Genomic DNA, 57,671 nt, shown 5'->3' on the forward strand with positions numbered 1-57,671 from the left:
CCGAAAGCCATGTGTTCATCTACCCGTCCTCGGGCACGGGCGCGTGGGAAGCGGCGCTGGTCAACACGCTGAACCAAGGCGACAAGGTGCTGATGTTTGAGACGGGGCATTTTGCGACGCTGTGGAACAAGATGGCGCGCAAGATCGGGATGCAGCCGGAGTTCCTGGAAGGGGACTGGCGCGGCGGGGCAGAGCCCGACCGGATCGAGGCGCGGCTGCGCGAGGATACGGGCCACGAGATCAAGGCGGTGTGTGTTGTGCACAACGAAACCTCGACCGGGTCGGTGTCGAACGTGGCCGAGGTGCGCAAGGCGATTGACGCGGCGGGGCATCCGGCGCTGTTGATGGTGGATACGATTTCTGGCCTCGCGTCGATTGACTTCCGTTTTGACGAATGGGGCGTGGACGTGTGTGTGTCGGGCTCGCAAAAGGGTTTGATGCTGCCGCCGGGGTTGAGTTTCAACGCCGTGAGCGCGCGGGCGTTGGAGCATTCGAAGAGTGTCGAGACGCCGCGCAGCTATTGGGATTGGCAGGACATGGTGGGACCGAATGAAACGGGGTACTTCCCGTACACGCCGGGCACCAACCTGCTCTATGGTCTGAACGAGGCCATCGCGATGCTGCATGAAGAGGGGCTGGACAACGTCTTTGCCCGCCATGCGCGGCATGGGGCGGCGACGCGGGCGGCGGTCCGGGCCTGGGGGCTTGAGGTGCTGTGCGCGCGGCAGGGCGAGGAGTCCGGCGTGTTGACCGCCGTTTTGATGCCAGGCGGGCACTCAGCGGACGGCTTTCGGGCGACGACGCTCAAGCACTATGACATTTCGCTGGGCAATGGCCTGTCCAAGGTGGCCGACAAGGTGTTCCGCATCGGGCACTTGGGCGACTTCAATGACCTGATGCTGATGGCGACGCTTTCGGGCGTCGAGATGGGCTTGGCCAAGGCCGGTGTCCCGCATCAGGCGGGCGGCGCGCAGGCGGCGATGGAGCATCTCAAGGACACGACAGATACGCGGGTGGCCGCGGAATAACGCCCCAAAAACGGGGCACCAAGGGAGGAAAACCATGAAACTCAAAGCAACCATACTGGCCAGTGTGGCGGCCATTGCGATGCCTTTGGCAGCGACGGCGGCTGACTTGACCCTGCGGTTTGGCCATGTCGGCAACCCCGGCTCGCTGTTCGAGGCGTCGGCGGATGCCTTCGCCGAGTGCGCGAATGGCAAACTGGGCGACCGGGCCGAGGTGCAGACCTTTGGCGCGAGCCAGCTGGGTAAGGACCGTGAACTGCTGCAGAAGCTGAAGCTGGGGCAGGTCGATTTCTCGCTGCCCTCATCGGTGATGTCGTCGGTGGCGCCCGAGTTCGGCGTGTTCGAGATGCCCTATATCGTGCAGGACCGCGACCACATGCGTCGCATTCAGGCCGAGTTGGGGGATGTGTTCCAGGAGGCGGCGCAAAGCCAGGGCTACCGGATCATTGGCTACTTCGAAAACGGCTTCCGCCACATCACCAACAACACGCGCCCCATCAACACGCCCGAGGATCTGCAAGGCATCAAGCTGCGCACGCCCAATGGCGAGTGGCGGGTGAAGATGTTCCAGCTCTATGGCGCGAACCCGACGCCGATGGCGTTTTCAGAGGTGTTCACCGCGCTGCAGACCAACGTGATCGACGGGCAGGAAAACCCCTATGCCCAAATCGCGTCGGCCAAGTTCCAGGAAGTGCAGGAATACCTGTCGATCACCGGGCACGTCTATACGCCCGGGTATGTTCTGGTGTCGGAGCGGCGTTGGCAGCAACTGCCCGAGGATGTGCGCGCCGATCTTGAGGCGTGCGGGGCCGAGACGCAGGATTTCGTCTATGACCATGCCGCGAAGCTGGAAGTGGAACTGCTTGATGTGATCAAGGCGGCTGGTGTGCAGGTGAACGAGGCGGACAACCAAGCCTTCATCGAAGCCTCTACCGCGATCTACGATGAGTTTGCGAGCACCGTCGATAGTGGCGCGGACCTGATCGAGCGTATCCAGAACCTCGCCTCGGGGTCCTGACCTGAGACCGGGCGAGGGGCCGCAATCGGTCCCTTGCGCGCTTTGGGGTACACTTAAATGACATCGTCTTCTGACTTCTCCGGGCCCGGCGCCCGGCAAGGACCTCCCATGCTCAAAGCACTGCAGACTTTCTTTGAGGTTGTCCTCGAAAACTTCGTGATCCTGTTGATGGTGATCCTGACGACTGTCGTGGTGGTCGCCGTGACCTACCGCCTCTTGGGGTCGAGCCTGGCCTGGTATGACGAGGTGGCGGCGATCATGCTGGCGTGGATCACCTATTACGGATCGGCGCTGGCTGTTTTGCGGCGGCGCCATATCGGGTTCGACAGCGTGCTGCTCTCCATCGGGATGCCGTGGCGCATGTGGGCTGTGGCGCTGGCCGAGCTGGTCACAGCAGGCTTTTTCGTGCTGCTGGCCTGGGCCGGATACACGGTGATGACCATTCTAGGGGGCATGTCGCTGGTGTCACTGACCTGGGTGCCGGTCAGCTTTGCCCAATCCGTCATTCCCATTGGTGCCGTGCTGTTCCTGATCTGTCAGGCGCTGAGCCTGCCCGATTACTGGCGCAAGACCGCATCGGGCGTGTCGCTGGAACATGCGGAGATAGAAGAAGAGGTGGAAACCGAGATGAAGAAAGCGGGGAACGCCTGATGCTGATGCTGGGGATCTTCATCGCGATGGTGGCGATGATCTGTCTGAACGTGCCTATCGGCGTGGCGCTGGCCGTGTCGGCCATTGGGGGATTGCTGGTGCTGGAAGGCACCGGGTCGCTGGTGAACGTCGCACTCGATATGTATGGCGGTGCGACCAAGTTTTCGCTGATCGCGATCCCGATGTTCGTGCTGGCAGGCGCCATTATGAACGCGGGTGGGATCACCGACCGGCTGATCAACTTTGTGGCGGCACTGATCGGGTTCATTCGCGGCGGCCTGGCACACGTGAATATCGGCGTGTCGCTTTTCTTTGCCGAGATTTCGGGATCTGCGGTCGCGGATGTGGCGGCGATGGGGTCGGTGATGATCCCGCAGATGAAAAAGCGCGGGTATTCCGGGGCGCTGTCGGCGGCGGTCACGTCGTCTTCGGCCTCGCTTGCCATCATCATCCCGCCGTCCATCCCGATGATCCTTTACGCCACCTCGGCCAATGTGTCGGTGGAGCAGTTGTTTGTCGCTGGTGTCATTCCGGGCCTGATGGGGGCCGCGGGCCTGATGGGCGTCGCCTACTGGTTTGCGGTGCGCTACGACCTGCCGCGGGAAGAGGCGTTTTCCGGCCGGGTGCTTTGGCGCGCATTCGTTGATGCGCTGCCGACCTTCGCCCTGCCGGTGATTATCCTGGGCGGTATCTTTGGCGGCTATGTCACGGCGACCGAGGCGGCGGGGCTGGCCGTGTTGGCGGCCATCGCGATCAGCCTGTGGTATCGGCAGGTCGATCTGCGCCACCTGAAACGCTCGATGCTGGATGGGGGGATGCAGACGGCGGTTGTCATGCTGCTGGTCGCTGCGTCCGTGGTCATGGGCGGGTTCCTCACCCGTGCGCAGTATCCGCAAGAGCTGGCGGGCGCGATCCTGAGCCTCACCGACAACAAGTGGGTGGTGCTGCTGATCCTCAACTTCTTCTTTCTGATCATCGGGTTCTTTCTGCACTCGGCGGCGGCGATCATCCTGGTGGTGCCGATTGTCATCCCGCTGATCGACGCGGTGGGGATCAACCCGATCCACTTCGGTCTGGTGGTGACGCTGAACCTGGCGATCGGACAGCAGACGCCGCCCGTGGCGAGCGTGTTGATCACGGCCTGTGCGGTGGCGCGAGCGAACATCTGGGACGTGACCAAGGTGAACATCTACTTCATCGCGGTCCTGCTGACGGTGCTGTTGATGTGCACCTACATCCCGGCGATCCCGCTGTTCCTGGTTGACTACTTCTATAACTGACCTCCCATGGGCTGCCCGGTGTCTGACCGGGCGGCCCGATGATTTCCCGAAGGACTGAATATGAACCTTGATCTTGCCAACGCGCTGATCGCGGCGGCGCTTGACTATCGGCGCGCGCAGAACATGAAACCGCTGACCATTGCGGTCATTGATGCGGGGGGCCATCTGGTTGCCTTGCAGCGCGAGGATGGCACCAGCAACCTGCGGGCGGAGATTGCGCAGGGCAAGGCGAAGGGGGCGGTTGCCATGGGTCTCGGCTCGCGCGCGCTGTTCAATCGGGCGCAGGAGCAGCCCTATTTCATCGATGCGATGAATGCGCTGAATGGCGGGGCGCTGGTGCCGGTGCCGGGCGGTGTGCTGATCCGGCGCGATGGCGTGCTGATCGGTGGGATCGGCATAACGGGCGACAGTTCGGACAATGATGAAGCCTGTGCCGTCGCCGCTATCGAGGGGCGGGGGTTGGTCGCCGATACCGGCGGTTAAGCTGCCATCGCGCGGGCGACGTCGATCATCCGTGCGGAAAAGCCCCATTCGTTGTCGTACCAGCCGAGGAGCCGCAGTTGGGTTGCGCCGATCCATTGGGTTTCGGGCAGGGCAACGATGAGCGACTCGGGCCGTGCGCGCAGGTCGGATGAGACGCAGGGGTCATGGGTGACGCCGATGACCGGGTTTTTCTTGAGGCACGTTTGAAGCGTTGCGGTTGCGTCGCCGGTCGGTGTGTCGCGCAGTTGCAGGACCGCATCCACGGATGACACGCTGATGCAGGGCACGCGGACAGCTGAGACGCTGAGCCGTCCGTCCATCTCCGGCAGGATGCGTGCAATCTGGTTTGCCGCACTTGTTGTCGTGGGCACCATGGACACCGCCGCCGCCCGGCTGCGTTCGAAGCTGGGGCCGGGGGCGTCTACTGTCGGCTGGCTGCCGGTGTAGCAGTGGATCGTGGTGATGTGCCCGTGGGTGATGCCGAATGCGTCGTCCAGCGTCTTGAGCAGGGGCGCGATGGCGTTGGTGGTGCAGGAGGCGTTGGAGACGATGCGCGCGTCGGTCAGTTCGTGGTCATTTGCCCCCAGCACGACCGTCTGGTCGGCGGCGTCCGAGGGACCTGAGATGAGGACGCGGTTGGCGCCGGCTGTGAGACCGCGTGTCGCGATGGCGCGCGTGCCTGCCTTGCCCGTGCATTCCATGACGATGTCGACGTCGCTTAGGTCGAGTGCGGAGAGGTCTGGTGTGTGGGTGAACGGGATGCGCTGCGCGTTTATGACCAGCGCGTCTTGTTCGGATGTCACCTCTCCGGGAAAGGGGCCGTAGACGGAGTCGTAGCGGAAGAGGTACGCGCAGGTGTCGAGCGGCGCGATGTCGTTGATGCCGACGATGTGGACGTCGGCGTGCTCCGACAGCACTTGCCGCAGCACCGTGCGGCCAATGCGGCCGAACCCGTTGATAAAGATCTTCACTGCCTTGGCCTTTGTTATCGCGTCAGAAGTCGACGTGGATCGCGATACCCTTTTTCTCGGCCAGGTCAACAACGCGGGCGGCGACGGCGAGGTCCTGTAGCCCGACGCCGGTGCCGTCGAAGAGCGTGATGTCATTGTCGGTGCTGCGCCCCGGATGCGCGCCGTTGATGACGGCGCCGATCTGGTGGATGTCACCTTCGCTGATCAGCCCGGCGGCGATGGCGTGTTGCGCTTCGCCGATGGAGACGGATTGGGCGACCTCGTCCGTGAAGACGGTGGCGTGGGCGAGGAGGGCGGCTTCGACCTCCTGCTTGCCCTTGGTGTCGGTGCCCATGCAGGCGATATGCGTGCCGGGGCTGACGTGGTCGGCCATGAGTGATGGGGCGAAGGCGGAGGTGATCGAGATGATAACGTCGGCTTGCGCCATGTCCGGCAGGTCAACCGCTTCAAAGGGCAGTCCAGCCTCTTCGGCGACCTTCGCGATGTTGGGGAGCATGTCGGGGTGGTAGTTCCAGCCGATGACCCGCTCGAAGTCGCGTTGTTCGAGGGCGGCCCGCAGTTGGAATGTGGCCTGATGGCCTGCGCCGATCATGCCGAGCACTTTGGCGTCGGGGCGGGCGAGGTGTTTGATGGAGACCGACGACGCGGCCGCTGTACGCAATGCCGTCAGCAGGTTGCCCCCGACCATGGCCGTGGGTTTGCCGGTGTCCGGGTCGAAGAGGAACACGGTGGACTGGTGGTTGATCAGGTTCCGCTTTTCCAGGTTGTGGGGCCAGTAGCCGCCTGCCTTCAGGCCCAGCGTGGCGCCCGCGCGGTCAAAGCCACCCTTGAAACCATAAAGCGCATCCTCGTGCCCGATGGCCTCGCGCACGACGGGGAAGTTGTAGGCGTCCTCCGCCGCCATCGCGGCGAAGACCTGTTCGACGGCGTCGAAGGCGGCTTGCCGCGTCATGAGGTCAGCGATGTCTTTTTCGGGCACAATCAGCATGTCGGTCAGTCCGTTGGTCAGAAAAGGGGGCAGGTCGGGCCTGCCCCCGGTAGGTGTGGCCCGGTGACGGGCCATTGGGAGTATGAGGGGATCGCGCCTAGAACGCCTTGCCGCGCGCTGAGATGGGCCAGAGCGTTTCGACCTTGCCGTCCCGCACGCCCACGTACCAGTCATGGACATTGGCGGTGGGGTCGCAGTGGCCGGGGACGAGGTGCAGCTTGTCGCCCACCTTCAGCACGCCATCGGGGTCGGCAACGACGCCGTGTTCGTCGGAGCATTTGACGTATTCCACATCCGTGCGGCCAAAGATGACGGGCAGGCCGCTGTCCACCGATTGCGCCTTCAGCCCCGCATCCACGATGGCCTTGTCGGCCTTGGCGTGGCTCATCACTTGCGTGAGGATGAAGAAGGCGTTTTCCCACTCGCCGCGGTCGATGCGATTGCCGCCCTTGTCGAGGATGCGGCCATAATCGGCGTCCATGAAGGCGTAGGAGCCGCATTGCAGTTCGTTGTACACGCCTGAATTGCTTTCGAAGTAGTAGGAGCCGGTGCCGCCGCCACCGACGATGTCACACTCAAGCCCTTTGGCCTTCAGCCCGTCCACGGCGTCGCGCACCATGGCGATGGCGATGTCGATTTTCTCTTTCCGGTCGTCGTAGCTGTCCATGTGCTGCATCGCGCCCTGGTAGGCCTGGATGCCAGCGAATTTCAGCCCCGGCGCGGCGTCGATGGCGGAGGCGATCTCGACCACGGCGTCGGTGGTCGTCACGCCGCAGCGGCCCGCGCCGCAGTCAATCTCGACCAGGCATTCGATGGTGGTGCCGTGTTTCTGGGCGGCGGCTGACAGGTCAGCGACATTTTCGATGTCATCTACACAGCAGATCGTGCGCGCGCCCAGTTTTGGCATCCGAGCCAGCCGGTCGATTTTGGCCGGGTCGCGGACCTGGTTCGACACAAGCACATCCTTGATGCCGCCACGGGCGAAGACTTCGGCCTCCGACACCTTTTGGCAGCAGACGCCGCAGGCGCCGCCGAGTTCCACTTGCAGCTTCGCCACGTCGACTGACTTGTGCATCTTGCCGTGGACCCGGTGGCGCATCCCGTGCGCCTTGGCGTAGTCGCCCATCTTCTTGATGTTGCGCTCCAGCGCGCCCAAGTCGAGGACCAGCGCGGGCGTCTGGATGTCGGCGGCGTCCATGCCGGGCTGCGCGGGCACGTCAAAGCCCACTTCGAGGGTGTTGAGGTTGACAGGTGCATTCATTGGTCAGTCTCCCTTGATCCAGGGCAGCGTGTCGAGGTCGACATTGCCGCCGGTGATGATGACGCCCACGCGTTTGCCCGCGAAGCGCTCCTTGTTCTTGAGAATGATGGCGAGGGGCACGGCACAGGACGGCTCCATCACCACGCGCAGGTGTTTCCACGTCAGTTTCATTGCGTCGATGATCTCGTCCTCGGACGCGGTGAAGATGTCAGTGACGTGGTTTGATACGAAATGCCAGGTCAGTTCCTTGAGCGGGACAAGCAGGCCGTCGGCAATGGTCTTAGGCGCGTCGTCCGCGATGATATGGCCCGCCTTGAAACTGCGATAGGCATCGTCGGCCTGTTCGGGTTCGGCGGCGATGATCTCGACCTCGGGCGCGAGGGTGGACAGCGTCAGACAGGTGCCGGAAATCATGCCGCCCCCGCCGATGGGGGCCACCATCATGTCGAGCCCGTCGGTCTGTTCCATGAATTCGCGTGAGCAGGTGCCTTGGCCCGCGATCACGCGCGGATCGTTGTAGGGGTGGACGAAGTCACCGCCTGTTTCGGCCTGCACCTTGGCAAAGGTTTCTTCGCGCGAGGTGGTCGAGGGTTCGCATTCCGTGATCTGCCCGCCGTAGCGGCGCACGGTGTCCTTCTTGGCCTGCGGTGCGGTGCGCGGCATGACCACGTTGCAGGGAATGCCCCGGCGCATCGCGGCATAGCTGAGACACGACGCGTGGTTGCCGGAGGAGTGCGTCGCGACCCCCTTGGCCGCCTGTGCGTCATCGAGGCCGAAGACTGCGTTGGTCGCACCCCGCACCTTGAAGGCGCCCGGTTCCTGGAAGTTCTCGCATTTGAAGAACAGCTGCGCGCCGGTGAGTTCGTTGAGGTAGTCCGAGGTGCGCACCGGGGTGCGGCGGATATGGGGCGCGATGCGGTCGTGCGCGTCGAGCATGTCCTGATAGGTCGGAATGATCATGTCGCTCATATCCTTCATCACGCGGCATCCTTCTGTACGTTGGCAGCACCGTGCGCGCGGTAGACCTGTTGCGCGGCAGCGACGCCGGACCCGAGGGTGATGTCGAGGCCCAGATCGGCCATGCACATCTCTGCCGTGGCGATGCCGGACAGGGCCATGACGTCTGTCAGGCTGCCCAGGTGGCCGATGCGGAACACCTTGCCTGCGACCTCGCCCAGCCCGCCGCCAAAGGCTACGCCGTATGTTGTGGCCGCGTGGCTGACGATGCGGCTGGCGTCAAAGCCCGCTGGTGTGCGGATTGCGCTGACCGTGTCCGAATAGAGATCGGGAGAGGCGGCGCAGAGTTCAAGGCCCCACGCCGACACGGCCGCGCGTACGCCGGAGGCGATGCGGTGGTGGCGGGCGAACACGGTGTCGAGCCCCTCGCTCAGCAACATGGTGCAGGCGTGGCTGAGGCCGTTCATCAGACCGACGGCGGGGGTGTAGGGATAGGCGCCCGCCGCGTAGCCATCGGCCATGTCGCGGATATCGAAAAAGGTGCGCGGCAGTTTGGCCGACGGTTGGGCCGCCATGGCTTTTGCGCTGAAGCCGACGATGGCGAGGCCGGCGGGCAGCATGAAGCCTTTTTGCGACCCGGTCACGGCGACGTCGACACTCCAGCCGTCGAACTGGAAGTCGATGGAGCCGATGGAGGAGACGCCATCGACGAAGAGCAGCGCGGGGTGGTCCGAGGCATCCATGGCCACGCGCACTGCCGCGATATCGGATGTGACGCCGGTCGCGGTTTCGTTGTGGGTGGCCAGCACCGCCTTGATCTCTTGCGATGTGTCTGCGGCCAGGATTTCTGCGAACTGGGCATGGGGGATGCCGTGGCCCCACGGCGTTTCGACCACCCGCACGGTCAGGCCGAGCCGCTGGCACATGTCGATCCAGCGGTGCGAGAACATCCCGTTGCGGGCGGCAAGGACGGTGTCGCCGGGGTTGAGCGTGTTGGTCAAAGCCGTTTCCCAACCACCGGTACCCGTGGCGGGAAAGATGAACACCTCGGCCGTGTCGGACTTCAGCACCTGGCGCACGCCATCACGGGCGGCGTTCAGGATGCCGCCGAAGAGCGGCGAGCGGTGGTCGATGGTTGGCATGTCGCAAGACTTGCGCAGGCTTTCGGGAATGTTCGTCGGTCCCGGAATGAAAACGGGGTTCTGGAAACTCATGGCGCCCTCCTATCTGCACCTCCTTTCTACGACAGGGCGGTGACGCATGAAATTTTTGCATGAAATATGGGCAAGGTCAGAGCGCTGCGGAAATATGCTTGAGAAACAGCCGCTTGCATTTTTCATATTGCGAAATACATTTTCAGAAATTGTGGAGAGTGGCATGTCGGACGCGCAAAACACCCAGGAGAATCCCCGTCGCGCCCGTGGGCGGCCACGAGGATGGGACGACAAGACAGAGCAAAAAACGATCAAGTCGCTCGACCGGGCGATGGAGATTTTCGAGTATCTGAGTGCGGATCAGGGCAAGACGCTCTCGCAACTTGCCTCTGAACTGAGCCAATCGCCCGCGACGGTCTACCGGGTGCTCATCACGCTGGAGGCGCGCGGGCTGGTGGAGTTCGATCCCGAGGAACAGCGATGGTATGTGGGCGCGCGGGCCTTTGTCATCGGGGCGCGGTTCTTGCGGCGGACCAGCCTGGTGGACCGGGCGCGGCCCATCCTGCGTGCCCTGATGGAGCGGACGGGCGAGACGGCGAACCTGGGGATCGAAAAGGGCGGCATGGTGCTTTTCCTGAACCAGGTCGAGACGCATGAGAGCATCCGCGCCTTCTTTCCGCCCGGCACGCTGTCGGACATGCACGCGTCAGGCATTGGCAAGGCGCTTTTGGCGTTCATGGATAAGGACCGGTTTGGCCGGTGGCTAAAGGGGCGCAGTCTTGAAACCTTCACCGCGCATACGCTGGTTGCGCCGGACGCACTGGTGCAAGAGCTGCGCCGCACTCGTGCGCGGGGATATGCAATTGATGCCGAGGAGAAGAACCTGGGCATGCGCTGCATCGCGGCCCCGGTCTTTGACATGTATGGAGAGGCTGTGGCCGGTATCTCGGTGTCCGGACCCGCGACGCGGATGGGACGGGATGTGACCGAGCGCATCAGCCGCTCGGTTGTCGACGCGGCACGGGATCTTACACGTGCCGTTGGGGGATCAAACCGTCACGACGTAGATGGCCAGGAATGAGCGTGCTACCGCCGCGCCCAGAGGCGGCGCCAGAATGACGGCTTTTCTGTATCCAGTGAGGTTGCGCTGTCGAGATCGCCCGACAGGAAAGCGTCAAGGATATCGGTCCGCATCTCGATATTGGTGTGTTTCTGACCGGCGCTGCCCTGCTGCATCTTTGCCATATGCGGATGAATGCCGATCTGCCGCAGCGGCCCGGCCCAACCGCCCCAGTTGTGCGAAAACTGCTGCGTGAAGACGAGGATCCGTGTCTCTGGACGCGCGAATATGAGCATATTGAGCGCAGACCCGATGGGCGCCACGATGGTCTTGGCGCTGCGGATGGTTGCGATTTGCTCGGCAAACCTCTGTTTCTCAAGGAAAACGGGCTGTATGCCACGCTGCTTCATGGCACTCACAAAGCTGTCTTCATTCTTGGGCTTGGCCCAAGTGCTGTTTTGGCGGCTCAGGTATATTTCTGCATCCGGGGTGGTGTCTGCACCGCCCAGACGCGCAAGCACCCGGTCGCGCAGGAATTGCATGGCGGGTCCGGACCACGAGGCCTGGTGTTCATAGGGCACCTTGTGACCGGGTCGCAAATCGAACGGGTAAAAGGTGATGGTCGGCGCGACATATAGCGTTTTGACGCGCACAGCCTCAGTCCGGCCCACTATGATCATCGGATTGTCGCAGATGGCGGACAGGAAATCGACATGTGTTCCGGGCATGTCATCGTTGATCAGGATCGGCAGTAGGTCAAAGTCGGGCAGCTGGCAGAAATGGCGCAGGCGCGGCAGGTATTCACTGAACCAATGGCCGAAATGGTTGGAGGCCAAGCCGCTGAGATTGATGGCGCAGGGAATGTCGCGCTGGATTTCCGGGATTTCAAAGACGGCATCGTCGCCCAATCTGGTGCGCACGAATTCATCTGCGCGCAGGTTGACCTCTGACGCATAGCGTGCATCTGCATAGCTGTCGGAAATGATGGCCCCGTCGTCAGTGAAAACCGCCCCAGACTGGCCGGACACAATCGCGTCGTTCAGAGTTGCGACATATCCGGGATAACTGGCGATTATGTCATATTCATCTGTGTTGGCCCACAATGAGCCGGTCAGGCTGGCGAATTGCACATCGTCGGGCGGCGATTGCAGTTCAAACTGCCCTAAGCGTTTAGCCACCGCATCCTGAACGGACATGATCTTGCCCAATCGGTATGCAGGTTGCTCAATCCTGTCGAGGGCCGCGCGCAATCTCTGCTTGTCTAGTTCGGGCCCTTTCGCAAGCGCAGAAAGCACCCCGTGATCGACCGGAAACACAGCGTTGGTCTGTTCGAGCCGTGTCATGAGTTGTGCGGCCAGGTTGGCCCGCTGTTGGCTGGCGTCCATGCGTGTGAGGCAGTCCATGGCCGCCGCCAAGAGCCTCTCCAACGCACCCGCGGTTTGATCAGAGGGCCACGCGTTCATGCAGGCAACTGCAATCTCCAGTGCCTTGACCGGGCGTCCGGCATTGTGATGTGCGGTGACTGCATAAACCATTGTGTCGATGTCACCGGGCGCAAGGCGCAGGGCGGTGTCAAAGGATTCTGCAGCGGCGTCGTAATTCTGAAGATGATAATGGCAGTATCCGCTAATGTACGTGCCCAGATGCGTTTTCCGGGTGTTGACGCGTTGAATGCGGCAGGCTTCAAGTGCGCCGGAGTAATCGCCCGCAAATGCGCGCTGCGCGATGTCTTCAAGTGTCATTTCTGGCCTGCGTCATTTGGGTTAAGAGTGCGCGGCATGGTGGCCGCCACCCTATTTGCCCGTGCCAGGCGCACATACGAGATAGATGCTGGAACACAGATCAGGATAACGCTGCCCCAGGGTATAGCAACCATCCAGGTATTCCGGCGAGATGATGTCGGTGTTCATCAACCGGTCCCATTGGAAATTCGCCAGCGCTTTGAAGAAGATACCTGAACGATGCAGGACATCGAGGCCCGCAGCACTTGCATCGCGCTCAAGCGTATCGAGGCTGTAGGTGATCCTGTGCCCGTGTTCGGCCTCGGCTGGTGTGACGGCGGCGTTGTGGGTGATCAGGCCCATGGCTACGGCGATCTGACGGGACGGAGCGTTGGCGTTGGGGCAGGCCAGGAACAACCGCCCGCCCGGCGCGAGCCATTCATCGTTGACACGTTTCAGAACACCAACCGGATCGTCGAGATGTTCAAGCACATGGGTCAGGATGATGTTGTCATACTGCTTGGGCAGGTCCACGTCTTCGAACAGGGCTTGGTGATAGCTGATCGTGTCGGGCAGGTTGGTTTTTGCAACTTCAATTGCCTCGGGGGAGGCTTCGACGCAGGTAATGTCTGAAAAGTCAGGGATCAGACGCTTGGTAAAGTCGCCCTTGAAGCTGCCAAGTTCTAGGCAGGCGCCGGGGCGGTAAAAGCTGCTGAACGCCTTGACCATGTATCCGTGCATGACGTCGAAATCGAAATCATAGGCGTATTTGCGGTCTGCATTGTCCTTGAACTCTGCGTCGTAGTCGCGTGTCTGGCTCATTTGTCCCCTCAATCTGAAGTGATGGCCCCCTGAGGCCCGGCAGCGGTTCAAAGCCGGGTATAGCAAAGCGCGGAAGGTTGGAACCGTCTTACAGCTTCAACTCGAACAAGTCTGCTGATCCCTTAACCGGTGCGGGGCAAAATCCGTGCATTGCATAGAGGCGTCGTGCGGCATGGGCATGCGCATCAACCTCCAGCGCGATTCTGTCGAAGCCGCAGGATTTTGCGTGCGTGATAGAAGCCTTGAGCAGCGTGGCGGCGATGCCGCGACTGCGGTATTCGGCGAGGACGCTGACATTCGTGATAAAGGCAGGGCGTCCGGGCGGTGTGACGCAATAGATAGCCACCAATCCGGCCAAGGCACCCAGCGCCCAGTATTCAAATCGTTCGGCGCGGTCGCAGATGCGGGTGGCGTAGTCTGCGATGTCTTGCCGTTCGGATAAAGGTGGCGAAAAATCCTGATCGCATGCGATCAGAAGCGCTGCGACCTCTGCGGCAGTTGCCCTGTTGCGGCTGACATCGTCATGCGCCGTCATGGGGACAGGCGCGCGAGGCCAAAGCCCTCTTTCCCGAACGCGTTACCGTTATAGAGCAGGAACAATGCGCCTCGGTGCACAAAGACATGCGGGTAGCATTGCATGTCAGCGTCCCACGCGCCCAGCGTGCCTGTCAGCCCGAGCGCCGCGTCGTCCCGTTCCCACGTGGCCCCGTCTTTCGAGCGTGCATAGCCGAGCCGATAACCTTTGGACGGGTCTGTGCGGAAGCCGTGGATATGCCGGTAGCAGAAGACCATGTGATACTCGCCGTCGAAATGCGTGACGCTGGGCAGCGCCTGACATTCGTTGCGCCCCAGCACATCCGGTAGGATTGTTTCGCCCGAATTGTGCTGCCAGGTCTGGCCGTTTTCGGACCATGCCTGCCCGATCTTGTACACGCGGTCCGGCGCTGCGTCTTCGCTTTCGCGTTCCCAGCGTTGGCCAAAGATGTACCACATGCGGAACGTGTCGCCGATCTTGCGGACAAAGCCGTCGCCCACAAGAAACGGTTCGTGCAGGCTGGCGCCGAGCACTGGTCCTGTGCCGACGCGTTGGAACGTGCGGCCCCCATCACGGCTTTTGACAAGTCCGATGGCAGTGTCCACGGACACCGACACCCGCCGTGTCCAGCCTGTGGTGTACCCCCACACCTCGTCGCCAACCGGCACAGGGTTCAATGGAAAGACGCCATGTTCGTCAAAGGCGCCCAACGGGCCACGTGCCAGCACCTCATGCCGTGCGACGTCGACAAGTGTCGTCAAATCATCCGCGAAATCGGCATAGGAGACATGGCTGATGAACTTACCACTGTCCCCATCTGCGGACCGGGTCGAAAAATAGATGCGCACGCCTCCGTCAGGCAGTGCAATCGTTTGGGGCGATTGTGCAAACAGCCCAGGGCCGTGCATCAGCTGATGCGCGCCGGGATCAAAGATTTTGCCCAGTTTCTCGATTTTCATGGCCGCGCCTCTAGTCGGGCCAGTCCGAAACCTTCGCGGCCGACGCCATTGCCGAGATAGGCCATGTACGTTGTGTCATCGACGGTGAAGACGTGTGGGTAGGACACCATTTCGCTGTCCCAGCCGTCGTCCGAGGGGTGCATCCCCGCCAGCGCATCGTTCCGGTGCCAGGTGATCAGGTCGTCGCTATGGGCATAGCCGATGCGGTAACCGCGCGCATGGCCGCGGTAGTCGGTGGAGTAGCGATAGCAAAAGAACATGTGATAGCGGCCATCATGATAGTGCACGTCAGGGCTGGCCTGCGCCTCATCCTCTTCGACGACCGTGTCGATCAGGTGCGCGCCATGCTTATGCCACATCCGTCCGTCCTGGGAACGCGCCATCCGGATGCGATAGACGGGTTCGGCGCGGCCCTCATGCATCAGCCACTTTGTTCCGGCAATGTAGAACAGGTAATAGGTGTCGCCGAACCGGCGCAGCTTTGGTCCGCTCATCACAAAGGGTTCGTCAGGTGACAGGCCTATGATCGGACCGGGCCCCAGTTTCTCGAACCGTGCGCCGCCATCCGTGCTGACGGCGGCGCCGATGGCCACGTCGAAGGGCACGCTTTCGCACCGCGTCCAGCCCGCGTAGCAGGCCAGAACGCCTTCATCCGTGTCGATTGCCGAAAACGGATATGTTCCGAACTCGTCAAAGGTGCCTGTGTCGCCCAACTCAAGCACGGGAGCATCTGCGGCGCGGATCACACGGGTCAGGTCGCCACGGTCCAGATCGACCCAGGCGGAGTAGCTTTTGAATTGCCCATTTTCATCCGGTGATGGCCGGGTCGAGAAATAGACCCGCACATGGTCATCGCGGATCAGTGTTGCGGGCGCTTGTGCAAAGGACGCCATCCAGTCGCGGCCCGGATGGTCGGCCGGGTCAAAGACCTTGCCCAGCTTGGTCCAGACAAATCCATCAGTCATCTTTGGGTGCCACCATTTCATAGTGATCGGTGATCAGGCTGCGCGCCTCGTCGACAGAATTGAACATCATGATGTCGAGGATCGACAGATCCGGCACAAAAGGGTGTCCGAACTGTTCGTAGGCAAGCGACGTTCTGCGCATGAAGTGCAAATCCATGCCGCGTGCCTGAAAGGCCGATGCTTGGTAGAGGTCGAGACCGCCAATTGGGTTGACGTAGCTTGTGGCGGAGACAGCCTCGCAAATGGCCAGAACCCGGTCCTGTCCTTTCAGACCCGTCGTGTCGCCGAGGGACGAGGACACGATAATGGGCGTGTCCAGACCCAGACAGGTACAGACCCGTGTGACGCTGTGGTGGATGAACGTGAACAGATTGCGTTCGGAGCATCCCAGAATCTCTTCGATGACCGGCATGGCAGTGGCGAATTGAGGCGCTTTGCGATACGCGTTTTCAATTTGCGCGATCAGCTTTTTGGGGTCATATGCGTCCGCGATATTGCGGTCGCGGACGTCAAGGTAATCAGAATCCTTGCGAAGCGGCAGCGTGAACATGACCGCATCCCCATTGCGCAGAAACCGGTTGCGGTTGATCCACCCTTTCTTGCTGAATTGAATGTCGTCGTAGATGACAAACGTGTCCGCATGCGCAATCAGCTGGAAATAGCCGATGTAGGGCAAAAGATAGGGCTGCATGATCGCGGCGCGCATGACAGTACGTGCTACGCGCCAGAGGCGGCTGCATCATGGAGCAGCGCAATGATCCGGCTCAGTGACGCGTCATCAAGCCCGGGATAGATCGGCAAGCACAGAATTTCATCCGCCGCGCGCGCGGCATTGGGCAGGAGTGTTCTATCTGCTGTGGGCAGGGCGCTGTACATCGGAAATTCCGGGATAAGCGGGTAGAAGTAGCGTCGGGGATGCACCCCGCGTTCCTTCATGTAGGTATAGAGCGCATCACGCGAGATCGGAAAGTCCGGGCCGACCCTTATCGGAAAGTAGGCGTAGTTGGCTCGCATCTGACCGCTGTCTTTCACGCAATGAATACCAGGCAGGTCAGCGAGCCGCTCGCGGTACTGGCGGTCAATCTCTGCCCGTTGTGCAATGGCTCCGTCGATGTGGTTGAGCTGGATCAGGCCCATGGCGGCGTTGATCTCGCTCATCTTGCCGTTGATCCCTGTCTCGATCACGACCGTCTCGCCCTCGTGGCCAAAGTTCTTCAGTTGATCGACATAGCGCTTCATTTCAGGCGTTTTGCAGACAACGGCCCCGCCTTCGAACGTATTAAACACCTTGGTCGCGTGAAAGCTGAGCACCGATAGATCGCCATGGGTCAGGACGGACCCGCAATGGCATTCCACCCCAAACGCGTGTGCGGCGTCGTAAATTACAGGAATGTCGTGTTTCGCGCCGATGGCATCAATGGCGTCAACATCCGCCGGATGCCCGTAGCAATGCACAGGCAGAATTGCGGCCGTGTCCTTGGTGATCGCTGACCTGATCTGTGCGGGATCGAGGTTTAGGCTCTCGGCATCTACATCCACAAAAACCGGCGTGCACTCCGTCCAAAGAATGGCATGCGACGTCGCAACAAATGAAAAGGGCGTTGTGATCACTTCGCCTTTAATCCCCAATGCGCGCAACGCGGTGACCAGTGCGATGGTGCCGTTGTTGAAGAGCGAGATGTACGGCACCTTCAGATAGTCGCAAAGGGCTTGTTCCAGTTCCTGGTGATAGGGGCCGCTGTTCGTCAGGTGCCCGCTTTCCCAGATTTTGCTGAGCAGCCCCTGAAACTCTTCCAGAGGCGGCAGATGTGGGTGGGTGACGTAGATGTCTTTGGACATGAAGGGGTTCGGCCGGCTGCTCTTTTTGTGTGCGTCAGGATACCTACTGCGCAGTGCTCTTTTTCACAATGGCTCTCTCCTGCGGCGGAATGGTCTGTCGCATCAAACGGGGGCGCGAGTGTGCGGAGTTCCTTTTACCTTTCCCGAATTTTTCCTATCAGGAAAACAATCTGGCCCGGCATGGGCAGCAGTCTGGCATTGACATGAATGAAAACGACAAAGGTCCGGCCCCGAAGCTGACCCAGGATCCGCATTCGATGCGGTCGGGTGAGCGCGAGAAGGTGCTCGAAATCGCCATCGGGCGAGAGGTTCGCGCACGGCGCAAGCAGCAGAACACCACGGTGGCGGAGCTTGCGCGCGTGACCGGGCTGTCGATTGGCATGCTGTCGAAGATCGAGAACGGCAACACCTCGCCATCGCTCACCACGCTGCAGCTTTTGGCCGATGCGCTGTCCGTTCCGCTGACCAGCTTCTTTCGTCAATTCGAAGAACGGCGCGAGGCGGTGCATACGCGGGCCGGGCAGGGCGTTGAGCTGGACCGCGAGGGCACGCGCGCCAATCACCAATACAGTTTGCTCGGGCATATCGGGGCCAACGGATCGGGCGTTATTGTCGAGCCGTACCTGATCACCCTGACAGCAGAATCCGACGTATTCCCCACCTTCCAACATGGCGGGATCGAGACGATCTACATGTTGGAAGGTGAAGTCGACTACCGGCATGGTGACCGGGTGTATCCGCTGAAGCCCGGCGATACGCTGTTCTTTGACGCGGATGCCCCACACGGGCCTGAGCATTTGGTCCGCTTGCCCGCGCGCTATCTGTCCGTCATCAGTTATCCGCAGGTCAACTGACCCAGGTCGTCAGACCGGACAGTTTCAAATCGGAACGGCGTACTGTCGGTCATAACCGGTAACCTTTGACGGCAGTTCCGTGCCCTGAATTTCAGCAGGGATTTGCATGAAGGGAAAAAATATTTCCTGATGTTCTTGTTGATGGGACGGTTTCTGCCTAGCGTACAGTGGCAATGACACACGTTGGGGGCGCTGACAGCCATGTGCGGAATCGTCGGACTATTCCTAAAGGATCAATCGCTCGCACCTGAGCTTGGGCACATGTTGACCGAGATGCTGATCACGATGACCGATCGCGGGCCGGACAGCGCGGGCATCGCGATCTATGGCGCCGAGGTGGCAGGCCAGCTGAAGCTGACGCTGCAATCATCGGACCCCGAAACGGATTTTGATGCGTTGGACGCGGATCTGGGCGCTGCGCTGGACACCCATGTCACGCAGCGGGTGATCGACACGCACGCGGTGGCGCATATCCCAAGTGATCAGTTCGACGCGGCACAAAAGGCGCTGGCAGAGATACGACCCGGGGTTCGGCTCATGAGCCGGGGCGAGACGCTTGAGATCTACAAGGAGGTGGGTCTGCCGCGTGATGTAGCGGCGCGCTTCGACCTGAGCCGCATGAGCGGCACGCACGGGATCGGGCACACGCGCATGGCAACTGAATCGGCGGTAACGACCATGGGCGCGCATCCGTTCAACACCGGCAGCGATCAATGCCTCGTCCACAACGGGTCTCTGTCGAACCACAATGCCCTGCGCCGAAAGCTGCGGCGCGAGGGCGTGACGATCCAGACCGAAAACGACACTGAGGTGGGGGCGGCCTACCTCACGTGGAAGATGATGCAGGGCGCGACGTTGGGGGAGGCGTTGCAGTCGGGCCTCGATGATCTGGACGGCTTCTTTACCTTTGTCGTGGGCACGAAAGATGGCTTTGGTGTGCTGCGGGATCCTATCGCCTGCAAACCGGCCGTGATGGCGGAAACGGATCAATATGTCGCCTTCGGAAGCGAATACCGGGCTTTGGTCAACCTGCCCGGCATCGACACCGCCCGCGTGTGGGAGCCGGAACCGGCAACAGTCTATTTCTGGTCTCACGCCGATGGGCAGACCATCCACGACAAGGCGGCCTGAGATGCAGACCTACGACCTGGAGGCGGACGGGTTGCGGGGGCTCAACGCCGCCTTGCACGCCCAAACCGCCGAGACGAACCGGACCCGGTGGGAGATTATCAACCCCAAGGGCAGCCACGCCATTGCCGTGGGCCTCGACGCACCCATCGACGTGACGGTCAAAGGGTCCACGGGCTATTACTGTGCGGGCATGAACCAGCAGGCGACCGTGCGGGTCGAAGGGTCGGTTGGGCCGGGCGTGGCCGAAAACATGATGTCGGGCGAGGTCATCGTGGAAGGTGACGCCAGCCAGTACGCCGGGGCCACCGGCCATGGCGGGCTGCTGGTCATCAAGGGCAACGCCAGTTCGCGCTGCGGGATCTCGATGAAGGGCATCGACATTGTCGTGCACGGCAATATCGGCCACATGTCTGCCTTCATGGCGCAGGCGGGTACTTTGGTGGTCTGCGGCGATGCGGGCGATGCGCTGGGGGATTCGCTTTACGAGGCGCGGTTGTTCGTGCGCGGTTCGGTCAAGAGTCTTGGCGCCGATTGCGTCGAAAAGGAGATGCGGCCAGAGCATCTTGCCTTACTGGAAACTCTGCTGGAGCGCGCTGGTGCCGATGCGAAAGCGGAAGAGTTCACGCGCTATGGCTCGGCGCGCCAGCTTTATAACTTCGATGTCGACACCTCGGCGGCGTATTGAAGGAGAGCGGGATGACACAAACGGATGACACCACGCCACGCACCGTTCCGATCCAGTCGGAAACCTTCAGCAACGCCGTCAACGCCGAAATCCGTCGGGCAGCGGAAACCGGGATCTATGACATTCGGGGCGGCGGTGCGAAGCGGCGCGTGCCGCATTTTGACGACCTGCTGTTTCTGGGTGCATCGGTGTCCCGCTATCCGCTGGAAGGCTACCGCGAGCGGTGCGAGACGTCGGTGACCTTGGGCGGGCGCTTTGCGCAAAAGCCAATAGAGCTGGACATTCCCATCACCATCGCCGGGATGAGCTTTGGCGCTCTGTCTGGGCCCGCCAAAGAGGCCCTGGGGCGCGGTGCCTCGGCTGCGGGCACCTCTACGACGACGGGCGATGGCGGCATGACACCGGAAGAGCGGGAGCATTCGGACAAGCTGGTCTACCAGTACCTACCGTCGCGATACGGTATGAACCCCAACGATCTGCGCAAGGCAGATGCCATCGAGATTGTGGTGGGGCAGGGGGCCAAGCCCGGTGGCGGCGGTATGCTGCTGGGGCAAAAGATCAGCGACCGTGTGGCCGAGATGCGCACCTTGCCCAAGGGGATCGACCAACGCTCCGCCTGTCGGCACCCGGATTGGACGGGGCCGGATGATCTTGAGATCAAAATCCTGGAATTGCGCGAAATCACCGGCTGGCAGGTGCCGATCTATGTGAAGGTCGGCGCGACGCGGCCGTATTATGACACGGCGCTGGCGGTGAAGGCCGGGGCAGATGTGGTCGTGATGGACGGAATGCAGGGCGGCACGGCCGCCACGCAGGACGTGTTCATTGAACATGTCGGTATCCCGACCCTGGCCTGTATCCGTCCAGCCGTGCAGGCGCTGCAGGATCTGGGCGTGCATCGCGAGGTGCAGCTTGTCATTTCGGGCGGCATCCGCAACGGCGCGGATGTGGCCAAGGCGATGGCCCTGGGCGCGGATGCGGTTGCCATCGGGACTGCTGCGTTGATCGCTCTTGGCGACAATGATCCCAAATGGGAGGCGGAGTATCAAAAGTTGGGCACCACCGCCGGGGCCTATGACGACTGGCATGCAGGAAACGACCCCGCTGGCATCACGACGCAGGATCCGGCGCTCGCCGCGCGGCTTGATCCGGTTTATGCGGGGCGTCGGCTGCGCAACTACCTGAAGGTCATGACGCTTGAGGCACAGACCATCGCCCGCGCCTGCGGTCACAACCATCTGCACAACCTCGAACCCGAAGACCTGTGCGCCCTAACGATGGAGGCCGCCGCGATGGCCCGCGTGCCGCTGGCCGGGACCGACTGGTATCCGGGCAAGCCGGGGTTTTGAGCAGCGCGATTTTGTATTTCAGACATTCATTCAGAGGGGAGAGCGCATTATGATAACGGATCTGGCTGCTTTCGCGCAGAACAACGGCGTCAAATACTTCATGATCTCGTTCACCGATCTGTTCGGCGGGCAACGCGCCAAGCTGGTACCAGCGCAGGCCATCGCCGAGATGCAGGACGAGGGTGCAGGCTTTGCCGGGTTCGCCACCTGGCTCGACATGACACCGGCGCATCCCGACATGCTGGCCGTGCCTGACCCGTCGTCGGTCATTCAACTGCCGTGGAAACCGGAAGTAGCCTGGGTCGCCGCCAATTGCGTGATGGAGGGCAAGGATGTGGCTCAAGCCCCCCGCAACGTCCTGCGGTGTCTGATAGGTGAAGCCGCAGCGCAAGGGTTGCACGTCAAGACCGGGGTCGAGGCAGAGTTTTTTCTGCTGACACCGGACGGGAGCCAGATCAGCGACCCCTTCGATACGGCGGAAAAGCCCTGCTACGACCAACAGGCGGTCATGCGCCGTTACGATGTGGTGCGCGAGATCTGCGACTACATGCTCGATCTGGGCTGGGGGCCGTACCAGAACGACCACGAGGACGCGAACGGCCAGTTCGAAATGAACTGGGAATTCGACGACGCGCTGAAAACAGCGGACAAGCACAGCTTTTTCAAGTTCATGACCAAGTCGGTTGCTGAAAAGCACGGGCTCCGCGCAACGTTTATGCCGAAACCGGTCGAGGGGCTGACAGGCAACGGCTGCCACACCCATATCTCGGTCTGGGACGCGCCGGGCGATGCCGCCACCACCAACGTGTTTGCAGGTAACGGTGATGGCCCGACCGGTGAGGTCGGCCTGAGCGCACAGGGCAAACACTTTTTGGGCGGCATTATGGCCCATGCCACTGCCATGGCGGCGATCACGAACCCGACGGTGAATTCCTACAAGCGCCTTAATGCGCCCACGACCCTCTCCGGTGCGACCTGGGCGCCGAACACCGTAACCTGGACGGGCAACAACCGCACCCACATGGTCCGCGTGCCGGGCCCCGGTCGGTTCGAGCTGCGCCTGCCCGATGGCGCGGCCAATCCGTACCTGCTGCAAGCCGTCATCATCGCCGCCGGGCTGACGGGCCTGAAGGACAAGGCAGACCCGGGCCCGCGCCTCGACATTGACATGTATGCCGAAGGCCACAATGTGAAGGATGCTGCCAAGCTGCCCCTGAACATGCTGGACGCCCTGCGCGCGTATGACGGCGATACCAGTTTGAAAGCAATGATGGGCCAGGAATTCTCTGACGCCTTCCTGAAGCTCAAGCACCAGGAATGGACATCCTTCGTGTCCCATTTCTCAAGCTGGGAAAAAGAGCACACGCTGGATATCTAAGGGCCGTGGAAGGCGGTTCCGCTATTTGGCTGCTTTGCTTGCGGCCAAAAACTCGGAATAGTCACGATAGTAATCCGCCTCGTCATAGAAGTGAGACGCCAGAACCATGCAGACAGCGCCCTGGCTGAAATTGTCCATTTCGCGCCAAACCATGTTCTTGATGTAGAGACCGCGCCGTGGGTTGCGCAGCCATACGTCGGCTTTGGTCGTTCCGTCGTCGATTTTCATGCGGAAGCTGCCGGACAGGGCAAAAATGACCTGTTCAAGCTCCCGGTGCGCGTGACCGCCGCGCTCTGAATCGACGGGCACGTTGTAGAGGTAATACACCCGACGGATGTCAAAGGGCACGTGGCGCCCCCCTTCAATGAAAGTGAGATCGCCACGCGGATCAGAGACGATCGGCAGGTCGATCATGCTGGCGTTTCCGTTGAAGTGAGGGATGTCTTCGTTCATGTCGATGTCATCTCAAGCTTGGGTTTTCATGGCCAGGTTGATGTTTGTGCACTGCACGTACAGGAGTGTCTTTCATACCCTGTGCGGCAGGATTTGAAACGTGTTTCTCGCGAAGCGCGCGAACAAGCAATATGTGTGGGCTCACCGGTCTTTACGCCGCGCGATTGAGGCAGATAACCGCGCAAGACCCACAAACCAAGTATGTGACCGGACAGCGCGCTGGTACGCGAGCCGCTTGAACACGCCGGTGCCCGCTGCGGCCAAGGATGTTTGAAAGGGTGCCGAGCGGTGCATAGCCAGCCACACGTCAGTCAGACGTGGCGTTTCACTGGCAAGCTCGGGGGCGTTGAACACCATGGCCTGCGCCCGGATCGTCGCCCGCAAGGTGCGCAGAGCAAATGGCCCGTGCACGTCGGGACCAAAGCCATTGTCACATATCAGGTGCCACAGGCGCAGGCTGGCATCGGCTGCATCAAGACGGGCGGCACTCGGCCCCTTTGTGATCGCGGTGGCATTATCCTGCCGATAAAAGAACACGCCTGCGCAAAAGGCGATGCTGTCGCAGGCGAGAAAGAAACGCCGCACGGTATATTCATCGGCGAACGCGTTGAAATCATCAAAGCCCGTATCTTTCAAAAGCCGCATCGGCCACAAAGCATTGCCGGGAATTGTCCAATCCAGCGACGCCACAAAGGCCTCGCGCCCGGACAGGATTTTTTTTCTATCGCCCTGGTAACCCATGATCCTGCGGTCGTCCGTGCCGTCAGCATGATAAAACACAACATCGGGCAGAACCGCATCTGCCCCGGTCTCAACCGCACGTGCATGAAGCTGGGACAGCCAGTCGCGCGAAAACATATCATCCTGCGAGGAATAAACGAACCGCTGGCCAGTGGCGTGTGAAGCCGCGAAATTCACGGCCCTCGCGGCACTGCCAAGGTTATGGCCGGTGTGCAGGTATTTGATTCGGTCATCCGCATCCGCGTACCGTTGGATCACGGCGCGGCTGTCGTCGGTCGAACAATCGTCGATGCACAGCACCTCGAACCCGGCAAAGTCCTGTTGGCGCAGAGAGGCCAGCGTTTGGTCCAGAAAGGCGGCACCATTGTAAACGGGCAAAAAGACGGTGATTTCAACCATGTTCAGAGGCCCATCTTGCGGGCGCGCCTGCGTTCTTTTTGCCATGTGTAAAGCGCCAGCAGGGGATGACGCGCGGCCAGACCATGGAACAACGCTCTGTCGTCGGCATAGTACGCAGCGCCCAAGTCCGCCTTGACCTGTTCGGTGCGCAGAACATCCAGAACCTTGTGATCTTCAGTCAAACCAAAGTGCAACGCATCAAGCTTGCGCTGGCGCATGATGGCCTGCTGGGCCAAGAACCCTCTCCGCCGCCGGGCTTTGAAGGCCGCAATATCCGCATTGTATCCGTCCGAACTGGTTAGTCCCGCGCCAAGGCGATACTGCACCAGCGGTCTGTCGATAACCGCAACGCGGTCTTCCAATGCGGCACGGAACCCAAGTACCAGATCTTCGTATGCGTCCGGATCAAGGGGGCCGTACTTTTCATAAAGGCTGCGGTGCCACGCACCTGTCGCCCCGATGTATAGGGCCTTGGACCGCGCGGCGCGCGGCGTGTCCCAGTTGTTGTAAAACAGAGCTGTCCGGAAATTGCCCTCAACAGGCTGATCATCGAGGTCGATTACATCGGCGTAAGAACAAACAAGCAGCGCGTCCTTCTTCCCAAACGCCTTCGCAATCTCGGCGCTGCGATGCGGATAGGACATGTCATCGCCTGCCGCCGCGATCAAAACGTCGCCGCTGCTTAGCTCGTGCATGTTGTGAAGGTTACCTGCAAGACCGAGGTTCTGCGAGTTGCGGTTCAGAATAATCCGGTGCGGTCCGCTGTAACCCGCGACGGTCTTTTCGATCACGTCAAAAGTATCGTCCCGTGAACAATCATCCGAAATGACGATTTCTAAGGTGACATCCGTCTGCTCAAGGGCAGACCTGACAGCCGCTGCCACGGTGTCACGCTGATTATAGGTCAGCAGGATATAGGAGAGCGATGGCGATGACATTCCGACGGCCGTGGCCCGACACTATAGCGTCGGCGCCACCCTGTTGACGGTTTCAATGACTCGGTCCACATCCGCATCGGGCATCTGCGGTCCAATCGGCAGGCTGAGCATGTTGTCTGCCAGCACCTCGGCAAGCGGGAACGCGCCTGCGGCATATCCAAGCCCGGCGTAGGCTTTTTGCCGATGCGGCGCGATGGGGTAGTGGATCAAGGTACTGATCCCTTCTTCGGACAGTTTTGCCATCAAGGCATCCCGTTTTGGGTGTTGCACGACATAGAGGTGCCACACCGGATCGGCCCAGTTCGGGACAAAGGGCGTCGTAACGCCCTGCAGCGCGCTGCTGTACTTACCTGCGATCTCACGCCGCCGCGCTGTCCAGGCATCCAGATGCTCAAGTTTTACTGCCAGCGCTGCCGCCTGCACGGGATCGAGCCGGCTATTGGTGCCTTGTTCGTCATTGACGTATTTCTTGCTGGATCCGTAGTTGCCAAGCACACGCACCTGGTCCGCAATATCCGTGCGATCGGTGGTGATCGCTCCGCCATCGCCAAGCGCGCCAAGGTTCTTACCGGGATAAAAGCTCCAACACACCACGTCTCCGTGGGCGCCGATGCGGCGGCCCTTGTACATGGCCCCGTGCGCCTGGGCGGCATCCTCGACCAGCACCAAGTCATGCTTTTGCGCGACCTCCAAAAGCGGATCAAGGTCTGCGGGCTGGCCGTAGAGGTGTACTGCAATGATCGCGCGGGTGCGTGCCGTGATAGCACTTGGAACCAGTGCCGGATCGACATTGTAGGTCTGCGCGTGCGGCTCCACGGGGATTGGTGTTGCCCCAACGGCTGAAACCGCCAGCCATGTGGCCACAAAGGTGTGCGACGGCACGATAACCTCGTCGCCCGGACCAATGTCCAGGGCGCGCAGACCCAGGATCAGGGCGTCCAAGCCATTGGCGACGCCGACGCAGTGTTTTGCACCGCAATACGTCGCATAGGCGGTCTCGAACGCCTCGACTTCCGGCCCCTGAATATACCAGCCGCTGGCCAGAACGCGCTGAACTGCAGCGTCAATGTCCGGTTGCAGCGCCAGATAGGCCGCGCGAAGATCAAGGAAGGGGATTTGCGCCATATGCTCAGCCGTTTTTCAAAGTTCAGGTGTGCCGCCGGTCTACACTTGTTCTTGATCATGTGGAATGCGACAGTCCCTCGCCTTATTCGACCATTTTTTGGACCGTTTGCAACCAGATCGGAACCAGCGCGCCATAGCGCAAGGGAAACAAGGGGGTCACATCATGACACACAAAGGCGTTGAACGGATGGAAGGTGTGCGCCTTGCTTTGCGTCTCGCACGGCCCGGCGATGCCGGATACATCTACAGCCTGCGCATGGATCCCGCCTATAATCAGCATCTTTCTGCCGTGACAGGCACGGTAGAGGATCAGGCAAACTGGCTGCGGCGATATCTCGACCGGGAAGCGGCGGGGCAAGAGTATTACTACATCATTGAGCGGCTCGACACCGCACAGCCTTGCGGTGTTGTGCGGCTCTACGATATCGAAGCCGACGAATTCACATGGGGCAGCTGGATCCTGGACAATACGAAACCGGCAAAGGCGGCGCTCGAGAGCGCCGTGCTCAGTTACATGATCGCGTTCGAGCGTCTGGACCTGACGACATCCAACTTTGACGCGCGCATCGGCAACGCCCGCGCCCTTGCGTTTTACAGGCGGTTGGGTGCCGAAGAGATGGGCCGGGATGCGCAGGATATCTTTTTCCGTTACACACGCGCGCAGTTTGAAAAAGACAGGGATCGCCACATGCGCGTCATACACGACCCGCAAACCGCGCAATGACGCCTCGTCGTCGTTTCGACTTTACAGAATATGGTTTAATGCCTAGCTGTCCATCCTTGTCCAACGGAACCAGAATGTATCTGCATGTTTGAGAGCACGCTCGACAAATTGAACAGCAGACTGATCGTCCGCCTGCTGCGGGAAAACTTCCGCCTTCAGATCCGGAACTACTCGATCGCAATGGTGGCCATGGTTGGTATTGCCGCAACAACGGCGCTAACGGCATGGATCATGAAGGACATCATCGACTCGATGATCGAGTCCGGCAACCGGGCGCAGGTCTTTGGCGTCGCGGCATCGGTTGCGCTGATTTTCACCGTCAAAGGCATCGCAACCTACACGCAAACGGTATTTCTAAGCCGCGCTGGCAACAGCATTGTCGCGGCACAGCAGCGGCGCCTTTACGCCGCGATCCTCAAACACGGCGTGTCCTTCTTCACCGAACGGGACTCCTCCGACCTCTTGATGCGGGTGACCTATTCGGCACAGGCCGCACGAACTGTGGTCGAAACGCTGGTGATGGGGTTTGTGCGCGATTTGCTGACCCTGATCGGGCTCATCGCCGTCATGATCTACCAGCAGCCCACGCTGTCGCTGTTTTCGCTGGTCTTCGGGCCTGTTGCCCTTTACGGCGTGCGCCGCATCCTAGTGCGCGTGCGCGACATCATGCAGGCCGAGATGACCTCGATGGCAGAGATCATCAAGGTCATTCAGGAAACGGCCATCGGCATTCGTGTGGTCAAGGCCTTCGCGCTTGAAGACCGGATGAACAAGCGGATGGACTCCGCCGTCGCCAATGTCGAAGACCGCGCCAACGCCATCGCGCGGCTTGAGGCGGCCACCAGCCCGCTGATGGAAACTCTGTCCGGCTTTGCCATCGCAGCCGTTGTCGCCCTGAGTGTTGTAAACCTCTTCGGCGAAGAGGCCAGCACACCGGGGCAGCTGATGTCCTTTGTGACAGCGCTTTTGATGGCCTATGAGCCGGCCAAGCGCCTTGCCCGGATGCGGGTCACAATTGAGGCCGGGATGATCGGTGTCGGCGTGATGTACGAAGTTGTTGATATGCCCGTCACCATGGTCGAAGCCGAAAACGCGCGCGACCTGCCCGCGGGTGCCAGCGCTGTCCATCTTCGCGATGTGCATTTCGAGTACAAGGATGATCAAACGATCCTGAACGGGCTCGATGTCGTCTTTCCCGCCGGTAAAACAACCGCACTTGTGGGTCCATCAGGTGGTGGCAAGTCCACGATCATGAACCTGATCATGCGCATGTACGACCCCACCTCTGGACAGATCGACATCGGTGACGTGGACTTGCGCGAAGCGACCTTTGCCTCGCTCCGGGAAAAGATCGCCTTTGTCGGGCAGGATACGTTCCTCTTCTCCGGCACGATCCGGCAGAACATCGCCTTGGGTAAACCGGAAACCACCGATGACGAGATCATCGCAGCAGCTAAGGCCGCACATGCTCACGACTTTATCAGCCAGTTCGATGACGGTTACGATACCATTGTCGGTGAAAACGGTGCCAGCCTGTCGGGTGGCCAGAGGCAGCGGCTCGCCATCGCGCGCGCCGTGTTGCGTGACAGTCCGATCCTGCTGATGGACGAGGCAACAAGCGCGCTCGATTCTGAATCCGAACATTTGGTCAAGCAGGCGCTCGATGAACTGACCAAAGGGCGCACAACCATCGTCATCGCGCACCGCCTGTCCACGATCATCAACTCCGACCTCATTCTGGTGATCAAGGACGGCCGGGTCGAAGAGCAGGGAGACCTGAACACCTTGCTGGCCCAAAACGGCCTGTTCCGCAGGTTGTATGACCGGCAATATGAAAAGGCCGAGCCAACGACCTAGTGTTCCGTCTGACGCTAGCCTGTGATCATGCTGCGTGCGTCATCGCCGGGCGTGGTCGACCTCGCGAGCACCGTGTCGATATGGTGCGAAAACACGTCGACCGGCAACTGATAGGACGCACCAAACGCATCGAACGTGCTGATGATCGGCTCATCCGCCTCGACGAAACAATAGGTCATCTCGCACCCTGACACGTGCGCCATGTTCGAGAAAAAGCACCCGCCCGAATACTCGCGCAAGGCCCAGACCAGGCTTTGACTGCCGGGGCGCATGAACAGTGTGTTGGCAAAGGCCGCCCCGGTCGGGCCGATCACCACATCGGCATTGTGCATCAGGCTCACTTGCTCGCGGAAACTCAACTTTTCCATTTGAACCGCTTCAAATTCACGGGCCTCGGCCGCAGTGCGGATTTCATCCTGGTTGTAAGACCGCGCTCGCGGGGGACGAACCAGAATGACGCGTTTCGGGCTATCGCGATCAGGCGCGATCCCCAGAGCATTCAGAATGGTGTCCCGCACTTGCTGCACGACACCCACGTTCTGGGTGTAATCCGCTGGTACGGGCCACATGTGGTCGCGCATATTGAATGGGCCAGATACGGGTGCAGGAATATGGATCAGCCTTTTGATACGGTACGCCGTATCGTCGCGCAGGATGACGACCTCTCGGTTGCCGCGAAACAGATCAAGCGTCTGTCGGAACGATGGGATCTTTTCTGCCGTCTCCGGCAGCAGAAGTGGGTAGTCGTCGAATTCCGCAGGCAGGTTCTGGGTCAGTGAGATGACTGGCAAAATCTCTGCCAACCAATGGTACCAGTTCACGTCACCATGTCCGAACGCACAAATGCCCTGTGGAATGTCGTCCGTCTTCTCGTGTTTGGTGACAAAGTAGTCCTGAAAGAAAAATCCACTGTTGGTGACCAGGCTGATCCGATCGAGCTTGCTGTACATCTCGTCCGGCAACAGCACGTTGTGCTTTTTGTAGATAAACGAGGATCCGGTTTTCGCCGTGACATCCTCCAGCAAGACCGGGCGGATGGGCGGCAGCGGCCGGGTAAGCAACTCGGTGTCTTTGCCAAACGAGCGGGGGGCCGCAACACGGCTTTCTCCGGCCTCGAAGACGGGTGCCAGCACAACGCCCGCATGGTCAGCCAGATTGGCAATCTGGTATCCGCGGTAGCCCATCAGGCCCAGACCGTAGGCAGATGCCTTGGCGATGGGCGGCGACTTCATCTGCCCACGCACCAACCGTTTTACCACACTGCGCCGAATATTCGTCATGCCGCTTGTCCGAAATCTTGCCTTGCAATGCCGAGTAGGGCGCTCGCGCTTTCGGCCTTGAGTGCGCCATTGCGCGGCGTTCCCACCACCCGATCAAAATGTCTTCACTGCGTGCAATCTTAAAATCCGCGCCATTTTGCAAGCGGGATCTGCGCGGCACCGATCCACCGGCCGGGCAAGACTACTGCGACAGCGCAATGGTCTCGTTGCAGGACGGCAATCCGTTGGTAAAGAAATCTTCGGGCACGTGGCGGGCCTCGGTCACGATCAGGTTGCTGTCTTCGTCCCACACCATGTCATGGGTCCACACCACCTCTCCGTCACCCGACACCTCAAGCAAGCGGCCATGTTCGGCCTCGGTCAACAGCAGGTTGCCGTTGGGCAGCGTCTGATGCTTGCCTCGGCGCCAGGTATAGAATGGCTCGTCCTCGGTGCCTGCGAAGTCCACGGTCACGCGCCGGTCGCGCGGGTCGATCCGCAGGATCCGCGACTGCATCGCACCCGTCGCATTGTCAAAGACGGTGATCGTGCCATCGGGTTCGAAATCCGGGTCATGCTGTTTGAACCACGGCCCGTGCTGCCACCACTTCAGGATGCCGGTCTGCGGGTCCACGACGGCAACAAGGTTGGGTTCGCGCAGGCTGAACATCAGGTCACCCGCTTCAAACATCGGGAATGCATCAGCCATGTCCGGGCGCAGCATCTCGACATCATTGGGGTGGAACGGGTCATTCAAATAGGTAACCTGGCCATCGGCGTCATCCGGCATACGCACCCGAATGTCAAAGATAGCCCGCTGATCCCCGTTCTTGGCCGCCACGATGTCGTTTCGCAGGTTCAGGGAAAAGGTCTTTTCGCCCGTCGCCGCGTCAAGGCGTACCATATCCTCGCCATACCAGGTCCAGATGCCGCCAGCCCCGTCACGCGTGATCGAGTGGTGAAACCCGCCGCGCACGCTCCACATGGTCTGGCCGCACTGGTCAACCCGCGCAATGGCGTTGCCCACGTCAAAGGTCACAACGACTGATCCGTCCTCGAACACTTCCATCCCGTGCAGCATGACGTTCTGGGGCGGCGTGTCGGGATCGAAGTTTTCGTAGTTGATGGGCCAACGGTGCACCTCGTCCCCGTTGGCATCCATCAGGCGCACGGCAAAGACCGATGTGTCCTGATCGTCGCTCAGCCCTGCGATCAGCACGTAACCCGGCATCCGCTCCGTGCCGGGGCGCTGTTCAAACCCGCGGTCCGGATCCGGCGTGCCCGTGTCATTGGGCGCGACCAGGTGGCGCGTGGGTTCCAGCCCGATGTCATTGCGCCAGTTCTGCGAGACATCCAGATAGGTCCGGTGCGCCTCGCCGATCTGCGGGGCGGGGAACCAGCCCCACCAGGACGACACGATCCCGTAGACCATGGCGATCAGCGCAAACGAGACGATAAAAAATCCGCGCGCAAAGCTGTCGGATGAGGGCAGTTTCATTCCATGACCTTTCCAAATGAAGACGACGCACGGCCTATGGCTTGATTGCATAGCTCGGCATGCAGAATATCGGCGCGTTGCAACAAGGCCGGTGACGCGCCCGGCACATCGGGAACCGCGCGCGGTGGGCGCAGGATGCCCGCGATGGCCGCCACCTCGCCCGGATCCTGCACGTCGATAGCGGCGGCGAGGTCGGGCAAATGCGCTTCGGGTTGCGTGCATAGCGCATCATGATCGACAAAGACCGTTTGCGGCCCGGCTGTCGCCAACACGTGTTGATAGGCGTCAATCCAGTAGCGTAGCCAGAAATCCACATGCTCCGCACCCAGCGCGCCCGCCCTTTGCGGGCCGAATGCGATAGGCCGCAGGGCCGCGCCGAATTCAAAATGCCCGATCCCTTCCATGTACCGCCGGGCAAAGGGTTCGCGGGCGTGGAGTTCGGCAAAGCGCTGGTGCTGCGAGATCAGCGAGGCCACCTGCGCGCGCGGATTGCGGATCGGCACGACAATGGACGCGTCGGGAAACACCTGCTCGAGCAACCCAAGCCGCGCGATATTGGCGTTGTTTTTCGAGATATAGCGCGCGGCACCCGGCTTCGTCGCCACAACCTTGGCCATGTGCGTGCGAAAGAAGTTCTCAAACTCCGGATTGCGATCTTGCGGGGTCCATAGCGCGATGCGCTCACCCTCGAAATGCCGGGGCCAGAACGCCATCCATAGCATTTCCTCGAACGCTTCAGGGCTGTCCATGCCAACCTCGATCCCGTCGCCATGGGCGCGCTCGCTCTTGTCCCCGGCCTTGCGAAAGGCACGCGAAAAGCCGCCCCACAGCAGCGGAGACAAGGTGAATGGCATATGCTGATAGGTGGCCGAGGCAAATTCGGGCAGGCCCGCCAACCCTTCCAGCATGATGGTGGTGCCCGCACGGGGCAGGGAGGTGACAAAGACCGGCCTGCGGGCCGCGTCCATGTCGATGCGGCGGCGGTACACCTTCGTCTCAAACGACCCAAGCCGGATCTGGCGCTCGGACGAGGCAAAGGCGAAATCGTGCAATGCCCTGTCCATAGGACCGTAGGGCACGTCCGCCCGCGTATCGCCCTCCGCCGAGCGTTTGCGCAACCGGTCCAGGGCAATCCAAAGCGCGATCGCCGCAACTGTGGAGCCCAGCAGGAACGGCCAGCCCAAGGCAACGGCCACAACATGTTCAACCGTGTAAAACCCCAGCGCCGCACCACCCCACACCACCAGCACCGACGCGCCAATGGCCGCAACGCCGATGCCTGTGATCCGGAAAAACCCGCCCAGCAGTTTGAGCGAGGCGCGCTGCACGCGCGCTTCCTTCTCCTCTTCGGCGATGTCGCTGTTCATCATCACCGACAGCGCGTCCTGTGTGGTGGTCACGATCCCGCCGGCGACCTGTTGGGCGTGCAGCGCCCTCAGCACCCAGATAAATGCGACAAGGCCCAGGCACAGGGCCGCGATGCTCAACTCTCGGTCTCGCTCGGGGTGGGCTGGATCTCGGCCTTGGCCTTCTTGGCGCGCATCATCCGCTTGACCGGATACCAGACGAACCCGACAACGGCGAGGATCAGCGCCGCAATAAGGGCGATCATGGTGCCGATCGCGGTCAATCCCGCGCCCGGACCCACATAGGCCTGCGCGGCCATGGGCAGACCGACCAGGGCCGTGGCCAGCAACGTGGCCGCATGGCCCCTGTTCAAAACCCACAAATTGCGTTTCATGGCGACATCCTCACGTCAAACACATACAGGCGACGCAGCCCGCCAATTGCTCAAGCGCAGCGCTCCGTCGTCGTTCATTGCAAAGGTTGTGGGTTGTGCCGCTTGCGGCAAGTCAGGGCGCGGCCAGCGGCAAAAGCCTGCCAGATCGCGCCCATGGGGCGGAGCATTTTCGCCCGTTTGCGTCCGGCGCTCTGCCAAGGGGGCGAAAGAGCGCCGAAAGCCTTCGCATCATGAGCGAAGTCGCGCGAGGTGCGCGGGCAATCTACTCCGCGATCTGCTCGACTGTGCTACCCGGTTCGATGAGGTCAGTGGCGTCCATGACCGCCATTTCCACGGAAGACGCTTCAACTGTGCCCTTCATCAGAAACACGTTGTAGACCGGTTTCCACTTGGACATCGTGAAATACACCGTGTCGTCGATGGTCTGGCCGGGCACGATGTAGGGCGCATAGAGGCCCGGATACTGGTCCGCATGGGCCACGATCTGCGCGTCGGTCCAAGGACCGGTCATGGTCGGCGCGGTGCGCAGAATAACTGCGCGTTCGACGGGCTCAAGATACATCATCAACCACGATTGATGCACCTCGCTCCACGCCACCGACAACTCGCCCGCAGGCGCAGGCACCACCGCCTGAGCCGCATGGACATCGCGCGCCCAGCCGATGCCGGTCCAGTATTCATAAGCCGGCGGATCAAACACGTCCTCGGGCGTCACACGGCCCAACCGCACACCGCCAAACCGGCCCTGGGGGATGCCAAAGACATAGATTAGCCCCTCGTGTTCCACATAGGCCACTTGTTCAAACCCGGTGCCTGCCGGCCACATCGCCGTGTCTGACCGCGTCCAGTTCTGGCCGTCATCGTCGGAATAGGCGAGGCCCGAGCGGCGCACATACCACTTGTCATCCTGGCCCCACATACGCACCGACATGTAATGCAGCACCATCCGCTCCCCCAGCGAGATGCCGTTAGTCGGGATCACGGTCCACTCAAAGCCGGGGATCTTGGCCGACCGGATCACTTCCTTGGCCGCACCCGTGGCGGTTTCGATCATGGCGGCAATGGAAAAGTCGCTGGCGGGGTCCGGATCCGCCATGCGGGCCAGCGTGTTGCTGCGCCAGTCGCCACCGTCCGACCCGTAGGTGTCACCAAACACCATGAACAGATCGCCCTTGTGCTTGAACATGTGGCCCAGATCGGTGCCATGCACGTTCCAGCGGGCATCGGTGGCGTTCGGGGACGCGGCGCCGGTCAGTTGGCTGACGATCTCGGTGTCCACGATGCGCAGCCCTTGCGGGATCTCTGCGTCGGGAAGATCAAGAGACAGGGCCGCCTCGGACAGGGCCATGGTATCAATGACGTCCATGCGTTCCACTTCGGCATTCGCCATTGGCAAGTGACCAGAACAGGACAGGATGAAAGCGGTCAGCGAAACGCCGAACAGGGCAGGGGATATGCGCAAGGCAGAGTACCTTCTATAGCCGAAACACGGTTGTAGTCGGAACGTCTCGGGCGCTTTGGCGATTCGGCTAAGAGCCCGTGCGCAAAAGGTGCGGCGTATCTGTCAACGGATCAAGCGGATTGCCGCTCATGTGACGTAATGTAAGAATAGTTGACGCAGCGTCGTCCTGCTTTTTCAAGCATTTGGTTAATGAGCGGGCATCTGCCTAGTCTTGCGCCACTTCTGTCGATGCGTCCAAGCGGTCGCAAACAAAGCCATAGGCGGGCCATCTTACCGGGTCGGGTTGCTCAATGGGCACGGTGCGGCAGGACAGGCCCGGATTGCGATGCTCGATCCAGCGCAGCATCTGTTCGCCGTCCGTCGGGATCACCACACCGCCGACAGGACCCTCATCCGGGATCGCCTCCTCGGTTCGCCATGTCACGCGGTAGATGGCCGGTTGCGGCACCTCGTCCAACAGCTCGTGATAGAGCGTCGCCATGCGCAGCCCGTAGGACATGGACACGACAGGCTGATCAACCGGCGCCTGCGCCATGACCGCATCCAGCGTGTCGACAAGTCCGGCGTAATCCGGCTCTCGCGCATCGAGATACAGCGCCATCTGCGCGGCCCGAAACACGCCCACAGTCAGCAAAAGGGCGCCAATCCACGGGCGCACCCGCGGCCAGCGCGCGACCCACCAGCCAATGGCCGCAATCGTCCCGATCAGAAGCGGGCCAAGAACCGGCAGGTGAAACGCCTGGATGTCATAGGCCCCGTACCAGATCATGAAGGGCACAAAGGCGAGCGCCGTGCCCAGCACCAGCGCGATGCTCACCCAACGCACATCCCGACCGCGCCAGCCGACAGCGAACAGCACAAGGCCCAGGGCAATAACCGGCACCGACAGCATGGGATGGGCCTGGCTCAGGGTGCCCCACAGGACCAATGCGGTCTGCAGCGATTGCAGGCCAGAGCCATAGAGGTCGCCAAAGTAAGTGCCTGCAATATAGTCGCGCAACTCGGACACGGTAGGCGGAAGTGGAAGGTACTCTGAATAGGCCGTCGTGGGCGCATGCGTGACCCAGGCCAGGTACAGGTACTGGCTTGCCCCCACGGCCAGCAGGCCAACCACGGCCAGCAGAACCTTGGGCCGCAAGAGCTGGCGGTAATGCGTCGCCATCACCAGCAGCCCTACGGGCGCCAGCATCACCATCATCAAGTGATTGCCAAAGGATAGCGCATAGATCGCGCAGGCGAGGATGAAGTACCGCGTGCGCTTTGTCTCGACAAAGAGGATCAGGGCAAAGACCACAGACAGGATAAAGGCGAGGGCGAGGGGGTAGACCTCTGCCTCTGTCGCCTGCACCGCCATCAGACCAGCACTGCCCAAGAGAAACGCCGCCGCCACCCCGAACAGCGCGCTGCGCGTCACCCGCCCCACGATCACAAAGCTCATGGCGACCGCCAGCGCACCGGGGATGGAGGCCATCGCAATCGTCATCACCCGCCACGGCTCGAACGGCAGATCCAGCGCGCGCACGAGCGTGCCGATCAGCAGCACAAACGGGTATCCCGGCCCGTGGACCAGGATCGACGTGTGGCCCAACGTCTGAAACTTGGCCGAGTCGCCCGCGTTCAACATGCCGCCAAGGCCGGGGAACAGCAGGTTGGAATAGTAGATCAGCCAGACCAGGAAAATCGCCACCGCCAGCCAGGGGCTTTGATATAGGGGGCGACGGTGGGATGGGGTGTTACTGGACATGTGTTCAATTCAATTTCGGGGTCGGATGCGCGCCCCGCTTCACCGGGGCGGCGCACCGCGTGCCATGTCTTTCGTCACGGGGCCATGTGATGGGACGGAACATGAGCCGCCATCTCAAATTGCGGCACGCCAGCAGCCACCATGGGAGTAAACACCGTGCCGCCGATGCCAAAGGGCAGGTCAACATGCCGCGCGATGTCCTCGGCCTCCGGTTCCTGCGCAGGCGACAGCTGCGCATTGCCCACAACGGACACCGCACCGTCCTTGAGGCCGACCTCACCCAGCATATCAATCTCCAGCCGGTCGCCCGCGATGGTCAGGCGCGAGATGCGCGCGGTGCCCGCCTCGATCCCCACATGCCCGTCGATCAGGTCGAAATAGGTCCGGCCCGCTGCGGGAATAAGCGGGCCCTTCTCCTTGGTCATGAACTGGCGCCCGTTGGCGAGGGTCTGCAGCGTTGCGGTAACGTCGCCACCGCTCAGGCTACCGTCCTGCATCGACGCGGTGACGGCACCCGACAGACTGCCAAACAGCGCTCCAAGCGTGGCGCCGCGCCCGTCAAGCCGCAGATCGGCATCCAGCGCCCCTTCGGGCAATTGCGGCGTGCCGATCAGCCGGGCCTGCATCCGCTCTGCAATCGGTTGGCTGAGGCTGGTCATCGACGCGTCGGACAGCGCTGCGGCGACGTCAACCTCGCCCGTCTGCGTCACGCCCATCTGCGCTGAAAACCGGCCCAGCGTTTCGCTGTCAATCAGCACATCCAGCGACGCGCCTGCCGCCTTGGCGATCAAAGACACCGACACCGTGTCGATGTCCGTGCCACCGACGGACAGATCCTGCCCGGCGAGGGTAAAGTCGGCCTCCAGCCCGTTGATCCAATTCGTCCTGATCGGGGCATCGGCCCAGTTTCCGACGTCCACCGCGTGCATCAGATCGGACACGGCCGCGTCCAGCCCCCGCTCAACGGCCAGCAGCTGGGCCAACACGGGCAGGTCGGCCCCCGCCGCACGCACGTGCAGATCACCGGTCAATGCAATCCCGCTGTGGGACACCGTGGCGTCAGAAATGCGGATCGCCTCCGAGGTCATCGCAAAATGCCCGTCAATGGTCAGCGGCCTGCGCCCGAAGGCAGAGATATTCTCAACCACCTGCCGCACGTCGGCCAAAAGGCCGGTCTCGGGGTCGGCACTGCCCTGATCGGCAGGCACAGGCTCGTCCGCGGGATCAAATCGGATCGAAAGACTGCCCGCGCTGCCCACCTCGGAAAAGGCGCGGTGCGGATCGTCCAGCTGCAACCCGATGATGGCGCGGCGCGATCCGACGACAAAGTCGCCCTGAACCATCACGCCCTCGGACACGCCGGGCTGTGCGATGGACAGGTTCAGATCCGACAGGTACATGGCGTCCGCCACATCCAGAACACCGTCGACGATTTCGATATGCGCAGGCGCAGCCGTGGCCTCTGCATCATCCGCCCAGTGACCAAACAGGGCGGCAACATCCAGACTGTCGAAGGTCAGGTGGGGACGGTGCAGATGCAGGCTGGCGATCTCGGCCTGCCCCTGCAGCAGCGGCGTCGGGCGCAGGGTCGCGTCGATCCGCGCCACGCTCAGCGCACCCTGATCGTCGCCCAACTCAACAATCGGATCGGCCACCACGACCCGCAGGTCGGGGCGCACGGTCACTGCACTGTCGTCGCGCAGATCAGCATGCGCACCGGCGATGCGCCCGATCTCGGCATTGATCCCGGTGCGCGCAATCGCATCAAGGTCAGGTTTGGAAAAGACAAACAGCGCACCGGCGCCGCCCAGGACAAGCGCGGATGCAACCAGACCCCGGCGCAGCCAAGGGGCGCGTGTATCTTGGCGTTTTGGTCCCATGCTCCTCCTCCCGGCACGCCTGCAGAAATCAGGCGGCTGAACGGCACTCGAACAATCATGCGTCGGGCCATACGGACCCCGCAGGCCGCTTCGGCAGCGATTCCTGCGGCGGCACAGCTTAGATACGGTTTGGTGTGCCGCGTACGCAATGTGCCCGCCAGCGGTGCGGCATCTGCCGCGTATTTTCCGGCCTTCTGCCGCCGATGATCCCTGCAATTGGGCGCATCCCTGCCGATGCTCAAGAGGCTTTTGGAACAGATTTGCAACGGTTTTACTTTTGCAGACACGGTGCCGCGGCGGCCGTGAATGCCGCCTTGGGCACATAAACCATGTGGGCGCCATGTGGGGCGGATGGCGGTCGTACCGCCCGCCGCAATACAGGCGGCAGCACGAGACACAAGGGTGTGCGGCGGCACCGCCGACACACGATCAAACGGCCCGAGACGGGACCAGAACCCAGAGAAAGAGACGCGCATGACGGTCAAAAACCATGTCGAAAGCCTTTCAAACTCTGACATGACAGAGGTGCAGGGCGGCGCCCGCGCCACCGCCGTTGACGACGACACGGCTGCGGCACTTCCGAACCTGCCCGACCTCGAAACCGCTGTGGACACACCGCTGGTGGTTGACCTGGATGGCACGCTTTTGCGGTCCGACCTGCTGGTCGAAACCGCCTTTCGCCGCCTCGGCCGCGCGCCGGGCTCTGTCTTCGGCATGCTGGGCGCATTGAACCAGGGCCGCGCACCGCTCAAGGAATACCTCTGCGCAGGGGCCGACTGCGCGCCCGAAACGCTGCCTTATGACAAGACGATCCTGTCGATGATCCGCCTCGCCCAACTGGCCGGGCGCAAGGTCTACCTGGCCTCCGGTTCGCACGAGGACATGGTCAAGGCCGTCGCCGACCACCTCGGCCTCTTCACCGGCTATTACGCGACCACCGCCACGGTCAATCTGTCGGGCCGGGCCAAGGCTGACCTGCTGGTCAAGGAGTTCGGCGAGAAGGGCTTTGACTACATCGGCAACGCCGCCGCCGACCTGCCGGTTTGGGAACACGCGCGCCAACCCATCGCCATCCGCACCCCGCCCAGCGTCTCTTCACGGCTGCGCAAGATGGCCCCCCACGCCCAGTTCATCGAAGATCGCGGCGCCACCCTGCGCGACTGGGCCCGGCAATTCCGGGTGCATCAATACGCCAAGAACGCGCTGATCTTCGTTCCGATGATCGCCGCCCACGCGCTCAGCTTCCAGAACCTGTTCATCTCGGTGGTGGCCGCACTGGCCTTCTGCATGGCGGCCTCAGCCTGCTACATCCTGAACGATCTCGTGGACCTGCAGGATGACCGCGCCCACCGCACCAAACGCAACCGTCCACTGGCGCGGGGGGACATCCCCCTGATCCACGCCATGCTGGCGATACCCATCCTCCTGGTCCTCGCCGGTGTTCTGGCACTCTCGATCTCATGGGCCTTCACCGTGGTCCTTTCGGCCTATTTCGCGATGACGACAGCCTATTCCTTCTACCTCAAACAGGTTCTGCTGGTGGACGTGCTCACGCTCGCCGGGCTCTACACCATGAGGCTGCTTGGCGGTGCCGTCGCCTTCGGCGTCACGCTGTCGTCCTGGCTGCTGGTCTTTGCCCTGTCGATCTTCGTCTCGCTGGCGCTGATGAAGCGCTTTGTCGAACTGACGGCCTGCGCCGACGCCGACCGCGCCTCGCCCGAGAACCGGGATTACGAAAACGTCGACCTCAGCATGATCGCAGCACTCTCGGCGGCGGCAGGCTTCAACGCGGTGACGGTCCTTGCGCTCTATGTCTCGGGCCACACGGTCACGCAGCTTTACAGCCGCCCCGAAATCCTTCTGCTGGTCTGCCCGATCATGACCTACTGGATCGGCCGCGCCCTCATCCTCGCGCAGCGGCGGCAGATGCAGGACGACCCGGTGGTCTTTGCCATCAAGGACCCGATGAGCCGGATCAGCGGCCTTGCCATGCTGGCCGTCTTCGTGCTTGCGATCTGACGAGCCACCTCATGTTCAAGTCCCTGTCCCAAGGCCACCCGATTGCGCGCTACGCGGTCACCGCCGTCCTGTCCGTGCTGGCCAACCTGATCGCGCAAGAGGCGACGGTGCAAAGCCTGCCCACGGCACACCTGATGGTGTCCATCGTCGTTGGCACGCTTGTCGGCTTCTTCATGAAGTACGTCATCGACAAAACATGGACCTTCCGCGAGGCCTATACGTCTCCCCGCGGCGAGGCGCAGCGCATCACCCTCTCGGGCCTGTTCAGCGTGGCGACCACGATCATCTTCTGGTCATTCGAACTGGGCTTCTACGCCATCTGGCAGACGGACTTTGCCAAGTATCTCGGCGCCGTCATCGGCCTCAGCATCGGCTACGTCCTGAAATTCTGGCTCGACCGTCGCCACGTGTTCCGCGAGGCCACGGTATGAAGGATCTCAGCGGTTGGGGCCGGTATCCCCGCCTGTCCGGGCCACTTGGCATGGCACGGGACACTGGTCCTGCGGCCACTGCCACAGCGACGCTACCCGGCGTGATTGCCCGCGGCCTCGGCCGATCCTACGGAGACGCAGCCATCGGGCGGGACAATACGATTGACGCCACCGGATTAAACCGGATGCAGTCCTTTGACCCCAAAACAGGCATCCTGGCGGTCGAGGCGGGCGTGCCCCTCGCCGACATCATCGACACTTTCCTGCCGCAGGGCTACTTCCCCTGCGCTGTCCCCGGCACGCGCTTTGTCACTGTCGGCGGCATGATCGCCTCGGACGTGCATGGCAAGAACCAGCATATCCACGGCACCTTCGGCGACCATGTGGCATGGCTGATGCTCGCGCTGCCCGACGGGCGGGTCATGCGGTGCGGCCCCCAGGAAAACGCGGACCTCTTCAAGGCAACCATCGGCGGCATGGGCCTCACCGGCACGATCCTGTCCGCAGGCTTCCGGCTCAAACAAGTCGAAACCGGCTGGATCCGCCAAACCACCCACGTCGCCGCCAGTCTGGGCGAGGCGGTGCAACTCCTCAGCCAAACCGCCAACGCCACCTACACCGTCGCCTGGATCGACGTTCTGGCCCGCGGCGCGTCCCTTGGCCGCTCCCTGATCCTCGAAGGGGCACACGCCACAGCCGACGACCTGCCATGGGGCGACGTGCGCTTTCCGCCCTCCACCAATGGCCGCCTCGCCGTGCCCATGGACATGCCCGGCTGGCTTCTGAACGGCATGACCGTCCGCGCCTTCAATGAACTCTACTACCGAAACGGCGCGCGCAAGGCCGGGCAGACCACCACCGTCCCATGGGACAGCTACTTCTTCCCGCTCGACGGCATCGCGCATTGGAACCGCATCTACGGGCGGCGCGGTTTTGTCCAACACCAATGCGTCATCCCCGAGGCCAAAGCTGAAAGCGTCGTCGCGGGCATCCTCGAACGGATCTCCCGCCACGGGGCAGGGTCCTTCCTCGCCGTCCTCAAACGGCTCGCACCGGGATCAGGCCTCATGTCCTTCCCGATGGAGGGGCTGACGCTCGCCCTCGACATCCCGTTCAGCGAAAAACTGAAACCGCTGCTGGCCGAGATCGACGCACTTGTCGTCGACGCAGGCGGCCGCCTGTATCTCGCCAAGGATGCCACCCAATCGCCCGCGACCTTCGCAGCGGGCTACCCCAATCTCGACCGATTCAAAACGCTCCGAGACGAGATTGGCGCAACGGGCCGCATGGCCTCAAAACTATCGGAAAGACTTGGACTATGACGGACACGGATCGGCACAATTCGCCGAAAAGCCTGCTTGTGGTGGGCGGCACCTCTGACATCGGGCGGGCGGTCGCGTCCACCTATGCCGCACGGGGGTGGCAGGTCACCCTCGCCGCACGCGACACCGAAGGGGCCGGGCGCAACGCCGACGACATCCGCACCCGCACCGGCGCGCATCAGGTGGCGGTCCAGCACCTCGACATCCTCGACACCGGCAGCTTCGAGCCGTTCCTCGACGGCCTCGACGCGCTGCCAGACACGGTGGTCTGCGTCGTCGGCATGCTTGGCGACCAGACCCGCGCACAGGAAGACGCGGACCACGCCACCACCGTCATGCGCACCAATTTCGAAGGGCCCGCGCTGTTCCTTGAAATGGCCGCGGCCCGCTTCGCTGCACGCGGGCACGGCCTGATCGTCGGCGTCAGCTCGGTCGCGGGCGACCGGGGGCGGGCATCGAACTACGTCTACGGCGCGGCCAAGGCCGGGTTCAGCGCTTACCTGTCGGGCCTGCGCAACCGGCTGGGCAAAACCGACGTCCACATCGCAACCGTCAAACCCGGCTTCGTCAACACCAGCATGACCGCCGACATGGACCTGATCGGCCCGCTCACGGCAGAGCCCGAGGCGGTCGCCGACCGCATCGCAGCCCTCGAAACCCGACCCTCCGACGTCGTCTATGTCCTGCGCGCGTGGCGGCTCGTCATGTTCATCATCCGCGCCATCCCCGAAGCCCTGTTCAAAAAGCTCAGCCTGTGAGGTGCCCGGCATGTCACGATTAAGCAGCTCTCCCATCACCCTCGCCACATGGGCCACCACGCTCATCTGCGCTGCCCTCTTGGTGGCGCCCGGGGTCACCGCCTCGTCCATGTATTTCAACGACATCCTGATCTTCCTCGACGGCGCCTACCGCGTGGTCGAAGGGCAGGTGCCCAACCGCGACTTCCACACAGCACTCGGCCCCCTAAACTTCTACCTGCCCGGCTTGGGCTACTGGCTGACCGACCGGCTCGGCATGGCAATGCCCGTGGGCATGGCGGCGCTTATGCTGGTGACGGCACCCATTATCGTCCACGTCTTCGGCACAAGGCTGCGCCCCCTGATCGGCGTACCACTTGCCATCTTCCTCGTGCTCTTGCTCGCCACCCCCATGAACCCGGGCGAGATCCCGGCCAAGATCTCTTTCGCCATGTTCTACAACCGCATCGGCTGGGCGCTTCTGGGCGTGCTGCTGGTGCTGCACCTGCAACCATCACAACCCGTACGCGGGCAGGGGTGGCTCGACGCCGGATCGGCAGCCATCCTGACCATGCTGCTCTTCTATACCAAGATGACCTACGGCGTCGTCGCCCTCAGCTTCCTCGCCATCCTGCTGCTGCAACGCGCGCAGCGCGGTTGGGCGGCTGGGGCCATCGGGCTCTGCATCGCCATCGGCCTGCTGGTCGAGGCGATCTGGGGCGGCACGCGCATGCACATCGCCGACCTGATCGAAGCAACCAAGGTCAGCGGCGTCATCGAATCCTACATCTACGTGCGCTCCTTCATGCGGGTATCCGGCGAATACATCGTCTTCGCCCTTATCGCAGGCCTCGCGCTCTGGCATCGCCCGCACATCACCGACATCCTGTTCTACCTGCTCTGCGGCACCGCGGGCTTTGCTCTGATCAACCAGAACTTCCAGCACATCGGGATCATCACCATGCTGGTCGGCGGCGCCGTCGCGGCAGAGATCATGATGCGGCACAAACGACCGAATGCCTCCATCACGATGAAAAGCCTCGTCCAAGGCGCCCCCCTTGCCATCAGCGTCCTGCTCCTGCCCATCGCGCTGTCATCCGCAGCAGCGGTCGGCATCCACGCTTACATGGCCAGCATCCGCGCAGGCTTCGCGCTCGAAACGCCGAACGGCACGGACATCCGCATCGTCAACATCTTCAACCGAGGCCAATACGACTTCTACCGCCGCTACGGTCAAAGCCTCGGCAGCGGTGCGGCCCTCATTGCCTCGTTGGAAAAGCCCGATGCGCGCGTGCTGGTGATGGACTTCGTCAGCCCCTTCGCGTCACTCGCGGGCCTACCGCCCCAAGACGGCGGCAACGCCTGGATGCACGACAACCGCAATTTCGACATGCAGGTCCACTTGCCCGCCGAAGAGATGCTGGGCGGCGTCGACGTGGTCATGATCCCAAAACAGCCCGTGGCCGAGGGGACCACCCAGAAGATGCGGCAAATCTACGGCCCCTATCTCGAACGGTATTTCGAGCAGACGCGCAGCACCAACTTATGGATCCTCTACGAACGCCGTCCGGTGCCGGAGGCCGTCACCCGACCCACCGGCCCGCAAAGCAGCTGACGGGCAGGGCGCTCAGCCCTGCTTGCCCGGCTCGACCTCCGCATCCATCAGCCACGTCTCGGTCAACGCACGGTCCCGGTGCTTCAGAAAGGCGCGCAGGCTCACGGGCTCCGGGCCAGTCTGGACGAAATCAAACATCAGGCGCCACCGCTCGGTGCCCACGATGGGATAGGCGTCGATGGGCTCCACGATCCGGCCATTCAGCGCGTCGATCACCGGCTCGACACCACTGTCACGATCCAGCCCCGTCAGCGAAGGACCCTCGAAATCGACAACCATCTTGTCCACCCCTTCGGGCAGCGGATCGCCGGGCACACCGCCCTCGCCCTGCCGCGTTGCCACGACCCAGGCGACACCATCGGGCTGCGGATCCCGCGCGCGCCACTCGATGTCATAATCGAACCGGAACTCCGCACCCTTCTGGGTCGGCCCCTCCGGCACCCAATAGGCCACCACGTTGTCAAAAGTCTCGTCAGTCGTGGGGATCAGGAACAGCTGCACCTGGCCTGCTCCCCAATCGCCCACAGGCTTCACCCAGGCCGAGGGGCGGCGGTTGTAGAACACGCCATCGTCCTGATAATGCTCGAACTTGCGGTCACGCTGGATCAGACCAAATCCCTTGGGGTTCTGATCCATGAAACTCGACGTGCTGACGCGTTCGGGATTGCTCAGCGGACGCCAGATCCGCTCACCATTGCCGGTGGCCAGCGCCAAGCCATCGCTGTCGTGGATTTCGGGGCGCCAGTCATCGCCGCCCGCGCGGTCACGCTCGGAATACCAGTACATGCTGGTCAGCGGGGCCACACCCAGACGCTGCACATCCTCACGCAGGAACAGATGAGCCGAGATGCGGGTCAGATGCCCGCCATAGGCCGCATTGCGCACCACACCAAAACGGTAGGCACCGGTGATCGACGGGCCGTCCAGCTCCGCCCAGATCGACAGCTCCTCGTCCTCCTTCTCGGGCGGGCCAAGCCAGAAGGCGGTGAAGCGCGGGAATTCCTCGGGCACGTCCAGCCCTGTGTTGACCGCAATACCCCGCGTCGACAGCCCGTATTGCGCCTCCGGCCCATCGGTCCGGAAGTAAGAGGCGCCCAGAAACGAAATCCAGTCCGGCTCGAGCCCCGGACGCATGACGCGGAAGCCGGCAAAGCCATAGCCCTCGGGCAGATCAAAGGCCGGGTTGTCCTCGGGCATGGAAAAGAAGTCGCGGACGAAAGGCACCTCATGCGCCGTGCCCGCCTCGTCCCGGATATAGATCTTGACCGGCTCGGGAAAGAACCGACCCGGATGAAACAGCTGCACCGGCGCCTTGTTGCGACCCACATAAAGCGTCGCGTCGGGACGGAACTGGATCTGCCAGTGGGCGCTGTAATTGACCCGCTCGATCAGGTCCGGCGCGGGGATCTCGACCGGCTCGAACGGTTGAGTGGCCGCGGTACGCGCCTTCTCCACCAGCCGCTCGAACGTCATCGGTCCATCTGCCGCCGCCGCACCCGACCGCGCACTGTTCCACAGACCGATGGTCAGGAACGCCGCCGACCCCGCCAGCACCGCGCGCCGGGACGGTTGTGCGACGGCGCTGCGGGCCGCCGTGCGTTGATTTGCCGATACTCTTCCGGATGTCCGATCAAAAAATCTCATTCTGGGGCCTAACCACGCTCACATACTGGGTTTCAGGGGATCAACTGTTGCAGAGTGTATAGAGGCGTGTGATCCGCCATCAATTTTGCCCCGGCGATCCGGCGCGAAGCTGCCGAAACAGGGCAGGGTGCCGCCAAAATCCGCCTGTAGGACGCTCTTTTTCCGTGCGTTCAGGGTCGGGCGGCCGTTCCCGCGCCACTTTCGGCAAAGCCCCGCCAGTGCGCACCCGGCACCTGCAATCCACACACAACATGCGCATGCTTGATGCGTACGTACTTTGCGCCTACCTTCACATCACAGGAGCCGCCCATGAACACGCAAAACCGCCGCAAACCGACCAACCTGTCGCTCGACAACGCGCTTCTGTCCGAAGCCCGCGCGCTGGACGTGAACCTGTCACGTGCGGCAGAGCAGGGGATACGGGCCGAGGTGCAGCGCGCGCAGACGCGGCTCTGGCAGCAGGAAAACGCAGCGGCGCTGGCCAGCTCAAACGCCCATGTCGACCAGAACGGCCTCCCGCTGTCACGCTTCCGCCAGTTCTGATGGGGCAATTCGACGTCTACGACATCCAGCCCGACGGCACGCTCGTCGTCGATGTGCAATCCGACCTTCTGGACCCGCTGAACACCCGCGTCGTGATCCCGCTCGTGCCCCTCGGCACCACGCTGAAGCCCGCAAAGCGCCTGAACCCGGTCGTCCGCATCGCGGACAAGGACCAAATCCTCGCCACCCAGTTCGTCGCCGCCGTGCCGGTCTCGGAACTCAAAACCCCCGTATCGAGCCTCGCCGAACACAAGGACGACATCACCGCAGCGCTCGACATGCTGTATCAGGGGTTCTAGGTCAGCACGGCTGACGTATAGGACTAATTATGTAAAATACAGCCCCACATCAAAGCGCAGCAATCCGGTCCTCAATCTGCCCCAGCAGCGCCTTCAACTCCGGCGTACGATCCGCGGCATAGTGAAAATTCTTGAACAGCCCCGTCACCTCAGTGAACCACGCCCGGATCGCGCCCTTGTCCTCCAGCGCCATCGGCGCATCCACAACCCGCTGCATCAACCCGAACACGCGCTGCTGTCGCTCCAACGGCGCGCAACTGTCCACATCGTCAAACGCATCCTGCTGCAGATAGATCATGTCGACAAACAGCGCCTTCTGGAAGGTGACGTAATCCGCCAGCGTCACGCCTTCCTCGCCCGTGACCTTCATCATCTGGCTGATCTGCTCACCGCGTTCCAGCAGCGCTTGCATCGCCTTCACCTTGCCCGTCCAACCGGGCTCGATATGCAGATCGTACCACTCCGACATCTGCTCCAGATACCGCGACCACGACAGCAGCGGATCCACCGCAGGATAGAACCGCTTGTAGGCGCGCTCGGATGACAGCCCCAGAAAGCACTTCACCGTCGACAAGGTCGCCTGCGTCACCGGCTCGTCAAAATTCCCGCCCGCGGGCGACACCGTCCCGATCATGGTCAGGCTGCCCGTGGCCCCATCGACGCCAGTCATCACCCCGGCCCGCTCATACAGCCCCTTGATCGCGCTTTCGAGGTAGGCGGGATACCCCTCCTCGCCGGGGATCTCCTCCAACCGTCCGCTTGTTTCGCGCATCGCCTGCGCCCAGCGGGAGGTGCTGTCGGCAATCAACAGCACATCGAGGCCCATCTGCCGGTAATACTCACCCAGCGTGATGCCCGTAAAAATCGACGCCTCCCGCGCCGCCACGGGCATGGACGATGTGTTGCAGATGATAATCGTCCGATCCATCAGGCTCCCGCCCGAGGTCGGGTCGGTCATCTCAGGGTATTCGGTGATGGTCTCCACCACCTCCCCTGCCCGCTCACCGCAAGCGACGACAATCACCACATCCACCTGCGCATTCCGCGCAATCAGGTTCTGCAACACCGTCTTGCCCGCGCCAAAGGGGCCGGGAATACACGCCGTCCCACCCCGCGCGATGGGAAAGAACGTGTCTATCAACCGTTGCGAGGTCAGCACCGGCGTGTCGGGATATTTCCGCTGCACGGCACCAGATTTCAGCAGATCCCCAGCCATCGGCCGCCGCACCGGCCAGCGCTGCGACAGGGGGATCACATGCTCCTCTCCCCCGTCCGAAGTCAGGCGCGCCACCGGGTCATTGACGGTCACGGCCCCCTTCTGCACCCAGTTCACGGTAAAGCTGCCAGTCCAGTTGAACGGCAGCATGATCTTGTGCGTAAACCGGCCTTCCGGCACCGTGCCGATGGTCTCACCGGCGCGCGCCTTGTCCCCGACCTTCACCTTGGGGGTAAAGGACCACTTCGCGGCCCGGTCCAGCGGGTCCACATCCGCCCCGCGCGGCAGAAAGATGCCATAAGCATTTGCCACCTGCTTCAACGGCGCCTGCAACCCGTCATAGACCTGGCCCAAGAGGCCCGGCCCCAAAGCGACAGACAAAAGCTGCCCGCTCTGGATGACCGGATCACCCACCGCCACGCCCTGCGTACTCTCATAAACCTGCGCGTCAGCGGTATTGCCCCGCACCCGCAAGATCTCTGCCTTCAACCGCTCCTGCCGCCCGCCCGCAGCCAGAAGGCTGGGCAGAATGAATACCATCTCGTTCTTGACCAACGCGCCCGGCGACCCGTCGGGCTGATCCATCGCCTCGATCCGTACCAACCCTTCCTGCACGGCAACGACGCGGGCGGTGGCCGCGTCTGCTTCCGGCTCATGCTTGACGGCAGCAACATTCATGCGCCCGCTCCTTCCATCTGCAAATGGGGAAAGTTCTTCAACGCCTCCTCCGACAACTCGGTAAAGCGCTGCGCGGCGGCCACGCTGTCCGCCTTGGCCCAGCGGTCAAAGATGTTCCACTTCAGCACGTAGATCACCACCGCTTCGAAATCGAAATGATGCCGCCCCGCATGGCGCTGCAACTGGCGAAAGGTGACATCCAGCAAATGCCGCTGCAGCCCCAGCGGATCGCCCGCCTCCAGCAGCTGCCCGGCCCGCCGCAACCACGGCATCGACCGATCGAGACCAAAAGCAGGCTCCCGCCAGTTCGCCGCGATCTGAGAGGTCCAGACGCCATAGCCCCAGTCCCCCTCCGGCGCCCCCGCCCCACCCTGCCGCATCCGCAGGGCAGCCACGGCCGTGCGCAATTCCATCCGCTCATCCACGATCCGCCGCAGGGTGCGTTGCGGCAGGTCCGCCATCAGCACCTTGGCCCGCCCCACCAGCGTGCGCAGGTCCGAGCCACGGTCATAGGCCGACCAACTGAGCAGCCCCTCGATCCCCGCCAATGTCCGCGCATCACCCTCGCTCAACGCCGACAACCTCCGCTCCAGCCGCAACCGCGACAAGGGCGGGCGCTTGGCCACAAACAACCGCTCCGAACTCGGCAGGCTGGCGACCAAGGCGACATAGGCATCGGGGTCCGACATAACTACTTGATCACCCCTTCCAACACGGCGCGAAAGCGCGGCTGCAAATGCTGCATCAGCAGCGCGGCAATGGCCTGATCCGACAGATCCAGCGCCACGCCGTCCTCGCCAGCCTGCGCCCGAATACCGCCATGCAAATCACTCGCCGCATAAAGCGTCACACCCTCCTTCAACTGCTCCTGCGCCAGCCCAAGCACATACTGGGTCAAGGCCCCCGACTGGATGTCATCGGCATTGGCGGTGATGGCCTCAGGGCCCACCACCTCGGCAGGCAGGATCACACTGGCCCCCTCTCCCACCGACGCGGCCTCACCTGCGCGGCCCACAAGCTCCAGCACCATCTGGCGCAGCATCTCGGGGTCAGACATCTCGACACTCACCATGCGTTGCACATCCTGTTCAAACTGCGCCATCAGGGTCGATTTCATGGTCAGCACCGCATCGCGCATCGCCGTATTCAGCGCCTCCTCCCCCGCCCGCGCATAACGTTCGGCGGCCCGCTTCGCCTCAACCCGGGTCTTCTCGGCAGCTTCCTCCGCCTCACTCACGATCCGCGCGGCCTCAGTCTGAGCATCGGCCACCAGCCGCTCGGCCTCTGCCGTGCCAGCGGCCACACCGTCATGGCGCAACCGCGCGATCAGCGCATCGACCCCCTTCGCCGTCTCCTGCTCCACCGCCATCACGCAATCCCCGCGCTGATGACCAGGGCAAAGACAAAGGCAAAAACGCCAAACCCTTCAATGATCGCCGCAGGGGCCAAGGCCAGACCGAAGATCTGCGGCTTCTCCTTCGACGCATTGATCGCCGCGGCACAGGCGCGGCCCTGCCAGATCCCGCAGTAAAGCAGCGCAATCCCCGCCAGCAGCCCCACACCAAACAGGCCCCCGGCATTCTCCAGCGTCACCTCGCGGTTCAGCGTGAACATGATAACGATGCCATAAATCACAAAGGTCGACGGAAAGGCCGAGATGCCCACGAACCGGCCATAGCCGCCCTCGGTCTCCAGCATGGCCCCAATGCTCGCCTGCCCCGCAATCGAACAGCCGATGGAACTGGCCACGGCCCCCAAGGCCATAGGGGCGAAAATGCCCAGCCAGCCCAATGCAATCACCAATTCCGTCATTCCTGAACCTCCTTGCGGGCAAAGGCCCGGAAGGGGACGCCCTCCTCGGGCAGCCCCCATTTGTAAAACTCGATGAAATTGAGCCGCAGGCCGTGGACCACCCCGCTCATCATGGCCAGCGCAAAGTTCAACACATGGCCGATGATGAAAATCAGCAGCCCGCCCAGCAGGCCCAGACCCGAGCCCGACGCCATCACATCCGCCGCAAGCCCGTTGAAGGTGATGGCCAGCGACGCAGACGCCAGCCCAAGCGCAAAGAGCCGCATATAGGACAGCACATCGCCAAAGAGGCCCATCAGCTCCGCGACCCCCTTCAGCCCGTCAAACCCGCGCCACAGCCAATCACCGCGCTTGGTCACGGGCCGATCACTGGCAAACCACATGACCAGAACCAGCCCCAGCACCATCAGCGCGCCACCGACAGTGCGCGGCGTCCCCTCCAGCCCGCCAATCCACAGCACCGACCCACCGACAAGCAGCGCAATCCACCCCAGATTTCCAAACCGGCTGCGCGTCGCTTTCGCGACAAAGGCCATCGCATTGGCAAAACAGATGTGCAGCACACCGATCAGGATCGACAGCATCATCATCGTGTCAAAGTCGTTCAGGTCGAGGACCGCAAAGCCCGCGAGCACCCCACGCCCAGGCGGGCCAAATCCGAAATAGCTGCCCACGATCACGCCAAAGGCCACCGTGGCCCCCGCCAGATACAGCCCCATCCGCCGCCATGCCCGCAGCGCGGCCGTGGCCCCCAGCCGCTGCCAGAACAGCAGCACACCCACAGCCACCATCGCGCCGTACCCCGCATCCGCCACGATCATGGCAAAGAACATGGCAAAGGACAGCATCAGCATCCGTGTCGGATCCCAAGCGCGGTAGTTCGGCACCTGATAGAAATTCGCCAGATCCACGCCCGCCCCCGCCTCATCCGGTTGCTCAAGCAGCGTCGGCGGAACCTCGTCCCACGCAGGCGCCTCAATCAACACGGCCAGCCCCAGATCGACACAGGTCCGCTCCACCTCAGGCACCCGCGCCTCAGGCACCCAGCCCTGCACGGCAAACAGATCCGGATCGCGCAGCGTCTGCGTGTCGGCATAGGCACGCTCGGCCAGCGTCTCCGCCTCCGACAGGTTGGCCCGCAACAGCGTCAGATAGCGCGTCATCGCCATCCGCTCGCCCAGCAGCGTCTCAATCTCGATCTCGGCGGCTTCCAGATCAGCCTCCAGCACCCGCCCCGGCTTCGACCCCAGATGCACCCGCGGCACAGGCAGCAGATCAACGGGCGGCTCGTCGGGGCTCAGAACGACCACAAACAGATGCCGCGTATCCTGCCCCACGATCTGCCACGGCAACGCCACCGATTGCAGTGCGGCGCGATGCTTCACCGGCAATTGCCAGAACCACAGCCGCTGCCCGGCCAGGCTCTCCAGCGGGGGAAATTCAAAATCCCCCCAGGGCTGCATATGCGCCAACCGATTGGCAAGCGCATCCCGCCGGTCCCGCGCCGCGCGCAACCGATCCTTCAACGCCAGCGCATCGGCGACAAAGGCCTGAACATCGAACTCCGGATCACTCCGCACCTGCCGCCGCGGCCCCGGCACCACAGCCAGAAAGCGCAACGCCTTATAGGCATCCTCCGCCTCCCGGCTCACCCGCTTCTCCACGCGGCTCTCAACCGGGCACATCGGCAGCAAGTGCATCGCGCCCAACTCCTGTAGCCGCGTCAGCGCCACATCCTGCGCCTCAACCGGCCCCACAAGGCTCAGCTTCTGCACAGGCGCAATGCTCATGCCGCCCCCCGCTTGCGCTTGGCCAGCTTCGACCGCGTCACTGCACTGGTCTGTTGATCACCCAGATAAATCCGGATCTTCTTGATATTGGCCCGCGCGTTGGGGATCAGCACCTTGTCAAACAGGTTCAGCCGCTGGGTCACGGTCTGCACCGCCTTGTCGAGCACCTCCACCCGCTGCCGCGCCACCTGCACGCGCAGCCGCGCCGTCAGCATGTCATGCAGCAGATGCGCCACGTGATCGACCCAATGGGGCAGCACCATCTTGGAATAGGGCCGCACCGTCACCTCGATCCGGTCGAGCACAGGCAGGCGCGTGCCCACCACGTTTTCCTCGCCCAGATGATAATCGGTCAGCTCCACCAACCCGCCCAGATCAATGTCGCGATTGCTCAGCATCGGCACATCACGGCCCACCTGTGCGGCCAGCCGGTCCACCTCCGCCTGCAAGGCCGCCACCTCGGCCACGGCCTTCGCCCGCTCCGCCATCAACTGCTGCCGCTTCAGGTCCAGCGACGGCAAAAACCGTTCAAACGACCGCAGCTGCGCCGCCTCGCGGGCCAGCGAGGACTTATTCAGCTGCAACCGCGCCATGCGACCCCTTGGGGAAATACTTGTCGATCAACGGTTGCTTCATCAGCAACTGCGCAGGCTCAAAGCACTCGGCCAGCGTCTGCCAGCACAGGTCCAGCGCCTCCTCCAGCGGGATCGACACGTTGATGTCCATGAACCGCGCCCGGAACAGATCGCCAAACTTCAGCACCTGATGGTCATACTCCGACAGCTCGAACGCCATCGCCTGCTTCTGCGCCGCATCCCGCGCCTCGGAGTAAAACCGGATCATCGTGTTCATGATCTGCCCGTGATCCTCGCGCGTGGTCTTGCCCACCACATTCTGCTTGAGGCGCGACAGGCTGCCGAACGGATCAATCACACCGGAATGCAGGTAAAACTGCCCCTCGGTGATATACCCAGTGTTGTCAGGCACCGGATGGGTCACATCATTGCCGGGCATGGTGGTGACGGCCAGAATGGTGACGGACCCGCCCTTGGCATAGTCGCACGCCTTCTCGTACCGCCGCGCCAACTCGCTATAGAGGTCGCCCATATAGCCGCGCTGCGATGGCACCCGCTCTTGGCTGATGCCCACTTCCTTCATCGCATCGGCATAGGCGGTCATGTCGGTCAGCAGGACCAGCACCCGCTTGCCCTCCTCCACCGCGAACTTCTCGGCCACGGCCAGCGCCAGATCAGGCACCAGCAACCGCTCCACCAGCGGGTCCGACGCCTGATTGACGAACATGACCGTGCGCGAAAACACCCCCGCATCCTCGAACGACTGCCGGAAGGTATGAAAATCGTCAAAGATCAGGCCCATGCCGCCAAACACGACAACATCCGCATCCGCCTGAATGCCGATGCGCGCCAGAAACGGGTTGTAGGGCTCGCCCGACACCGAAAAGATCGGGATCTTCTGACTCTCAACGAGGCTGTTGAACACATCAATCATCGGCACGTCCGTGCGGATCATCCGCTTTGGCACAACGCGCTCCGCCGGGTTCACCGACGGCCCGCCAATGTCGTACCGCGGCTCACCGCCCAGATCAGGCCCGCCGTCCACCGGCGCCCCTGCCCCGTCAAAGACGCGGCCCAAAATGTTGCCGGAATACGGCACCTGCATCGGATGGCCCAGAAACGTGGCCGTCGCGCCCGTCGAAATCCCTTTGGTCCCCGAAAACACCTGCAGGCTCACGACATCGCGCTCGATCCGAATGACCTGAGCGAGCGAAGATGCCCCATCAACACTCTTGACCACCGCCAGGTCGCCATAGCGCACCACGCTGTCCACCCCCGCCTGCTCCGGCACATGGACCTTCAGCGTGTCGCCCACGATCTCCAGCACCTGCGAATAGCGGATCAGCTCACGTACCATGGCGCATCTCCGGGGCCGGCGCCGCGCCGCGCAAGGGGGCCGCCTCGTGAAAGGTGATCCCGGTCTCGTCCGGCGAAATCACCGTGCCGCGCTGCCCCGCCACCATCGCGCTCAGGTCAGACACCGCGCCGATAGCGGCCGTCTTGCCGGTGGCGCGCACGAACTGACAGGCGGCAGCGACCTTGGTGCCCATCGACCCCTCCGCAAAGCCATGCCGTTCCAGCGCATCGGGCGACGCCAACTTGACTGCACGCTGATCAGCGGTGCCCCAGTCCAGACACACGGCCTCGACATCAGTCGCGGCAATGAACAGATCGGCCCCCACCTCGCGCGCCAGCAATTCGGCGGCAAAGTCACGGTCCACAACCGCCTCAACCGCCTCCAGATCGCCCGTATCGTTGTAGACGGTCGGCACGCCCCCGCCGCCCGCACACAGGACCAGCGTGCCCTGCTCGACCAACCACTGCAGCGGGCGCTTCTGAAAAATGCGACGCGGGCGCGGGGCGGCAACGGCACGGCGCCACCCTGCCCCGTCGGCACGCATCTCCCACCCGGTCCGGGCCACGATCCGCTCCGCCTCCGCCCGGTCATAGACGGGGCCGACACAATAGGTCGGATCGTCAAAGGCCGGGTCGTCCAGATCCACCTCGATCATCGGCACAAGGGTCGCAATCGGCGTGTCGAAGGGCAGCCAATTGCCCAATTCCTGCTCCAGCATATAGCCGGTGACAGCCTCGGTCTGTGCGGCCAGCACATCGCCTGGAAAGGTCTCACCGCGCGCATGGGTCTGCAGCGCCAGCACACCGGGCTGCGGCCCCGCGCCATGGGCCACAACCACCTGATGTTCCAAGGCAATCCTGGCCACGCCCTTGGCGGCACAGACCAGTTTGGCCCGCTGATCCTCCGCGCTCAGGTCGTGGCGCGCACCGGGCAGGGCGGCCCCGCCCAAAGCCGTGACAATACGCATCTTCAGCGGCCCCCTGCCCCGGACATCCTGCATCCCAACGCCCCGATACGCCCGCCACACACCACACAAGGCGCGCACGGCACGGTCAGTGCAAACAGCATGGTATGACCCGCGTTCGGAGGCTTCATCTTTCCCACGTCAATGGCCTGTCGGACATGCACGGCAGCGCACATGCTGGCGCGCACTCTAGGCAAGGGGAACGGGGGGCAATTGACCTGCGTCAACTCACTGCGCGTTCCGCTCAAACTTGCCGCAGCGTCAACTGCAGGCACGGGCGAAACACCGTCGGCGTCTGCTGGGATGACACGGGTCCAAACACCCAAATCGCAGCGCACCCGCTTCGAGCGCACTGACCGGCGGCTTTGCGAACACGATGCCCCATGCCCGCAAAACCCTTGATCAAAACATCACACAAAGCCGGGTTCGCAACCGTCCTGCGAACCCGGCGCGCTATTCCAAAGACCCTCAGAACCCGCGTGGAATCCTCAGCGCACTCTCATGTCGCGCAGCGAGTTGTTCCTTGCGCTGCTCCGGCGAAAAATCAGGTTCGCATTCCAGCCTTTTGGCAAGCTGATCAAAGGTCAGAACCTCCCGTTCCGGGGTGCTTGGTGTCTCAGGTTCTTCATTGGGACAGTGCGGAATGCCCTGCCAGCGCATGAAGACAAAGGCCGTCGAGGCACCCGCCGGGTCCAGCCAGTTTTCAAATCCGGGATCCTTCGCACTGATCACAAAGCGGTACTTGTCGTCCTCGCTCTGGTACGCCTGCTTGGTTGTCAGGCTCGTTTGCCGGCGCCGAAAATCAAGCGCGTTGAACCACAGATCACCCAGTTGAATGCCATGATACCGGGCGTCGGACGCGTCCACTGTGATCAGAATGGCCGTGTCATCGCTCATCTGGAAATGACCGGCAGAGTTAAACTGCCCGGGCAGACCCTGACCGGTTTTGCGCGTCGGGCTCATATGATTTGCGGGCAAAGTGACCCTGAGTTGCTCGACAAATTTGATCCAGCCTCTGACAGAGTTGGTCAAATACCGCGCCGCCCGATCGTATTGCTGGTCCACAAGCGCAGGCGTGGGCAGCGGGTTCGGTGTCCCGACAGTGTCCAGCCGTTCAATGCGCCACGTGCCGCCCGTTTCCGTGTCCCAATCCATCAGGCTTTCCCGGATCAGGATGCTGTTTGCACGCAGCTTCCCTTTCGGCGTGATTTTCGTGTTGCACAGCCAGTTTTCACCGATCTTCAGGTCGCACGGCTCGGTGTCACTGATCAGGATGGTGAACTCGCCGTTCCGTTTGACCGACAGGTCGCTCCGGTCCATTTCATCGACAGGGATCGGGCTTGTCAGGTTTTCGTTAAAGCCCGGATCACCCGCGCCAACCTGAATCTGCAAATCCGCGCTGGTCCCGCGTTTGCCGTGGATCACATAGGTTCCGGGTGTTTCGATAGTCGCCAGAAAGTACAGGTTGTCCGGGTTCACCAACCCGAACTGATTGTGCTTATCAAGGCGCGCAAACTCCGGGAAATAGGGGTCATGCAGGACAAATCCCTGATCCAGCGCCGCAGCGATCTGGTGCTTAAGCTGTCGCTCGGCAGCAGCCCGTTCCTGTTCCGGATTGGCGCTGTATTGCATCCACGGTGCCAGCGACATCGCGCGTCGGGCCTCCTCAATGGCCAGCGCGAACCGTTGCGACCCAACCAGGGCTGACCGGTCCACCGGTGCCTCTTTCGCGCGGGATTGGTCCGGAGTGACCAGCGCAAGC

53 protein-coding genes (1 of these 53 running past the window's edge) are annotated in these 57,671 nt (G+C 62.2%); 20 read left to right on the forward strand and 33 right to left on the reverse strand.

The window, feature by feature from the left end; translation table 11 throughout:
• From FD715_RS21205 to FD715_RS21225, 5 genes are all read left to right on the forward strand, one after another.
• Positions 1-1,028, forward strand: a 1,028-nt coding sequence (locus FD715_RS21205) for an alanine--glyoxylate aminotransferase family protein (protein WP_147114889.1), incomplete at its 5' end; no start/stop codon positions are given.
• A gap of 34 nt (positions 1,029-1,062) precedes the next feature.
• On the forward strand, positions 1,063-2,043 hold the full coding sequence (locus FD715_RS21210; protein ID WP_147114892.1) for a TRAP transporter substrate-binding protein: 981 nt from the start codon (positions 1,063-1,065) through the stop codon (positions 2,041-2,043).
• Positions 2,044-2,151: 108 nt separating this feature from the next.
• A complete protein-coding gene (locus FD715_RS21215; RefSeq protein WP_039689206.1) occupies positions 2,152-2,694 on the forward strand; it encodes a TRAP transporter small permease in 543 nt (180 codons plus the stop codon).
• The gene (locus FD715_RS21220) at positions 2,694-3,974 is read left to right on the forward strand and encodes a TRAP transporter large permease (protein ID WP_147114894.1); all 1,281 of its coding nucleotides are present in this window, start codon (positions 2,694-2,696) and stop codon (positions 3,972-3,974) included. Before FD715_RS21215 ends, FD715_RS21220 begins: the two co-directional genes overlap by 1 nt.
• 60 nt (positions 3,975-4,034) lie before the next feature.
• Entirely contained in the window at positions 4,035-4,457 is a 423-nt protein-coding gene (locus FD715_RS21225; protein ID WP_147114897.1) for a heme-binding protein, read from the forward strand.
• On the opposite strand, the gene FD715_RS21230 is transcribed toward FD715_RS21225, so the two are convergent.
• From FD715_RS21230 to bhcA, 5 genes are all read right to left on the reverse strand, one after another.
• Positions 4,454-5,428 (reverse strand): type I glyceraldehyde-3-phosphate dehydrogenase, encoded by a 975-nt coding sequence (locus FD715_RS21230; RefSeq protein ID WP_223275025.1) that lies wholly within the window; start codon positions 5,426-5,428, stop codon positions 4,454-4,456. The genes FD715_RS21225 and FD715_RS21230 overlap by 4 nt on opposite strands.
• Before the next feature lie 22 nt (positions 5,429-5,450).
• Positions 5,451-6,416, reverse strand: a complete 966-nt coding sequence (gene bhcD, locus FD715_RS21235; protein ID WP_147114903.1) for an iminosuccinate reductase BhcD — start codon at positions 6,414-6,416, stop codon at positions 5,451-5,453.
• A gap of 97 nt (positions 6,417-6,513) precedes the next feature.
• Complete coding sequence (gene bhcC, locus FD715_RS21240; RefSeq protein WP_147114906.1) at positions 6,514-7,677, reverse strand: 3-hydroxy-D-aspartate aldolase BhcC; 1,164 nt, start codon at positions 7,675-7,677, stop codon at positions 6,514-6,516.
• Between the two features lie 3 nt (positions 7,678-7,680).
• Positions 7,681-8,655 carry a beta-hydroxyaspartate dehydratase BhcB gene (gene bhcB / locus FD715_RS21245; RefSeq protein WP_147114909.1) on the reverse strand — a complete coding sequence of 325 codons (975 nt, stop codon included), beginning with the start codon at positions 8,653-8,655 and terminating at the stop codon, positions 7,681-7,683.
• A complete protein-coding gene (gene bhcA, locus FD715_RS21250) occupies positions 8,655-9,848 on the reverse strand; it encodes an L-aspartate--glyoxylate aminotransferase BhcA (RefSeq protein ID WP_147114913.1) in 1,194 nt (397 codons plus the stop codon). Before bhcA ends, bhcB begins: the two co-directional genes overlap by 1 nt.
• 163 nt (positions 9,849-10,011) lie before the next feature.
• On the opposite strand from bhcA, the gene bhcR reads away from it, so the two are divergent.
• Positions 10,012-10,869, forward strand: coding sequence for an HTH-type transcriptional regulator BhcR (gene bhcR, locus FD715_RS21255; protein ID WP_147114915.1), 858 nt, complete (start codon positions 10,012-10,014; stop codon positions 10,867-10,869).
• 5 nt (positions 10,870-10,874) lie between these two features.
• On the opposite strand, the gene FD715_RS21260 is transcribed toward bhcR, so the two are convergent.
• The 7 genes from FD715_RS21260 to FD715_RS21290 form a co-directional block, all read right to left on the reverse strand.
• Positions 10,875-12,590, reverse strand: a complete 1,716-nt coding sequence (locus FD715_RS21260) for a glycosyltransferase 61 family protein (protein WP_147114918.1) — start codon at positions 12,588-12,590, stop codon at positions 10,875-10,877.
• A 51-nt stretch (positions 12,591-12,641) separates the two neighbouring features.
• Positions 12,642-13,391: a bifunctional 2-polyprenyl-6-hydroxyphenol methylase/3-demethylubiquinol 3-O-methyltransferase UbiG gene (locus tag FD715_RS21265; protein ID WP_147114921.1), complete on the reverse strand. Its 750-nt coding sequence runs from the start codon at positions 13,389-13,391 to the stop codon at positions 12,642-12,644.
• An 88-nt stretch (positions 13,392-13,479) separates the two neighbouring features.
• The gene (locus tag FD715_RS21270; RefSeq protein ID WP_147114924.1) at positions 13,480-13,926 is read right to left on the reverse strand and encodes a GNAT family N-acetyltransferase; all 447 of its coding nucleotides are present in this window, start codon (positions 13,924-13,926) and stop codon (positions 13,480-13,482) included.
• Positions 13,923-14,885 carry an exo-alpha-sialidase gene (locus FD715_RS21275; protein WP_147114928.1) on the reverse strand — a complete coding sequence of 321 codons (963 nt, stop codon included), beginning with the start codon at positions 14,883-14,885 and terminating at the stop codon, positions 13,923-13,925. Before FD715_RS21275 ends, FD715_RS21270 begins: the two co-directional genes overlap by 4 nt.
• A complete protein-coding gene (locus FD715_RS21280) occupies positions 14,882-15,850 on the reverse strand; it encodes a glycosylase (RefSeq protein ID WP_147114931.1) in 969 nt (322 codons plus the stop codon). The genes FD715_RS21275 and FD715_RS21280 overlap by 4 nt, the downstream gene beginning before the upstream one ends.
• Entirely contained in the window at positions 15,843-16,556 is a 714-nt protein-coding gene (locus tag FD715_RS21285; protein ID WP_147114934.1) for a WbqC family protein, read from the reverse strand. The genes FD715_RS21280 and FD715_RS21285 overlap by 8 nt, the downstream gene beginning before the upstream one ends.
• Positions 16,557-16,567: 11 nt before the next feature.
• The gene (locus tag FD715_RS21290) at positions 16,568-17,689 is read right to left on the reverse strand and encodes a DegT/DnrJ/EryC1/StrS aminotransferase family protein (RefSeq protein ID WP_147114937.1); all 1,122 of its coding nucleotides are present in this window, start codon (positions 17,687-17,689) and stop codon (positions 16,568-16,570) included.
• Between the two features lie 203 nt (positions 17,690-17,892).
• On the opposite strand from FD715_RS21290, the gene FD715_RS21295 reads away from it, so the two are divergent.
• The 5 genes from FD715_RS21295 to glnT all read left to right on the forward strand — a co-directional run bounded on the left by FD715_RS21295 (position 17,893) and on the right by glnT (position 23,086).
• A complete protein-coding gene (locus FD715_RS21295; protein ID WP_147114940.1) occupies positions 17,893-18,543 on the forward strand; it encodes a helix-turn-helix domain-containing protein in 651 nt (216 codons plus the stop codon).
• Between the two features lie 201 nt (positions 18,544-18,744).
• A complete protein-coding gene (locus tag FD715_RS21300; protein ID WP_147114944.1) occupies positions 18,745-19,674 on the forward strand; it encodes a glutamine amidotransferase family protein in 930 nt (309 codons plus the stop codon).
• A gap of 1 nt (position 19,675) precedes the next feature.
• Positions 19,676-20,359, forward strand: coding sequence for a protein GlxC (locus tag FD715_RS21305; protein WP_147114947.1), 684 nt, complete (start codon positions 19,676-19,678; stop codon positions 20,357-20,359).
• Between the two features lie 11 nt (positions 20,360-20,370).
• The gene (locus FD715_RS21310) at positions 20,371-21,708 is read left to right on the forward strand and encodes an FMN-binding glutamate synthase family protein (RefSeq protein WP_147114949.1); all 1,338 of its coding nucleotides are present in this window, start codon (positions 20,371-20,373) and stop codon (positions 21,706-21,708) included.
• Between the two features lie 49 nt (positions 21,709-21,757).
• Positions 21,758-23,086: a type III glutamate--ammonia ligase gene (gene glnT, locus FD715_RS21315; protein WP_147114952.1), complete on the forward strand. Its 1,329-nt coding sequence runs from the start codon at positions 21,758-21,760 to the stop codon at positions 23,084-23,086.
• Between the two features lie 21 nt (positions 23,087-23,107).
• Here glnT and FD715_RS21320 read toward each other — a convergent pair whose 3' ends face one another.
• From FD715_RS21320 to FD715_RS21335, 4 genes are all read right to left on the reverse strand, one after another.
• Positions 23,108-23,539 carry an FdtA/QdtA family cupin domain-containing protein gene (locus FD715_RS21320; protein WP_147114954.1) on the reverse strand — a complete coding sequence of 144 codons (432 nt, stop codon included), beginning with the start codon at positions 23,537-23,539 and terminating at the stop codon, positions 23,108-23,110.
• A 141-nt stretch (positions 23,540-23,680) separates the two neighbouring features.
• Positions 23,681-24,724 carry a glycosyltransferase family 2 protein gene (locus FD715_RS21325; RefSeq protein WP_147114957.1) on the reverse strand — a complete coding sequence of 348 codons (1,044 nt, stop codon included), beginning with the start codon at positions 24,722-24,724 and terminating at the stop codon, positions 23,681-23,683.
• Positions 24,682-25,617 (reverse strand): glycosyltransferase, encoded by a 936-nt coding sequence (locus FD715_RS21330; RefSeq protein WP_147114960.1) that lies wholly within the window; start codon positions 25,615-25,617, stop codon positions 24,682-24,684. Before FD715_RS21330 ends, FD715_RS21325 begins: the two co-directional genes overlap by 43 nt.
• A 21-nt stretch (positions 25,618-25,638) precedes the next feature.
• Positions 25,639-26,742, reverse strand: a complete 1,104-nt coding sequence (locus tag FD715_RS21335; protein ID WP_147114964.1) for a DegT/DnrJ/EryC1/StrS aminotransferase family protein — start codon at positions 26,740-26,742, stop codon at positions 25,639-25,641.
• Positions 26,743-26,905: 163 nt separating this feature from the next.
• Between FD715_RS21335 and FD715_RS21340 the strand changes: the two genes are divergently transcribed.
• Together FD715_RS21340 and FD715_RS21345 are read left to right on the forward strand one after the other, a co-directional pair.
• Positions 26,906-27,466, forward strand: coding sequence for a GNAT family N-acetyltransferase (locus tag FD715_RS21340; RefSeq protein ID WP_147114967.1), 561 nt, complete (start codon positions 26,906-26,908; stop codon positions 27,464-27,466).
• Between the two features lie 84 nt (positions 27,467-27,550).
• Positions 27,551-29,323: an ABC transporter ATP-binding protein gene (locus FD715_RS21345; RefSeq protein WP_147114970.1), complete on the forward strand. Its 1,773-nt coding sequence runs from the start codon at positions 27,551-27,553 to the stop codon at positions 29,321-29,323.
• A gap of 14 nt (positions 29,324-29,337) precedes the next feature.
• Here FD715_RS21345 and FD715_RS21350 read toward each other — a convergent pair whose 3' ends face one another.
• The 7 genes from FD715_RS21350 to FD715_RS21380 all read right to left on the reverse strand — a co-directional run bounded on the left by FD715_RS21350 (position 29,338) and on the right by FD715_RS21380 (position 38,907).
• Positions 29,338-30,603 carry a DUF563 domain-containing protein gene (locus tag FD715_RS21350; RefSeq protein WP_147114973.1) on the reverse strand — a complete coding sequence of 422 codons (1,266 nt, stop codon included), beginning with the start codon at positions 30,601-30,603 and terminating at the stop codon, positions 29,338-29,340.
• Between the two features lie 181 nt (positions 30,604-30,784).
• The gene (locus tag FD715_RS21355) at positions 30,785-32,080 is read right to left on the reverse strand and encodes an arylsulfotransferase family protein (protein ID WP_189799597.1); all 1,296 of its coding nucleotides are present in this window, start codon (positions 32,078-32,080) and stop codon (positions 30,785-30,787) included.
• Entirely contained in the window at positions 32,077-33,567 is a 1,491-nt protein-coding gene (locus tag FD715_RS21360) for a sulfotransferase (protein ID WP_147114978.1), read from the reverse strand. The genes FD715_RS21355 and FD715_RS21360 overlap by 4 nt, the downstream gene beginning before the upstream one ends.
• Entirely contained in the window at positions 33,564-33,821 is a 258-nt protein-coding gene (locus FD715_RS21365; protein ID WP_223275026.1) for a hypothetical protein, read from the reverse strand. Before FD715_RS21365 ends, FD715_RS21360 begins: the two co-directional genes overlap by 4 nt.
• Before the next feature lie 262 nt (positions 33,822-34,083).
• The gene (locus FD715_RS21370) at positions 34,084-35,187 is read right to left on the reverse strand and encodes a DUF4185 domain-containing protein (RefSeq protein ID WP_223275027.1); all 1,104 of its coding nucleotides are present in this window, start codon (positions 35,185-35,187) and stop codon (positions 34,084-34,086) included.
• Positions 35,188-35,488: 301 nt separating this feature from the next.
• Positions 35,489-37,027 (reverse strand): protein O-mannosyl-transferase family, encoded by a 1,539-nt coding sequence (locus FD715_RS21375; protein ID WP_147114984.1) that lies wholly within the window; start codon positions 37,025-37,027, stop codon positions 35,489-35,491.
• A 74-nt stretch (positions 37,028-37,101) separates the two neighbouring features.
• The gene (locus FD715_RS21380) at positions 37,102-38,907 is read right to left on the reverse strand and encodes an AsmA-like C-terminal region-containing protein (protein WP_189799598.1); all 1,806 of its coding nucleotides are present in this window, start codon (positions 38,905-38,907) and stop codon (positions 37,102-37,104) included.
• Between the two features lie 474 nt (positions 38,908-39,381).
• On the opposite strand from FD715_RS21380, the gene FD715_RS21385 reads away from it, so the two are divergent.
• Genes FD715_RS21385 through FD715_RS21405 form a run of 5 tightly spaced genes read left to right on the forward strand, consistent with a single transcriptional unit; the run spans position 39,382 to position 45,031 of the window.
• Positions 39,382-40,926 (forward strand): UbiA family prenyltransferase, encoded by a 1,545-nt coding sequence (locus FD715_RS21385; protein ID WP_223275028.1) that lies wholly within the window; start codon positions 39,382-39,384, stop codon positions 40,924-40,926.
• 11 nt (positions 40,927-40,937) lie between these two features.
• Entirely contained in the window at positions 40,938-41,357 is a 420-nt protein-coding gene (locus FD715_RS21390) for a GtrA family protein (RefSeq protein ID WP_147114990.1), read from the forward strand.
• A complete protein-coding gene (locus FD715_RS21395) occupies positions 41,354-42,679 on the forward strand; it encodes an FAD-binding oxidoreductase (protein ID WP_147114993.1) in 1,326 nt (441 codons plus the stop codon). Before FD715_RS21390 ends, FD715_RS21395 begins: the two co-directional genes overlap by 4 nt.
• Positions 42,676-43,437 carry an SDR family oxidoreductase gene (locus tag FD715_RS21400; RefSeq protein WP_147114996.1) on the forward strand — a complete coding sequence of 254 codons (762 nt, stop codon included), beginning with the start codon at positions 42,676-42,678 and terminating at the stop codon, positions 43,435-43,437. Before FD715_RS21395 ends, FD715_RS21400 begins: the two co-directional genes overlap by 4 nt.
• Before the next feature lie 10 nt (positions 43,438-43,447).
• A complete protein-coding gene (locus tag FD715_RS21405; protein ID WP_147114999.1) occupies positions 43,448-45,031 on the forward strand; it encodes a hypothetical protein in 1,584 nt (527 codons plus the stop codon).
• Between the two features lie 12 nt (positions 45,032-45,043).
• Here the strand turns inward: FD715_RS21405 and FD715_RS21410 are convergent, their stop codons facing one another.
• Entirely contained in the window at positions 45,044-46,675 is a 1,632-nt protein-coding gene (locus FD715_RS21410) for a glucan biosynthesis protein (RefSeq protein ID WP_147115002.1), read from the reverse strand.
• A gap of 309 nt (positions 46,676-46,984) precedes the next feature.
• Between FD715_RS21410 and FD715_RS21415 the strand changes: the two genes are divergently transcribed.
• Positions 46,985-47,218, forward strand: a complete 234-nt coding sequence (locus FD715_RS21415) for a type II toxin-antitoxin system CcdA family antitoxin (RefSeq protein ID WP_147115004.1) — start codon at positions 46,985-46,987, stop codon at positions 47,216-47,218.
• Entirely contained in the window at positions 47,218-47,517 is a 300-nt protein-coding gene (locus FD715_RS21420) for a CcdB family protein (protein WP_147115006.1), read from the forward strand. Before FD715_RS21415 ends, FD715_RS21420 begins: the two co-directional genes overlap by 1 nt.
• Before the next feature lie 49 nt (positions 47,518-47,566).
• Here the strand turns inward: FD715_RS21420 and FD715_RS21425 are convergent, their stop codons facing one another.
• The 9 genes from FD715_RS21425 to FD715_RS21465 form a co-directional block, all read right to left on the reverse strand.
• Positions 47,567-49,411: a V-type ATP synthase subunit A gene (locus FD715_RS21425; RefSeq protein ID WP_147115009.1), complete on the reverse strand. Its 1,845-nt coding sequence runs from the start codon at positions 49,409-49,411 to the stop codon at positions 47,567-47,569.
• On the reverse strand, positions 49,408-50,100 hold the full coding sequence (locus FD715_RS21430; protein WP_147115012.1) for a hypothetical protein: 693 nt from the start codon (positions 50,098-50,100) through the stop codon (positions 49,408-49,410). Before FD715_RS21430 ends, FD715_RS21425 begins: the two co-directional genes overlap by 4 nt.
• A gap of 2 nt (positions 50,101-50,102) precedes the next feature.
• Positions 50,103-50,780: a hypothetical protein gene (locus FD715_RS21435; protein WP_147115015.1), complete on the reverse strand. Its 678-nt coding sequence runs from the start codon at positions 50,778-50,780 to the stop codon at positions 50,103-50,105.
• Positions 50,780-51,223: an ATP synthase subunit C gene (locus tag FD715_RS21440; protein WP_147115018.1), complete on the reverse strand. Its 444-nt coding sequence runs from the start codon at positions 51,221-51,223 to the stop codon at positions 50,780-50,782. The genes FD715_RS21435 and FD715_RS21440 overlap by 1 nt, the downstream gene beginning before the upstream one ends.
• Positions 51,220-53,013, reverse strand: a complete 1,794-nt coding sequence (locus tag FD715_RS21445; RefSeq protein ID WP_147115021.1) for a V-type ATP synthase subunit I — start codon at positions 53,011-53,013, stop codon at positions 51,220-51,222. Before FD715_RS21445 ends, FD715_RS21440 begins: the two co-directional genes overlap by 4 nt.
• Positions 53,010-53,606 (reverse strand): V-type ATP synthase subunit D, encoded by a 597-nt coding sequence (locus FD715_RS21450; RefSeq protein WP_147115024.1) that lies wholly within the window; start codon positions 53,604-53,606, stop codon positions 53,010-53,012. The genes FD715_RS21445 and FD715_RS21450 overlap by 4 nt, the downstream gene beginning before the upstream one ends.
• On the reverse strand, positions 53,584-54,945 hold the full coding sequence (locus tag FD715_RS21455; RefSeq protein WP_147115027.1) for a V-type ATP synthase subunit B: 1,362 nt from the start codon (positions 54,943-54,945) through the stop codon (positions 53,584-53,586). Before FD715_RS21455 ends, FD715_RS21450 begins: the two co-directional genes overlap by 23 nt.
• A complete protein-coding gene (locus FD715_RS21460) occupies positions 54,935-55,912 on the reverse strand; it encodes a carbamate kinase (protein WP_147115030.1) in 978 nt (325 codons plus the stop codon). Before FD715_RS21460 ends, FD715_RS21455 begins: the two co-directional genes overlap by 11 nt.
• A 465-nt stretch (positions 55,913-56,377) precedes the next feature.
• Positions 56,378-57,671, reverse strand: the 3' portion of a protein-coding gene (locus FD715_RS21465) for a hypothetical protein (protein WP_147115033.1). The gene runs 53 nt beyond the window's last position; 1,294 of the gene's 1,347 nt are visible here — the last part of the coding sequence; its start codon lies beyond the right edge, outside the window — the gene reads right to left on this strand; it ends in the stop codon at positions 56,378-56,380.

The organism is Tateyamaria sp. syn59 (assembly GCF_007995245.1).
Lineage (GTDB): Bacteria > Pseudomonadota > Alphaproteobacteria > Rhodobacterales > Rhodobacteraceae > Tateyamaria.

Bases quoted from the DNA above. Each gene is read 5' to 3' on its own strand.
- FD715_RS21210 (WP_147114892.1), top strand. From the start codon at position 1,063: ATGAAACTCAAAGCAACCATACTGGCCAGTGTGGCGGCCATTGCGATG.
- FD715_RS21215 (WP_039689206.1), top strand. From the start codon at position 2,152: ATGCTCAAAGCACTGCAGACTTTCTTTGAGGTTGTCCTCGAAAACTTC.
- FD715_RS21220 (WP_147114894.1), top strand. From the start codon at position 2,694: ATGCTGATGCTGGGGATCTTCATCGCGATGGTGGCGATGATCTGTCTG.
- FD715_RS21225 (WP_147114897.1), top strand. From the start codon at position 4,035: ATGAACCTTGATCTTGCCAACGCGCTGATCGCGGCGGCGCTTGACTAT.
- bhcD (WP_147114903.1), bottom strand. From the start codon at position 6,416: ATGCTGATTGTGCCCGAAAAAGACATCGCTGACCTCATGACGCGGCAA.
- bhcC (WP_147114906.1), bottom strand. From the start codon at position 7,677: ATGAATGCACCTGTCAACCTCAACACCCTCGAAGTGGGCTTTGACGTG.
- bhcB (WP_147114909.1), bottom strand. From the start codon at position 8,655: ATGAAGGATATGAGCGACATGATCATTCCGACCTATCAGGACATGCTC.
- bhcA (WP_147114913.1), bottom strand. From the start codon at position 9,848: ATGAGTTTCCAGAACCCCGTTTTCATTCCGGGACCGACGAACATTCCC.
- bhcR (WP_147114915.1), top strand. From the start codon at position 10,012: ATGTCGGACGCGCAAAACACCCAGGAGAATCCCCGTCGCGCCCGTGGG.
- FD715_RS21260 (WP_147114918.1), bottom strand. From the start codon at position 12,590: ATGACACTTGAAGACATCGCGCAGCGCGCATTTGCGGGCGATTACTCC.
- FD715_RS21265 (WP_147114921.1), bottom strand. From the start codon at position 13,391: ATGAGCCAGACACGCGACTACGACGCAGAGTTCAAGGACAATGCAGAC.
- FD715_RS21270 (WP_147114924.1), bottom strand. From the start codon at position 13,926: ATGACGGCGCATGACGATGTCAGCCGCAACAGGGCAACTGCCGCAGAG.
- FD715_RS21275 (WP_147114928.1), bottom strand. From the start codon at position 14,885: ATGAAAATCGAGAAACTGGGCAAAATCTTTGATCCCGGCGCGCATCAG.
- FD715_RS21280 (WP_147114931.1), bottom strand. From the start codon at position 15,850: ATGACTGATGGATTTGTCTGGACCAAGCTGGGCAAGGTCTTTGACCCG.
- FD715_RS21285 (WP_147114934.1), bottom strand. From the start codon at position 16,556: ATGCGCGCCGCGATCATGCAGCCCTATCTTTTGCCCTACATCGGCTAT.
- FD715_RS21290 (WP_147114937.1), bottom strand. From the start codon at position 17,689: ATGTCCAAAGACATCTACGTCACCCACCCACATCTGCCGCCTCTGGAA.
- FD715_RS21295 (WP_147114940.1), top strand. From the start codon at position 17,893: ATGAATGAAAACGACAAAGGTCCGGCCCCGAAGCTGACCCAGGATCCG.
- FD715_RS21300 (WP_147114944.1), top strand. From the start codon at position 18,745: ATGTGCGGAATCGTCGGACTATTCCTAAAGGATCAATCGCTCGCACCT.
- FD715_RS21305 (WP_147114947.1), top strand. From the start codon at position 19,676: ATGCAGACCTACGACCTGGAGGCGGACGGGTTGCGGGGGCTCAACGCC.
- FD715_RS21310 (WP_147114949.1), top strand. From the start codon at position 20,371: ATGACACAAACGGATGACACCACGCCACGCACCGTTCCGATCCAGTCG.
- glnT (WP_147114952.1), top strand. From the start codon at position 21,758: ATGATAACGGATCTGGCTGCTTTCGCGCAGAACAACGGCGTCAAATAC.
- FD715_RS21320 (WP_147114954.1), bottom strand. From the start codon at position 23,539: ATGAACGAAGACATCCCTCACTTCAACGGAAACGCCAGCATGATCGAC.
- FD715_RS21325 (WP_147114957.1), bottom strand. From the start codon at position 24,724: ATGGCAAAAAGAACGCAGGCGCGCCCGCAAGATGGGCCTCTGAACATG.
- FD715_RS21330 (WP_147114960.1), bottom strand. From the start codon at position 25,617: ATGTCATCGCCATCGCTCTCCTATATCCTGCTGACCTATAATCAGCGT.
- FD715_RS21335 (WP_147114964.1), bottom strand. From the start codon at position 26,742: ATGGCGCAAATCCCCTTCCTTGATCTTCGCGCGGCCTATCTGGCGCTG.
- FD715_RS21340 (WP_147114967.1), top strand. From the start codon at position 26,906: ATGACACACAAAGGCGTTGAACGGATGGAAGGTGTGCGCCTTGCTTTG.
- FD715_RS21345 (WP_147114970.1), top strand. From the start codon at position 27,551: ATGTTTGAGAGCACGCTCGACAAATTGAACAGCAGACTGATCGTCCGC.
- FD715_RS21350 (WP_147114973.1), bottom strand. From the start codon at position 30,603: ATGACGAATATTCGGCGCAGTGTGGTAAAACGGTTGGTGCGTGGGCAG.
- FD715_RS21355 (WP_189799597.1), bottom strand. From the start codon at position 32,080: ATGAAACTGCCCTCATCCGACAGCTTTGCGCGCGGATTTTTTATCGTC.
- FD715_RS21365 (WP_223275026.1), bottom strand. From the start codon at position 33,821: ATGAAACGCAATTTGTGGGTTTTGAACAGGGGCCATGCGGCCACGTTG.
- FD715_RS21370 (WP_223275027.1), bottom strand. From the start codon at position 35,187: ATGGACGTCATTGATACCATGGCCCTGTCCGAGGCGGCCCTGTCTCTT.
- FD715_RS21375 (WP_147114984.1), bottom strand. From the start codon at position 37,027: ATGTCCAGTAACACCCCATCCCACCGTCGCCCCCTATATCAAAGCCCC.
- FD715_RS21380 (WP_189799598.1), bottom strand. From the start codon at position 38,907: ATGGGACCAAAACGCCAAGATACACGCGCCCCTTGGCTGCGCCGGGGT.
- FD715_RS21385 (WP_223275028.1), top strand. From the start codon at position 39,382: ATGACGGTCAAAAACCATGTCGAAAGCCTTTCAAACTCTGACATGACA.
- FD715_RS21390 (WP_147114990.1), top strand. From the start codon at position 40,938: ATGTTCAAGTCCCTGTCCCAAGGCCACCCGATTGCGCGCTACGCGGTC.
- FD715_RS21395 (WP_147114993.1), top strand. From the start codon at position 41,354: ATGAAGGATCTCAGCGGTTGGGGCCGGTATCCCCGCCTGTCCGGGCCA.
- FD715_RS21400 (WP_147114996.1), top strand. From the start codon at position 42,676: ATGACGGACACGGATCGGCACAATTCGCCGAAAAGCCTGCTTGTGGTG.
- FD715_RS21405 (WP_147114999.1), top strand. From the start codon at position 43,448: ATGTCACGATTAAGCAGCTCTCCCATCACCCTCGCCACATGGGCCACC.
- FD715_RS21410 (WP_147115002.1), bottom strand. From the start codon at position 46,675: ATGAGATTTTTTGATCGGACATCCGGAAGAGTATCGGCAAATCAACGC.
- FD715_RS21415 (WP_147115004.1), top strand. From the start codon at position 46,985: ATGAACACGCAAAACCGCCGCAAACCGACCAACCTGTCGCTCGACAAC.
- FD715_RS21420 (WP_147115006.1), top strand. From the start codon at position 47,218: ATGGGGCAATTCGACGTCTACGACATCCAGCCCGACGGCACGCTCGTC.
- FD715_RS21425 (WP_147115009.1), bottom strand. From the start codon at position 49,411: ATGAATGTTGCTGCCGTCAAGCATGAGCCGGAAGCAGACGCGGCCACC.
- FD715_RS21430 (WP_147115012.1), bottom strand. From the start codon at position 50,100: ATGTCGGACCCCGATGCCTATGTCGCCTTGGTCGCCAGCCTGCCGAGT.
- FD715_RS21435 (WP_147115015.1), bottom strand. From the start codon at position 50,780: ATGGCGGTGGAGCAGGAGACGGCGAAGGGGGTCGATGCGCTGATCGCG.
- FD715_RS21440 (WP_147115018.1), bottom strand. From the start codon at position 51,223: ATGACGGAATTGGTGATTGCATTGGGCTGGCTGGGCATTTTCGCCCCT.
- FD715_RS21445 (WP_147115021.1), bottom strand. From the start codon at position 53,013: ATGAGCATTGCGCCTGTGCAGAAGCTGAGCCTTGTGGGGCCGGTTGAG.
- FD715_RS21450 (WP_147115024.1), bottom strand. From the start codon at position 53,606: ATGGCGCGGTTGCAGCTGAATAAGTCCTCGCTGGCCCGCGAGGCGGCG.
- FD715_RS21455 (WP_147115027.1), bottom strand. From the start codon at position 54,945: ATGGTACGTGAGCTGATCCGCTATTCGCAGGTGCTGGAGATCGTGGGC.
- FD715_RS21460 (WP_147115030.1), bottom strand. From the start codon at position 55,912: ATGCGTATTGTCACGGCTTTGGGCGGGGCCGCCCTGCCCGGTGCGCGC.